At 56.2% G+C, this 45,293-nt stretch carries 37 protein-coding genes, 1 tRNA gene, 2 pseudogenes and 1 riboswitch; of the genes and pseudogenes, 28 read left to right on the forward strand and 12 right to left on the reverse strand.

Annotated elements, in window-relative coordinates:
* Positions 1-99 precede the first annotated feature (99 nt).
* From guaA to ACTQ3R_RS14640, 3 genes are all read right to left on the reverse strand, one after another.
* Positions 100-1,641, reverse strand: a complete 1,542-nt coding sequence (guaA, locus tag ACTQ3R_RS14630; protein ID WP_441780004.1) for a glutamine-hydrolyzing GMP synthase — start codon at positions 1,639-1,641, stop codon at positions 100-102.
* Positions 1,642-1,920: 279 nt separating this feature from the next.
* The gene (carB, locus tag ACTQ3R_RS14635) at positions 1,921-5,130 is read right to left on the reverse strand and encodes a carbamoyl-phosphate synthase large subunit (protein ID WP_441780003.1); all 3,210 of its coding nucleotides are present in this window, start codon (positions 5,128-5,130) and stop codon (positions 1,921-1,923) included.
* Positions 5,130-6,212, reverse strand: coding sequence for a carbamoyl phosphate synthase small subunit (locus ACTQ3R_RS14640; protein ID WP_441780002.1), 1,083 nt, complete (start codon positions 6,210-6,212; stop codon positions 5,130-5,132). The genes carB and ACTQ3R_RS14640 overlap by 1 nt, the downstream gene beginning before the upstream one ends.
* Positions 6,213-6,433: 221 nt before the next feature.
* On the opposite strand from ACTQ3R_RS14640, the gene ACTQ3R_RS14645 reads away from it, so the two are divergent.
* The 3 genes from ACTQ3R_RS14645 (at position 6,434) to ACTQ3R_RS14655 (ending at position 8,138) form a co-directional block, all read left to right on the forward strand.
* Positions 6,434-7,111, forward strand: a complete 678-nt coding sequence (locus tag ACTQ3R_RS14645) for a DUF421 domain-containing protein (protein WP_441780001.1) — start codon at positions 6,434-6,436, stop codon at positions 7,109-7,111.
* A gap of 12 nt (positions 7,112-7,123) precedes the next feature.
* Entirely contained in the window at positions 7,124-7,504 is a 381-nt protein-coding gene (locus ACTQ3R_RS14650) for a DUF4363 family protein (RefSeq protein WP_441780000.1), read from the forward strand.
* 178 nt (positions 7,505-7,682) lie between these two features.
* Positions 7,683-8,138: a hypothetical protein gene (locus ACTQ3R_RS14655; protein ID WP_441779999.1), complete on the forward strand. Its 456-nt coding sequence runs from the start codon at positions 7,683-7,685 to the stop codon at positions 8,136-8,138.
* A gap of 73 nt (positions 8,139-8,211) precedes the next feature.
* Here ACTQ3R_RS14655 and glmS read toward each other — a convergent pair whose 3' ends face one another.
* Entirely contained in the window at positions 8,212-10,047 is a 1,836-nt protein-coding gene (gene glmS, locus ACTQ3R_RS14660; RefSeq protein WP_441779998.1) for a glutamine--fructose-6-phosphate transaminase (isomerizing), read from the reverse strand.
* A 527-nt stretch (positions 10,048-10,574) separates the two neighbouring features.
* Here glmS and ACTQ3R_RS14665 point away from each other — a divergent pair.
* A tRNA-Gln gene (locus ACTQ3R_RS14665) sits at positions 10,575-10,648 on the forward strand.
* 307 nt (positions 10,649-10,955) lie between these two features.
* On the opposite strand, the gene ACTQ3R_RS14670 is transcribed toward ACTQ3R_RS14665, so the two are convergent.
* Positions 10,956-12,038 carry a hypothetical protein gene (locus tag ACTQ3R_RS14670; RefSeq protein WP_441779997.1) on the reverse strand — a complete coding sequence of 361 codons (1,083 nt, stop codon included), beginning with the start codon at positions 12,036-12,038 and terminating at the stop codon, positions 10,956-10,958.
* 261 nt (positions 12,039-12,299) lie between these two features.
* Here ACTQ3R_RS14670 and ACTQ3R_RS14675 point away from each other — a divergent pair, with 261 nt between their 5' ends.
* The 8 genes from ACTQ3R_RS14675 (at position 12,300) to ACTQ3R_RS14710 (ending at position 19,465) form a co-directional block, all read left to right on the forward strand.
* Positions 12,300-13,742 (forward strand): 4Fe-4S dicluster domain-containing protein, encoded by a 1,443-nt coding sequence (locus ACTQ3R_RS14675; RefSeq protein ID WP_441779996.1) that lies wholly within the window; start codon positions 12,300-12,302, stop codon positions 13,740-13,742.
* 144 nt (positions 13,743-13,886) lie between these two features.
* Positions 13,887-14,267, forward strand: coding sequence for a GntR family transcriptional regulator (locus tag ACTQ3R_RS14680; RefSeq protein WP_441779995.1), 381 nt, complete (start codon positions 13,887-13,889; stop codon positions 14,265-14,267).
* The gene (locus ACTQ3R_RS14685; protein ID WP_441779994.1) at positions 14,264-15,151 is read left to right on the forward strand and encodes an ABC transporter ATP-binding protein; all 888 of its coding nucleotides are present in this window, start codon (positions 14,264-14,266) and stop codon (positions 15,149-15,151) included. The genes ACTQ3R_RS14680 and ACTQ3R_RS14685 overlap by 4 nt, the downstream gene beginning before the upstream one ends.
* A 14-nt stretch (positions 15,152-15,165) precedes the next feature.
* Entirely contained in the window at positions 15,166-15,855 is a 690-nt protein-coding gene (locus ACTQ3R_RS14690; RefSeq protein WP_441779993.1) for a hypothetical protein, read from the forward strand.
* 5 nt (positions 15,856-15,860) lie between these two features.
* On the forward strand, positions 15,861-16,574 hold the full coding sequence (locus ACTQ3R_RS14695) for a hypothetical protein (RefSeq protein ID WP_441779992.1): 714 nt from the start codon (positions 15,861-15,863) through the stop codon (positions 16,572-16,574).
* A 147-nt stretch (positions 16,575-16,721) separates the two neighbouring features.
* Complete coding sequence (locus ACTQ3R_RS14700) at positions 16,722-17,282, forward strand: biotin transporter BioY (RefSeq protein WP_441779991.1); 561 nt, start codon at positions 16,722-16,724, stop codon at positions 17,280-17,282.
* A gap of 132 nt (positions 17,283-17,414) precedes the next feature.
* Positions 17,415-17,996 carry an RNA polymerase sigma factor gene (locus ACTQ3R_RS14705; RefSeq protein ID WP_441779990.1) on the forward strand — a complete coding sequence of 194 codons (582 nt, stop codon included), beginning with the start codon at positions 17,415-17,417 and terminating at the stop codon, positions 17,994-17,996.
* Positions 17,993-19,465 carry an anti-sigma-I factor RsgI family protein gene (locus ACTQ3R_RS14710; RefSeq protein WP_441779989.1) on the forward strand — a complete coding sequence of 491 codons (1,473 nt, stop codon included), beginning with the start codon at positions 17,993-17,995 and terminating at the stop codon, positions 19,463-19,465. Before ACTQ3R_RS14705 ends, ACTQ3R_RS14710 begins: the two co-directional genes overlap by 4 nt.
* A gap of 83 nt (positions 19,466-19,548) precedes the next feature.
* Here the strand turns inward: ACTQ3R_RS14710 and ACTQ3R_RS14715 are convergent, their stop codons facing one another.
* Entirely contained in the window at positions 19,549-20,802 is a 1,254-nt protein-coding gene (locus ACTQ3R_RS14715) for a competence/damage-inducible protein A (RefSeq protein ID WP_441779988.1), read from the reverse strand.
* Between the two features lie 388 nt (positions 20,803-21,190).
* Between ACTQ3R_RS14715 and ACTQ3R_RS14720 the strand changes: the two genes are divergently transcribed.
* From ACTQ3R_RS14720 to eno, 5 genes are all read left to right on the forward strand, one after another.
* Complete coding sequence (locus ACTQ3R_RS14720; RefSeq protein WP_441779987.1) at positions 21,191-21,679, forward strand: tRNA (cytidine(34)-2'-O)-methyltransferase; 489 nt, start codon at positions 21,191-21,193, stop codon at positions 21,677-21,679.
* A 48-nt stretch (positions 21,680-21,727) separates the two neighbouring features.
* Positions 21,728-22,924: a phosphoglycerate kinase gene (locus ACTQ3R_RS14725; protein ID WP_441779986.1), complete on the forward strand. Its 1,197-nt coding sequence runs from the start codon at positions 21,728-21,730 to the stop codon at positions 22,922-22,924.
* A gap of 75 nt (positions 22,925-22,999) precedes the next feature.
* Complete coding sequence (gene tpiA / locus ACTQ3R_RS14730; protein ID WP_441779985.1) at positions 23,000-23,773, forward strand: triose-phosphate isomerase; 774 nt, start codon at positions 23,000-23,002, stop codon at positions 23,771-23,773.
* 236 nt (positions 23,774-24,009) lie between these two features.
* Entirely contained in the window at positions 24,010-25,524 is a 1,515-nt protein-coding gene (gpmI, locus tag ACTQ3R_RS14735; protein ID WP_441779984.1) for a 2,3-bisphosphoglycerate-independent phosphoglycerate mutase, read from the forward strand.
* 65 nt (positions 25,525-25,589) lie between these two features.
* Positions 25,590-26,891, forward strand: a complete 1,302-nt coding sequence (gene eno / locus ACTQ3R_RS14740; protein WP_441779983.1) for a phosphopyruvate hydratase — start codon at positions 25,590-25,592, stop codon at positions 26,889-26,891.
* Between the two features lie 176 nt (positions 26,892-27,067).
* On the opposite strand, the gene ACTQ3R_RS14745 is transcribed toward eno, so the two are convergent.
* Positions 27,068-27,730 (reverse strand): Crp/Fnr family transcriptional regulator, encoded by a 663-nt coding sequence (locus tag ACTQ3R_RS14745; RefSeq protein ID WP_441779982.1) that lies wholly within the window; start codon positions 27,728-27,730, stop codon positions 27,068-27,070.
* Positions 27,731-27,818: 88 nt separating this feature from the next.
* On the opposite strand from ACTQ3R_RS14745, the gene ACTQ3R_RS14750 reads away from it, so the two are divergent.
* Entirely contained in the window at positions 27,819-28,523 is a 705-nt protein-coding gene (locus ACTQ3R_RS14750) for a 4Fe-4S dicluster domain-containing protein (RefSeq protein ID WP_441779981.1), read from the forward strand.
* 38 nt (positions 28,524-28,561) lie between these two features.
* Here ACTQ3R_RS14750 and ACTQ3R_RS14755 read toward each other — a convergent pair whose 3' ends face one another.
* Positions 28,562-29,467 (reverse strand): hemolysin family protein, encoded by a 906-nt coding sequence (locus ACTQ3R_RS14755; RefSeq protein ID WP_441779980.1) that lies wholly within the window; start codon positions 29,465-29,467, stop codon positions 28,562-28,564.
* Positions 29,468-29,659: 192 nt separating this feature from the next.
* Between ACTQ3R_RS14755 and ACTQ3R_RS14760 the strand changes: the two genes are divergently transcribed.
* The 5 genes from ACTQ3R_RS14760 to ACTQ3R_RS14780 all read left to right on the forward strand — a co-directional run bounded on the left by ACTQ3R_RS14760 (position 29,660) and on the right by ACTQ3R_RS14780 (position 34,284).
* The gene (locus ACTQ3R_RS14760) at positions 29,660-30,919 is read left to right on the forward strand and encodes a chloride channel protein (RefSeq protein WP_441779979.1); all 1,260 of its coding nucleotides are present in this window, start codon (positions 29,660-29,662) and stop codon (positions 30,917-30,919) included.
* Between the two features lie 188 nt (positions 30,920-31,107).
* Entirely contained in the window at positions 31,108-32,058 is a 951-nt protein-coding gene (locus ACTQ3R_RS14765) for an agmatinase (protein ID WP_441779978.1), read from the forward strand.
* Positions 32,059-32,171: 113 nt separating this feature from the next.
* The gene (locus tag ACTQ3R_RS14770; protein WP_441779977.1) at positions 32,172-32,543 is read left to right on the forward strand and encodes a VOC family protein; all 372 of its coding nucleotides are present in this window, start codon (positions 32,172-32,174) and stop codon (positions 32,541-32,543) included.
* The gene (locus ACTQ3R_RS14775; protein ID WP_441779976.1) at positions 32,543-33,589 is read left to right on the forward strand and encodes an acyltransferase; all 1,047 of its coding nucleotides are present in this window, start codon (positions 32,543-32,545) and stop codon (positions 33,587-33,589) included. Before ACTQ3R_RS14770 ends, ACTQ3R_RS14775 begins: the two co-directional genes overlap by 1 nt.
* A 101-nt stretch (positions 33,590-33,690) precedes the next feature.
* Positions 33,691-34,284: a helix-turn-helix domain-containing protein gene (locus ACTQ3R_RS14780; RefSeq protein ID WP_441779975.1), complete on the forward strand. Its 594-nt coding sequence runs from the start codon at positions 33,691-33,693 to the stop codon at positions 34,282-34,284.
* A gap of 64 nt (positions 34,285-34,348) precedes the next feature.
* Here the strand turns inward: ACTQ3R_RS14780 and secA are convergent, their stop codons facing one another.
* Entirely contained in the window at positions 34,349-37,105 is a 2,757-nt protein-coding gene (gene secA, locus ACTQ3R_RS14785; RefSeq protein ID WP_441779974.1) for a preprotein translocase subunit SecA, read from the reverse strand.
* A gap of 332 nt (positions 37,106-37,437) precedes the next feature.
* Positions 37,438-37,540, forward strand: a riboswitch (glycine riboswitch).
* A gap of 116 nt (positions 37,541-37,656) precedes the next feature.
* On the opposite strand from secA, the gene ACTQ3R_RS14790 reads away from it, so the two are divergent.
* From ACTQ3R_RS14790 to ACTQ3R_RS14800, 3 genes are all read left to right on the forward strand, one after another.
* Positions 37,657-39,075, forward strand: a complete 1,419-nt coding sequence (locus tag ACTQ3R_RS14790) for an alanine/glycine:cation symporter family protein (protein WP_441779973.1) — start codon at positions 37,657-37,659, stop codon at positions 39,073-39,075.
* Between the two features lie 109 nt (positions 39,076-39,184).
* On the forward strand, positions 39,185-40,555 hold the full coding sequence (gene rlmD, locus ACTQ3R_RS14795) for a 23S rRNA (uracil(1939)-C(5))-methyltransferase RlmD (protein ID WP_441779972.1): 1,371 nt from the start codon (positions 39,185-39,187) through the stop codon (positions 40,553-40,555).
* A 237-nt stretch (positions 40,556-40,792) separates the two neighbouring features.
* Positions 40,793-41,539, forward strand: coding sequence for a phospholipase D-like domain-containing protein (locus ACTQ3R_RS14800; protein WP_441779971.1), 747 nt, complete (start codon positions 40,793-40,795; stop codon positions 41,537-41,539).
* A gap of 44 nt (positions 41,540-41,583) precedes the next feature.
* On the opposite strand, the pseudogene ACTQ3R_RS14805 reads toward ACTQ3R_RS14800, so the two are convergent.
* Positions 41,584-43,044: pseudogene (locus ACTQ3R_RS14805) on the reverse strand (recombinase family protein); the annotation flags it as partial.
* Positions 43,045-43,139: 95 nt separating this feature from the next.
* Positions 43,140-43,346, reverse strand: coding sequence for an SHOCT domain-containing protein (locus tag ACTQ3R_RS14810; protein WP_041223378.1), 207 nt, complete (start codon positions 43,344-43,346; stop codon positions 43,140-43,142).
* A gap of 152 nt (positions 43,347-43,498) precedes the next feature.
* On the opposite strand from ACTQ3R_RS14810, the pseudogene ACTQ3R_RS14815 reads away from it, so the two are divergent.
* Both ACTQ3R_RS14815 and lnu(C) read left to right on the forward strand, forming a co-directional pair.
* A pseudogene (locus ACTQ3R_RS14815) lies at positions 43,499-44,537 on the forward strand (IS1595-like element ISSag10 family transposase).
* A gap of 23 nt (positions 44,538-44,560) precedes the next feature.
* Positions 44,561-45,055 (forward strand): lincosamide nucleotidyltransferase Lnu(C), encoded by a 495-nt coding sequence (gene lnu(C), locus ACTQ3R_RS14820; protein ID WP_019543803.1) that lies wholly within the window; start codon positions 44,561-44,563, stop codon positions 45,053-45,055.
* A 50-nt stretch (positions 45,056-45,105) separates the two neighbouring features.
* Here the strand turns inward: lnu(C) and ACTQ3R_RS14825 are convergent.
* Positions 45,106-45,293: hypothetical protein (locus ACTQ3R_RS14825; protein ID WP_441779970.1), on the reverse strand; the 188-nt coding region annotated here is incomplete at its 5' end.

Here is a 45,293-nt window from a genome sequence, read left to right on the forward strand (position 1 = left end):
AGAATACCGGGCGGACACAAATAGTATCAATCCAGTATCAAGAGCAGTATGGACGGGCAAAAAAGCCTGTATTCATGCGGGTTTTCGCCGTTTCGAGCGTCATTCCCACTCGATGGTGGCAGGGGGCTTACTGGTGATATCGTAGACGATACGGTTGATGTGAGGGACCTCGTTGACAATGCGTACGGAGATCTTATCCAGCACCTCATAGGGGATGCGGGCCCAGTCGGCGGTCATAAAGTCGCTGGTGGTTACCGCCCGGAGGGCCAGGGTGTAATCGTAAGTGCGCCCGTCGCCCATGACACCCACGGAGCGGGTGTTGGTGAGGACGGCAAAATACTGGTTGAGGTTCTTGTCCTCGCCCGCCTTGGCAATCTCCTCCCGGAAAATGTGGTCGGCCAGACGAAGGGTGTCTGCCTTCTCCTTGGTGATGTCGCCGATGATGCGAATGGCCAGGCCGGGGCCGGGGAAGGGCTGGCGGGAGACCAGGTACTCAGGCAGGCCCAGCTCACGGCCCAACTGCCGGACCTCGTCCTTGAACAGCAGGCGCAGAGGCTCGATGATCTCCTTAAAGTCCACATAGTCAGGAAGTCCGCCCACATTGTGGTGGCTCTTGATGACCGCGGCGTTGCCCGCGCCGGACTCGATAACGTCGGGATAGATGGTGCCCTGAGCCAGGAAATCCACAGTGCCCACCTTTTTGGCCTCTTCCTCAAAGACCCGGATAAACTCCTCACCGATGATCTTACGCTTATGCTCCGGCTCGCTTTCACCAGCCAGCTTCAGCAGGAACCGGCTCTCGGCATTGACCCGGACAAAGTTGATGTCCCACTTGGAGAAAGCGGCTTCCACCTCGTCGCCCTCGTTGAGACGCATAAGGCCGTGATCCACAAAGACACAAGTGAGCTGCTTGCCCACCGCCTCGGCCAGCAGGGCGGCCACCACAGAGGAGTCCACGCCGCCGCTGAGGGCCAGCAGCACCTTGCCGCTGCCCACCTTTTCCCGCACCTGGGCGATGGCGGTGTGCTTGTAGTCCTCCATGGTCCAGTCTCCCACAGCACCGCACACCGCATAGAGGAAGTTGCGGATCATATCAATGCCGTGCTCCGTATGGTTTACCTCGGGGTGGAACTGCACACCGTAGAAGCCCCGCTTCTCATCGGCGATGGCCACATTGGGGCAGGCATCGGAGTGGGCAGTGAGGGCAAAGCCATCGGGTACCTTGGCCATATAGTCCCCATGGCTCATCCAGGAGATCCCCTCGGCGGGAAGGCCCTGAAAGAGCTTGCAGCCAGTGTCGTAGTAGGTCTGGGTTTTGCCGTACTCACGGGCGGAATCATCCTGGGCTTCGGTGACCTGGCCGCCCAAGGTGTGGGCGATGAGCTGGCAGCCATAGCAGATGCCAAAAATGGGGACACCCCAGGTGAAAATTTCCGGGTCCACATGGGGCGAGGACTCCAAATAGACCGAGTTGGGGCCGCCGGTAAAAATGATTCCGATGGGGTTCATGGCCTTCAGCTGGGCCAGGGGAGTGGTATAGGGCTTGACTTCGCAGTACACATTGCACTCCCGGACCCGGCGGGCAATGAGCTGGTTGTACTGCCCGCCGAAGTCAAGGACAATGACGGTCTGGTGGGACATGAAGGTTCCTCCCTTATGGGTTTAGATTTAACATAGATTTAACCGCGATTCCCTTGTTTTCGACCTGGAAATCAGGTATGATTTCATCAGAAAACGAGAAAGGAGGCGGATGGAATGCTTCAGGATCTGGAAGATATGCTCTATGAGCAGGAAGGCGCTGCCGTAAGCGAACGATAACAGAATGACCGGACAAGGAACCACACCTTCGGGTGTGGATTTTTGCGTTTTAGGGGAAAAATTACGGCTGGGGCGGCCCTGTTGGCCGCCCCAGGCGGAAAATCAGATCTTGGTGATGTCGATGGGGGTAAGATCCTCACTGCGGCTCTGCTGACGGACCGTGAGCAGGGCACGGGCGGTATCCACGGCGGTGACGCAGCCCACTCCGTGCTCCACGGCGGAGCGGCGGATGTGGAAGCCGTCAGAGTCGTGCTTCCGGCCGCGGGTGGGGGTGTTGATGATTAGGTCCACGGTGCCGGAGGCGATCATGTCCAGAATGTTGGGGTGGGACTGGGACACGCGGTTGACCCGCTTGCACTCGATACCCGCGTCATTGAGCACCTGGCAGGTGCCGGAGGTAGCGTACAGCTCCACACCCATCTCCTCAAAGCCCCGTGCGATGGAGAGGATCTCCTGCTTGTCCTCGTCCTTGACGGTGATGATGATCCGGCCGCCCCGCTTAGGAGCACGCATGCCGGAGCCCTTAAAGGCCTTCAGCAGGGCCTGGGGATAGGTCTCGGCCAGACCCAACACCTCGCCGGTGGACTTCATCTCAGGGCCAAGGCCGGTATCTACATCGGTCAGCTTCTCGAAGGAGAAGACAGGGGCCTTGACTGCATAGTAGTTGGCTTCGGGGTAGAGACCGGTGCCGTAGTTCAGGTCCTTCAGCTTCTGACCCAGCATGACCTTAGTGGCCAGGTCGATGATGGGCACGCCGGTGACCTTGGAGATATAGGGGATGGTGCGGGAGGAACGGGGGTTGACCTCAATGACATAGATGTCATCATCATAGAGGATATACTGGGCGTTGATGAGGCCAATGACACCCAGGTGCTTGGCCATGTTCTTGGTGTGCTGGAGAATGAGCTGGCGGTGCTTCTCCTCCAGGTGGAGGGGAGGATACACGGCGATGGAGTCACCGGAGTGAACGCCGGCCCGCTCCACGTGCTCCATAATACCGGGGATGAGGATGTCCTCTCCGTCGAACACGCCGTCCACTTCCAGCTCCCGGCCCATGAGGTACTTGTCCACCAGGATGGGGTGCTCCTGAACGGTCATGTTGATGATCTTCATGAACTCCTCGATGTTCCGGTCGGAGTAGGCGATCTCCATGCCCTGGCCGCCCAGCACGTAGGAGGGGCGCACCAGCACGGGGTAGCCCAGCTCGTTGGCCGCCTTCAGTGCTTCTTCGGTGGTATATACAGTGCGGCCCTTGGCGCGGGGAATGCCGCACTTTTCCAGAATGTCGTCAAAGCGCTCCCGGTCCTCGGCGGCGTCCACGCCGTCAGCGGGGGTGCCCAGGATCTGTACGCCCATGTCGGTGAGAGCCTTGGCCAGCTTGATGGCGGTCTGTCCGCCGAACTGGACCACGGCGCCCCAGGGCTTCTCCTGCTCCACGATGTTCTGCACATCCTCGGCGGTGAGGGGCTCGAAGTAGAGCTTGTCGGCCACGTCAAAGTCGGTGGAGACAGTCTCGGGGTTGTTGTTGATGATAATGGTCTCATAGCCCAGGCGCTTAAAGGCCCAGACAGAGTGGACGGAGCAGTAGTCAAACTCGATGCCCTGGCCGATGCGGATGGGGCCGGAGCCCAGCACCAGCACCTTCTTTTTGTCGGAGCTGTTGTCGATGGCCTCGTTTTCTCCGTCGTAGGTGGAGTAGTAGTAGGGGGTCTCGGCGTCAAACTCGGCGGCGCAGGTGTCCACCATCTTGAAGGAGGGGACAATGCCGTAGTGCTCCCGGAGGGCCTTGACCTCAGCCTGTTTCATGCCGCACAGGGTGCCGATATAGCTGTCGGCAAAGCACATCTCCTTGGCGCGCTTCAGGGTGTCGATGTCGGGCTCACCCTTGCAGGCCTTGAGCTCCTCCTCCATGTCGATAATCCGCTTGAAGCCGTCCAGGAACCAGATGTCCATCTTGGTGATGTTGTTGATCTTCTGGGGGGAGAAGCCGCGGCGCAGGGCCTCGGCCACCACAAACAGCCGCTCGTCGGTGACCTGGAACAGCAGGTCTTCGATCTCGTCGGTGTAGAGGCCCTCCAGCTTGTCCAGCTTCAGAGCCCGGACGTTGAGCTCCAGGGAGCGGATGGCCTTCATCAAAGCGCCTTCGAAGGAGTTGGCGATGGCCATAACCTCGCCGGTGGCCTTCATCTGGGTGCCCAGGGTACGGCTGGCGGTGGTGAACTTGTCGAAGGGCAGACGGGGGATCTTCAGCACGCAGTAGTCAATGGTGGGCTCAAAGCAAGCCTTGGTCTTGCCGGTGACGGCGTTGGGGATCTCGTCCAGGGTGTAGCCCAGAGCCACCTTGGCGGCCACTTTGGCGATGGGGTAGCCAGTGGCCTTGGAGGCCAGGGCGGAGGAACGGGACACACGGGGGTTGACCTCGATGACCGCGTACTCAAAGCTGTCGGGATTCAGAGCGAACTGCACGTTACAGCCGCCTTCGATCTCCAGGGCGGAGATGATGTCCAGCGCGGCGGAGCGGAGCATCTGGAACTCCTTGTTGGCCAGGGTCTGGGTGGGAGCCACCACGATGGAGTCGCCGGTGTGGACGCCCACAGGGTCAATGTTCTCCATGGAGCAGATGGTGATCACGTTGCCCGCGGAGTCACGCATGACCTCAAACTCGATCTCCTTCCAGCCGGAGATGCACCGCTCGATCAGCACCTCGCTGACACGGCTCAGGGCGATGCCGCGGTCGGAAATCTCACGCAGGGAGGCCTCGTCGTAAGCGATGCCGCCGCCGGAACCGCCCAGAGTGTAGGCGGGACGGACAATGACGGGGTAGCCGATCTCATTGGTAAAGTCTACCGCGTCCTGAACAGTGTTGACCACCTTGGACACCACGCAGGGCTGGCCGATGGACTCCATACAGTCCTTGAAGCCCTGGCGGTCCTCCGCCTTGTGGATGGACTCGGGAGAGGTGCCCAGCAGCTTCACGCCGTACTTGGCCAGAGTGCCGTCCTCATAGAGGGCCATGGCCAGGTTCAGGCCAGTCTGACCGCCCATGTTGGGCAGCAGGGCATCGGGGCGCTCCTTTTCAATGATCTGGACGACGGAGGGAATGTTCAGGGGCTCGATATACACATGGTCGGCAATATCCTTGTCGGTCATGATGGTGGCGGGGTTGGAGTTGATCAGAACAACCTCCATACCCTCTTCCTTCAGAGCGCGGCAAGCCTGAGTACCGGCGTAGTCGAACTCGGCAGCCTGGCCGATGACGATGGGGCCGGAGCCCAGCACCAGGACCTTCTTCACATCAGTATACTTCGGCATTACTTGGCACCTCCCATGGACTCAATGAAACGGTTGAACAGATATTCCGTATCCTTGGGGCCGGCGTTGGCCTCGGGATGGAACTGGGTGGTAAAGCAGTTGGGGCGCTTGTAGCGCAGACCCTCGCAGGTGCCGTCGTTGACGTTGATGTGGCTCACTTCGGCTACCGCGGGGTCCACGGACTCGGACAGGACCATATAGCCGTGGTTCTGGCTGGTGATAAATACCCGGCCCTTTTCCAGGTCGCGGACGGGGTGGTTGCCGCCCCGGTGGCCGTAGGCCAGACGGCCGGTCTTGGCGCCGGTGGCCAGAGCCAGCAGCTGGTGGCCCAGACAGACACCGAACATGGGGATGTCGCTGTTATAGAGCTTCTTAAGCTCCTGGATGATCTGGGTGTTCTCAGCGGGGTCGCCAGGGCCGTTGGAGAGCATCACTCCGTCATACCCGCCGGCAAGGACAGCCTCGGCGGGGGTGGAAGCGGGCAGGGCAGTGACCTGGCAGCCCCGGCGGCGCAGGCACTCGATCATGTGCTGCTTGACGCCGAAGTCCATCATGGCCACGTGATACTTCTGCTCTCCATAAGCGGGGAATACCTCGGGCTCGGTGCGGGTGACCTTAGCCACGGTGTCCTTTACCTGATAGGAGCGCAGCTGTTCCAGCACCTCGGCAACATTAAAATGCTCCGCACAGGTGACCATGCCATTCATGCTCCCCTGACTGCGGAGTATTTTCGTCAGCGCACGGGTGTCCACACCCTGGATGCCGGTGATGTTATGCTCTTTCAGATAGGAGCCCAGATCGCCCTCACAGCGGAAATTGCTGCCGCGGGGGGACAGATGACGGACCACAAAGGCCTCCACCCAGGGGCGGCGGGACTCATTGTCCTCACTGTTGACGCCATAGTTGCCGATCAGAGGATAGGACATGACAACGCCCTGCCCAGCATAGGAGGGGTCGGTCAAAATCTCCTGATAGCCGGTCATGGAGGTGTTGAAGACCATCTCGCACACACGGGTCTCGGTGCTGCCGATGCTGATTCCGGAGAAGATGCTGCCGTTTGCCAGGATCAATGTCGCTTTCATCAATACTCACTCGCCTTCCGTTCCAGTTCTAATGCTTGTTAGATATAATCAAGTTATTTTATCGAAAAAATGCCTCCTTGGCAAGATGGTTTTTTTCCTTTTTCCGCCTAATTTTTTAGGAGAGTTTTGGGCAATTCGCAGGATAATTGAAAAGGAAGGGGGAAAACTGCATCCGAAGGGGCAAGGAAGAACTGTCCCAAGCTGCTTACGAGGTGAATGCGGTGTTTACAGGCCTTTTACGCACGATCATCTTATATGTGCTGATCATTGCCGGAGTCCGTTTGATGGGAAAGCGGCAGGTGGGAGAGCTGGAACCCTCCGAGCTGGTGCTTTCCCTTATTATTGCCGACCTGGCCTCTGTGCCCATGCAGGATTATGGGATTCCTTTGCTGACCGGAATTGTACCGATCCTTGCCCTTTTGTGTGTGACTATGATTTTGTCGGTGCTCACCATGAAGTATGTGGGATTTCGGGCTGTGCTATGCGGACGCCCCAGCATAGTGGTACGCAATGGAGCGCTGGACCAGCGGGAAATGGCACGCAACCGCCTGACTGTGGATGAGCTGCTGGAGGAGCTGCGCTGCCAGGGGTATACCGATTTGTCGGTAGTGAAGTATGCTATTTTGGAGACAAACGGAAAGCTTTCGGTCCTTCCCTATGTCAATCAGAAGCCCCCGACGGCGCGGGATATGAAGGTAGCGGTCCAGGAGAATGGCCTCCCCAGAGTGGTCATCAGTGACGGGCGGCTTTTGGAGCACAATCTAAAGGCGCTGGGCCATGACAGGCCGTGGCTGGAGCGGCAGCTGGTTCAGAGAGGGTGTAAGGGAACGGAGGAAATTTTCCTTATGATGGTGGATGAACAGGGAAGTGTCTATCTGGCCCGGCGGGAGCTGGAGTGAGGAGGGGCGGAAATGAGACGGCTTTGGATTTCGGTGGGACTTCTTCTTCTGCTGCTGGGGGGGAGCCTAGGCAATGCCTGGTATGCCAAAGAGCTGACCGGAGGAATGGAGGAGCGGCTTCGCCTTGCCCAGCAGCTGACGCAGCAGGACGAGTGGGAGCAGGCCCTCCTCCTGACCCAGGAGGTGTATGACCAATGGGAGAGCCGGCATTTTTATCTCCATGCCACCATGCGCCACTCGGATACGGACCAGATTCTAAGAGGGTTTCGTACAGTGATGGAGTATCTGCGCCTGCAGGAGCCCGATCAGTATAACGCCGCCAACGCAGATCTGATTACGCAGCTGGAGCTGCTGGCAGAGATGGAACAGCCCTCTGTGGTCAATGTATTGTGAAATTTTTGTCAATCTGCCGGAATATGAAGGATTTAAAAGCTTAAATTTCAAAAATCTTACAAATAAAGGTTGACGGTCTTCGTCCTCCCGGCTATAATGTCACCATACAGAGAGTTTTCCGGTGGGACTCTCCGCCCCACACCGACGGGGAAAATTATGAGAATTGGAGGCATTGACGATGGATCAAAGCAAAATCAGCCCGAAGATTAAGGAAGCAATGGACGATGCGTTCTACACCCTGCTGCGCAGCGTGCTGCCCATGCTCAACAGCGAAGAGGGGCGGGAGCGTTTTCTGCACGATTTAGGCCGCCTGACCAAATGGGCACAGGTCATGCCTCGGGATCTGAAGAATGACGAACCCTGGACCAAAGAGCAGCTCCATGCCATGATGCTGGGTCCCCAGGAGATGGACGACCCCCGGTTTGGCGCTTATATGGACGCCTTCTATGAGGAATACGTGGGCGGCGCGGAGGACCCCACCTTCGCGTTCTACAATGAACTTTTTACGGGAGAGGAAGATCTGAGCAAGATCGACTGGATGTCCGTGTGGGACTCCCTCAAGTCCAATTATGAGAATTGGCTGAAGCACGAGTATGAAGAGGATGAATGGCTCAAGGGTGAGAAAAATCCCTGAAAAAACTGCTCGGACTGAAACCACATAAAAATGTCCCCTCCGCCAGGTGGAGGGGACATTTTTATGTTAAAGATCATTCCACAGTGACACTCTTGGCCAGGTTTCGGGGCTTGTCGATGTCACAGCCCCGCATGAGGGCCACATAATAGGCAAATAGCTGGAGGGGGACCACGCTCAGACAGGGGAGCACAAGCTCCCGTGCCTCGGGAATGGTCATGACGGCGTTGGCAGTGCCTTCCATCTCGGCCCGGCAGCGTTCCGTGGTCAGGGCCAGCACGTCTGCCCCGCGGGATTTGACCTCGACCACATTGCTCATCGCTTTGGAGAATAGCCGTTTGCAGGTCCCCAGAGCCACCACCAGAGTGCCGGGTTCGATGAGGCTGATGGTGCCGTGCTTCAGTTCCCCGGAGGCGTAGGCCTCAGAGTAGATGTAGGAGATCTCTTTCAGCTTTAAAGAGCCCTCCAAACCCATAGCGTAGTCGATGTTCCGGCCAATGAAAAAGACGCTGTCGTGGTTGAAGTACTGGGAGGCAAAATACTGGATATCATCCTTCTGAGCCAGGACCTGCTCCACCTGGTCGGGCAGGCGCAGCAGATCTTCCAGACAGGCCTGGTACTCCTTGTCCTCAATGGTGCCCAGCACTCGAGCAAAGTATAGGGCCAGCAGGCAAATGACCGCCAGCTGGGTGGAGTAAGCCTTGGTGGTAGCCACGGCAATCTCCGGCCCTGCCCAGGTGTAGAGAACCTGATCGGATTCCCGTGCAATAGAGCTGCCCACCACATTGACAATGGACAAGATTTTTCCCCCCAGCCGCCGGGCCTCCCGCAGGGCGGCCATGGTGTCCAGAGTTTCGCCTGACTGGCTGATCACCACCACCAGGGTGTGCTCGTTGACGATGGGGTCCATATACCGGAATTCCGAGGCCAGTGCTACCTCCACGGGTTTACGGGTGAGCTTTTCCAACTGATATTTGCCCACCATGCCTACGTGGTAGCTGGAGCCGCAGGCCACAATGTAGATCTTCTGGAGGTCACGGATGTACTGGGGATCCAGATGAAAATCCTCAAAGACCACTTCGCCGCCCCGAATCCGGGGAGAGATGCAACGGCGCAGAGCCTGGGGCTGTTCCATAATTTCCTTGAACATGAAGTGTTCATAGCCGCCCTTTTCCGCCGCGTCCATCTCCCAGTCCACCTGGACGACCTCCTTGTCCACGGGCTGCATCAGGTGGTTGTAGCACTGGATGCCGGACTGGGTGAGAACGGCCAGCTCTCCATCCTCCATATAGCTTACCTTCCGGGTGTGGCGGAGAATGGCGGTCACATCGCTGGCCAGGAAGGAGCAGCCATCCCCGTAGCCCAGGATGAGGGGGCTGTCCTTGCGTACGGCAATCAGCTCGTCAGGGCAGTCGTCGCACAAAATACCCAGAGCGTAGGCCCCCTGGATACGGTGAAGCACCCGTCCTACAGCGGCCAAAAGGTCTCCCTCATAGAAGTACTCGATAAGCTGGGCAATGACCTCAGTGTCTGTCTCTGAGGTAAAGGGGATACCCTGAGCCATGAGAAAGGCTTTCAGCTCTGCATAGTTTTCGATGATGCCGTTGTGGACCACGGCAATCTTTCCGCTGCGGCTGACCTGGGGGTGGGAGTTTATGTCACTGGGCGCTCCATGGGTGGCCCAGCGGGTATGGCCGATGCCCACGGTACCCTGAAGATCGGCACCCCCGTGCAGCTGGTCGGAGAGAACGTTCAGCCGTCCCTTGGCCTTATGCACGGACAGTGCGCCACGGGAGCTGTCGTACACGGCCACACCGGCGGAGTCATAGCCCCGGTATTCCAACCGGGACAGCCCTTCCAGCAAAATGGGGGCGGCCTGTTCGCGTCCTACATAACCTACAATTCCACACATATATTCAATTTCCTCCTGAAACGGTACGGGAGGACAAACTCGCAGCCATTTGACCTCGTAACCCAGCCACAGCCCCTCTGTTTTGCAGTCGCCTGCATATTTGTAAGCTGTATGCGTGCCTGGGCCGGCACGGAGGGGCATCCGCCGAAACCTTCGATACTCCCCTCTCCTCGTCGTCCCGCCCACAGGGGCGGGCACTGGCGCTTTGTGATGGGTGGACCCATGGCCTCCTTTCCTTCTGCGATGGACGGGCGGGCGGACCTTCCGCCACAGACTTCCCGTTCGGGTGGTATTATAAAGCCTCATTTCTTTGGAGTAAAGAGAAAATGTGACAGTAAGAAAAAATTTACAAAAAAGCGGCCAATCGGGGAGAAAGCAGATCTGCTTCCAGAGACCGGTTTTAGAGGGGGAGAAGAACCACTTCCCCGGTACAGAGAAAGAGGAGCAGAAAAAATTAAAAAATACTCTTGACAATTCGAAATTGTTTGCTATAATAGCATTCGTCCCTGCGACAGGGAGCAACAAATAGCCGGATTGTGTAAGGGTAGCACGACAGACTCTGACTCTGTTTGTGAGGGTTCGAATCCTTCTCCGGCTGCCAAAAAAGAAAGACACGACGTATGTCGTGTCTTTCTTTTTTGGGTTTCGCCGCCTGCAAGGCGGCTCCACCCTTCGGCATTAAAATGCTCGGGGTCGGCAAAGCCGCCCCTGCGCAATTCTCCGCTCTGCTCCGAATTTACGCCGCAAACGCGGCGCGGCCCAGAAGGGCCGTTTTCCGATCCGTTCAATCCATGCAGCATCCAGACTTAGCCCACAAGACAGCAGCGGAGCAAGCGATATGACGCTTGCTCCGATTTTTTTAACCAGCGGACAAAATAAGTCCGCTGGTTTTTTTGTTTCCTACATTATTAAAAGGAAAGAAGCTCTGTCCCGATTTGGTCGGCCATTTTTTCCACTAGGGAAAAGTCTACGTGAGGATTGTAAATCGCTTCCAGATGGTCGTGCATGGCCTTGGCCTGGGCCAGGCAGTCCACCCCCTCATCCAACAGGGCGGAGGAGACTTTTTTCGCAAAGCGAAGCCTGGGGCGGTTTCGCCGGAGAACCTCCCGGTCCGCCGCGGCATCCAAGCGGATGCGGCGATAGGGCTTTCCGGGGACGGGGAGGGATGGGGTAGAGGTGAGGAAGGCCAGGCTCAGCTGAGGGATCAGCAGGTGAGCCAACCGCTCCGGGGCCATGGGGTCGGGACAGGCTACCACATCATATCCGTTGCTGACGGCTCCCGCCAACAGGTGAATGAGCATCTCGTGGGCAAGGCCGGAGCTGTCTGTCAGTTCATAGATGCGGCTGCACTGGGCGAGGGCTGTGTCGAACAGACACAGGGAGCCCTTGTGGGTGACAGCCCCCAGAAAGCGCTGCTTCACCTGGCCGGGAGCGGCGGACTTTCGTTTGGGAATTTCCCGCAGGAGAATGCCGCGGGCCCGTTTGGCCAGCTTGTCAGAGAGAGCCTGGGTGAGCAGGGCGCTGCGCTGGTCCTCGAAGAGCTCCGCGGATGCGCCCAGGCACCGGTAGGCCCGCTGGTAGCAGCCCTTATAGCCAGACATGGCCTCCATGATCTCGCCCCGCAGTTCCCAAAGAGCCCCCTTATCGTAGCAGTCCCCCACGTTCACATACCGCTCCACCGCGCCGGGGTATTTGGGTTCCACCACATGGGGAGAAGTGCCGTCTACCAGGGCGGCCTTCAATTGGGGAAAGACCACGGCGTCCAAGGAGGCCGGATCGCCCGAGCAGAGAATGTATTCGGTTTGCAGCCCTTCCTGCTCCATGCGGGCGGCTACCCTGCGCATGAGGGTAGATTTGCCGCACCCCGGCCCACCCTTCAGAATGTAGATAGCACGGGCCTCGTCCGGTGGAAGCAGGTGGGAGTACAGGGAGTAAAAACCGGTGGGGGAGTTGGCCCCCAGGAAATATTCAATATGTGGTAAAGCAGCCATAAACGACCCTCCGTATCAACGAATCTGTGCCCTAGCCTATGCCAAAGGGAATTGCTTTGTGAAACTGTGGACAAGGTGTAAAATTGGCTTTTCAAATAGGGAGGAATCGTGTAAAATGTAACTTGACACTACATAGGTAGTGGGGTAGAATGGGCTGAAAATGAATGAAAACCTGCAAAATGAAGGGATTCTGTCTGGAACTTGCAAAATAGGGAGTTTGCATGGGGGCGGACAGAGAACGGACGGAGGAGAGGAAACGCTATGCGTACATTCGAGACGAAAATTCAGGAGCTCAAGACCCAAGTGCTGACTGAAGTCGCCCGCCTGACCTGGGAAGACCGGCTGCAGACCGGTATTCTGGACGTGCCCGAGCGGATCATTCCTGGACCCACGGCCAGCCTGCGCTGCTGCATTTACAAGGAGCGGGCCATCATCAACAGCCGTGTGAAAATGGCTATGGGCGGCGACAAGACCAACCCCAGTGTGGTAGAGGTTCTGCCCATCGCCTGCGACGAGTGTCCGGTGACGGAGATTACGGTCAGTGCTTCCTGCCGGGGCTGTCTGGCCACCCGCTGCGTCCACGCCTGCCCGAAGGATGCCATTTCCATTGTCAATCACCGGGCCCATATTGACCACGACAAATGCATTACCTGCGGCAAGTGTCTCAATGCCTGCCAGTACAGCGCCATCGTCAAGACCCAGCGCCCCTGTGAGAAGGGCTGTCCGGTGAATGCCATCTCCATGGGGCCCGACAAGAAGGCCTCCATTGATATCAATAAGTGCATTTCCTGCGGAAGCTGTGTGAATCAGTGCCCCTTCGGTGCCATTCAGGACAAGTCCTGGATCACTGACGCCATCCAGATGCTCAAAGGCAGCGATCACTGGGGTTACAAGACCTATGCGGTCATTGCTCCCTCCATTGCCGGCCAGTTTGCCCCTGCCACTTACGGACAGGTGGTGGCCGGACTGAAAAAGCTGGGCTTCACCGGCGTGGCCGAGGTGGCCCTGGGCGCCGATATGGTGGCCGACCGGGAGTCTGAGGAACTGGTGGAGCGTGGGGTCCTTACCTCCTCCTGCTGTCCGGGCTTTGTGGGCTTTGTAAAGAAGAAGCACCCGGAGATGGAGAAATATGTCTCTCATACCCCTTCTCCCATGGTAATGATCGGCCTGTATCTGAAGGAAAAGGAGCCCGACGCCAAGGTCGTCTTCATTGGGCCATGCATTGCCAAGAAGAAGGAGTTCCAGCTGGGCCGCACCATGAACTCCATCGACTGCGCCCTGACCTATGAGGAGCTGCTGGCTCTGTTCGATTCCAAGGACATTGATCTCACCCAGCTGGAGGAGGAACCTCTGGACGAGGCCAGCCCCTACGGCCGCAACTTCGCCCGCAGCGGCGGTGTGGCCCAGGCTGTGGCGGAAACCTTGAAGGAGCGTGGGACGCAGTTTGATCTGAAAGCAGTTCCCTGCAGCGGTATTGCCGAGTGTGAGATGGCTCTGCTGAAGCTGAAGGCTGGACGGCTGGACGGTAACTTCATCGAGGGCATGGCCTGCGAAGGCGGCTGTGTCCAGGGAGCCGGCTGCCTGGTACGCAGCCCCCGGAACAAGATGGATGTGGAAAAGCATGCCAAGGAGGCCGAGGGCCGTGGCGTACTGGACGCGGTGAAGGCTGCGGAAGAGGCCAAAGCCTCTGCCCAGGTAAAATAAAATCTGCTTTTTGGGCCGCCTGACAAGGGCGGCCCAATTTTTTTGCCGCCAATGCTTGACAGGCGGTCTTCTATGTGATATGGTTAATTACACAAGTAATGAACCATATAACTAGAGAACATAGAACGCTGTGGAGGTGATCACGTGCATGGAACGCTGAATGACCAGTCGCTGATCTATCTGCAAATTGCGAAGATGCTGGAAGATGACATCCTCCGGGGTGTCTATCAGGAGGAGGAGCAGGTGCCCTCCACCAACGAACTGGCTCGGGGCTATAACATCAATCCGGCTACCGCGGCCAAGGGGATCAATCTGCTGGTGGCAGATGGAATTTTGTATAAAAAGCGGGGCATTGGAATGTTTGTGTCCCAGGGCGCGGGTGAAGCTGTGAAACAGAAACGAAAGGCCGCTTTTTATGACGGTTACGTAAAGCCCCTGGTGAAAGAGGGGGCCTCGCTGAATCTCAGCGGGGAGGAGCTGCTGGCCATGGTACACCGGGCCATTGAGGAAGGAGAACCATTATGAGTACGGGAATTTTGAAGGCCCAGGGCCTGTGCAAGTCCTATAAAAACAAGCAAGTACTTCACAACCTGGATCTGACCATCGAGCCAGGGAAGATTTACGGTCTCATTGGCCGAAACGGAGCGGGTAAGACGACCCTGTTGGGCATCCTTACCGCCCAAAATACCAAAGATGGCGGCCAGGTTACCTATAACGGACAGGATGTTTGGGAAAACCAGCAGGCGCTCAACGACATCTGTTTTTCCCGAGAGATGCAATCTACCATGTTTTATGGACGCAACAACCTGAAAATCAAGCACTACCTTAAATCCGCCGCTATCTATTACCCAAACTGGGACAAGGACTATGCCCAGCGGCTGTTAGAGGAGTTTAAACTGGAGCCGCAAAAGAAAATTTATCAGCTTTCCAAGGGGCAACTGTCCATGGTGACCATCACCATTGCCCTGGCCAGCCGTTCTCCCATCACCATTCTGGATGAGCCGGCAGCCGGGCTGGATGTGGTGATGCGGGAGCGGTTCTACCAGCTGCTGCTGGAGGACTTTGCCCAGACAAACCGCACCTTCCTCGTCTCCACCCATATCATTGAGGAGGCGGCATCGGTTTTTGAACAGGTCATCATCCTGGATGAGGGGCGGATTCTGGAAAATTGTCCCACGGAGGAGCTGGTGGATCAGTTCCGCTATATCTCCGGCCGGGAGGATGAGGTAGACCGGGTGTGTGCCGGACTGGAGATTCTCTCCGTTCACCAGATGGGCCGACACAAGACGGTAGCGGTTCGGGGCAGCGGAGTCAAGCTGGAGGATGCCCGCAAGGCCGATGTGGATATTGCTCCTATGAATCTCCAAAATGTGTTTGTGGCCCTGTGCAGCCACGGAGATGCCCAGTAAGGGAGGGGAGGAACATGGTAAAATCCACGCGCTTTCTCAGCCAGTTTGTCTGGCCAAACCTGGCGGCAGTTTTGGCGTTTGCCGTAATTGTTGTGGCAGGCTGTTATATTACCGGTGTGCCCCAGGGCACCCACAACCTGTTTCGCAGCTACTACAGTGCCTTTCCCATAATGGAGCTGTTTATCCTCTATTTCTACGGCTTTGCCTTGTGCACCAACAATCTGAATCTGGCCCTGTCCTTTGGGGCCAGACGCCGGGACTTCTTTTGGGGGATGCAGGGGACCATGCTGCTGTACGCTGGGGCGTGCTGGCTGCTCCAGGCGCTGATGTCCGTCCTGCCCCAACAGGGCGGCTGGACGGAGCTGAGCCGGTGGGGCTGGGTTCTGGGAGAAGATCTGCCCGTGGGGATGTATCCCTTCCTCTGTGTGCTGGTTTTGGTGCTGGGGGGACTCAGCGGCCTTGTAATGGCCCGGTCGGAGGTCTGGGGAACCGTTCTCAGCGTGGCCGCCGTACTGCTGATGATCGCCCTGTGTGCACTGCTGTTTATCGTGGCGGACATCGGCCTGTGGGAGTTCCTGGTAAACGGGGAGTACGGTGGACTGTGGGGCAATCTTCCCTATCTTCTTGGGGGTGCGGCACTTTTGATTTTCCTGGTGGGTGAGGCGGTCATCTGGCGGACAGTCAAGGGCTATGTGGTGAGGTGATACCTATGCTGAAAAAAGTGATTAGACTCAATCTGGACGACTTGCTGCTCTATCTGGGGATCGAGGGAGGCGTATTCCTTCTGACCCAAATCATCATTGGCGCCGTCATGGTTGTGGCAAAGCCTATGGATGGGATTCTCATTTCCGGCATCACGCTGCCCGTTATTGCGGGGATCTTGGCGCTTCTCTCCGGCGTGGTTCATGTGACGGTCACCTTTGAACAGGCACTGTGCTTTGGACAGACCCGGCGGCGGGCGCTGGCCCTGACGATGGGAGTGATGACCTTTGAAGGAGTATGTGCCCTGGGGGCAGCTGCTCTGCTGGCGCTGATGGAGCGGTATCTCGGTCCGCCTATATGGGCTTCCCTGGCGGGCAGGGGCCATTGGGTGGTGGATTACCCAGGAGATTGGGGAGTACTGGAGGACTGTCTGGTACTGAATTCCTTCCAACCGGACTGGCGTTTGTACCCGGTCATTTTGCTCATCGGTCTGGGCGGCGGCCTCGTCGGTGGGGCGCTTATCCAGCGTTTTGGAACCAAAGGAGCCTGGGCGCTCTGGGGCGTGTGGATGGCGGGCTGTTTTGTTCCGGAGATGCTGGGAAGAGAGGTCTTTGCCATCGGGGATTGGAATCAATATACCATCGGGGCAGGTGTGGTGCTGGGCATTGGGTGTCTGGCATGGTCCCTTTGGTCTTTGTTCCACGCGGTCGTCAAAGCATAACGGAAACATTAGGGAGCGGCTTGGCTGCTCCCTAATATGCTGTTAAGAATGTAAACCATAGAAGATGATAGTTGACAACAAAAGAAGGAGAATGTATACTGAGACTAAATTAAAGTTTACGATTGTGCAGCAGAAAGGACGATTCCTATGGAGACAAAAACCAAACGTTCCAGCTATCCCCTGGTGATGACGGCGGTGATGGCGGCAGTCATTTCCGCGGTTGCTCCCTTTGCTCTGCCCATCGGCCCAATCCCCATTACACTGGGGACCTTAGTGATGTACCTGGCGGGGTATGTGCTGGGCGGAAAGCGGGCCGGAGCTGCGGTACTGGTGTATGTGTTGCTGGGAGCGATAGGAGTACCTGTTTTTAACGGGTTTACCGGCGGCTTAGGTGTGGTGGCCGGTCCCACTGGGGGATATATCGTAGGATTTATTCCTATGGCGTTCCTCTCCGGTTTGGCGGTGGAGCGCTTTCCAAAGAATCGGGTGCTTCAGTTTGTGGGAATGGCCTTTGCTACCGCGATCCTCTATGCTTTGGGCACGGCCTGGTTCTGCGTCCAGGCTGGGAAAAGCCTGGCGGCAGCCCTGTCTGTGTGCGTGTTTCCCTTTATTCCCGGAGATCTGGTCAAAATGGCTGTGGCTATGATCCTGGGGCCGGTGATTCGGGAACGTCTCATCCGGGCAGGCATTTCCACTGTGGAATCATGAAAAAAACAAGAGCTGCTTTACGCAGCTCTTGTTTTTTTGAGAAAAAAGATTTATCCTAAGGAAAGAAAATTTTCTTTTTGCGCAATAAAAGTGCATTCCAGCGCATTCTTGTAATGACAGGAGAAATGGCCCATGCTGATGCTGATGTTGGCACAGACAATGGAACAGGAAGGGACCAGGGACCGGGAGGCTCTGGAGCGGTTGCTTATCGAGGTGGCCGCTGGGGAGCAGGAGGCCCTGGCACAGCTTTATCACCGTACCCGCACAGCGGTTTACGGTCTGGCTTTGTCCTATGTAAAAAATGCTCAGGACGCCCAGGACGTGACCCAAGACACCTTTGTGCGGATTTGGGATAGCGCGCCCCAGTACCGGCCCCAGGGGTCACCCATGGGGTGGATGCTGACCATTGCCCGAAACCTTGCCCTGATGAAGCTGCGGGAAGGGCAGCGGAAGGGAGAACTGGAGGAGGAGCAGTGGAACGCAATTCCCGCCCAGGCCCCCAACATCTCCACAGAGGACCGGCTGCTGGTGCAGAAGGCTCTGGCCGCTCTGGAGGAGCAGGAGCGGCGGGTGGTGGTACTCCATGCCGTCACGGGACTTAAGCACCGGGAGATTGCCGCTTTGCTGGAGCTGCCTTTGGCCACGGTCCTGTCCAAATATCACCGTGCGCTGAAGAAATTGAAATTACAGCTGGAAGGAGATGGCATCCAATGACAGACAAAGAGCTGGAACAGCGCCTGGAAAAGGTCCTCTCCGCCACGGCCCCGGATGATCTGGATGGGGTGCTCTCCCGCTGTGCGGCGCGGAAAGGAACTGTGATCCCCATGAAGAAAGGAACCTCCAGGAAGATCTGGAAGTCCCTGGCGGCTGCTTGCCTTGCCCTGGTACTGGTTGGGGGCGGCGGAGCCTATTATTACCAGGCCAACGCGGTGGCCTCAGTGGTGTCCCTGGACGTAAATCCCAGCATCGAATTGTCCGTAAATCGAAGTGAAAAGATTCTTTCCTGTATCCCTCTGAACGAAGAAGCCAGGACAGTCCTGGCGGACATGGGGGAAGGGGCTGACCTGAAGGGCACGAAGCTGGACGTGGCGGTCAACGCCATTGTGGGTGCTCTGGTGCGGGCAGGATATCTGGACAGCTTGTCCTCAGCCATTCTGATTTCCGTGGAGGACTCGGATCAGAATCGGGCGGTCCGGATTCAGCAGGAGCTGACCGGGACAGTGGATGCGCTTCTGCAGTCCCAGTCTGCCGGTGCGGCGATCCTCAGTCAGACAGTGGCGGCAAGTGCCGACCTGGACCAGCAGGCACGGGAAAACAATATTTCCACCGGGAAAGCCAACCTGGTCAATCAGGCCATTGCTCTCAACGGAAGCTTGAGCTTTACGTCTCTGGCCGCTCTCACGGTGGAGGAGCTGAAGGATCTGGTGGAGATCGGCGCGCCCGCCATGCCTGTGGGGGTGGAGGCCGCCCGCCAGGCGGTGGAGCAGTATGCCGGCGATCTGGCAGCCGGCGGCACCATTACGGAGGTGGACCCTGAGTTGGACGAGTACCCGCCCCGCTATGAGGTGGAGCTCTACCATCCCAGCTATGGCGAATTTGAGTATCAGGTGGATGCCTTTTCAGGACAGGTGCTCAGCGGGCCGTCCGGCCTGCCCACGGAGAACACGGGAAGCGGCAGCGCTGGGAACGTCGGTACGGGGAGTTCCAGTACTGGGAGCGGCGGAAATGCCACGACTTCTGATATTGGTCAGGCTGCGGCCAAGTCTGCTGCCTTTGCCCATGCAGGGGTGAGCGAGAGCCAGGTCTATGATCTGTCCGTGGAGCGGGACTATGACGACGGACGGCTGGAGTATGAAATGGAGTTCCGGACAGACCAGGGTGAATATGAGTATACCGTGGACGGTTCCACGGGCGCGGTCATAAAGTCGGAGCAAGAGCTTTTTGCCTCCGCCGGCGCTGGAACTTCCGGCACAGACATCGGTTCCCAAGGGGCAAAGGACGCCGCCTTCGCCCATGCCGGGGTAAGCGAAAGCCAGGCCTACGAGCTGGAAGTGGAGCAGGACTATGAAGGCGGCCGGCTGCACTATGAGGTGGAGTTCAAAGCCGGCGGAATGGAATATCAATATACCATAGACGGCGTGACCGGTGACGTTTTGCAGTATGAACGGGACAGAGATGATTGATCTCCCGTTTGCAGCAGCGTGAAAAGCCCCGAGGCGGGAAGTGTATGCTTCCCGCCTCGGGGCTTTGTTATGATGGAATAAAATCAATATTCAATGCCGGACAGATACCGCCGGGCCAGGTCAAAGGCGTGGCTGGCAGTCTGAATGCGCAGCCGTTCCCGAACAGGGCGGTTGCCAAGGTGGAGGGGGCGCACATGGGCGCCCTCCGGGGTAGCGATGGCCACAAACATGGTGCCCACCTCGTTGTCCCACTCGTCTTTGTCCGGCCCGGCCACCCCGGTGGAGGACAGGGCTATATCGCAGCCCAGAACCGTTCGGGCCCCCTGGGCCATGGCCAAAGCCACCTCTGGGGAAACGGCGCCGAACTGGTCCAGCAGATGCTGAGGAACCCCAAGAGCATGGGCCTTCACCTCGTTGGTGTAGGAGACGATGCCACCTTTGAAAACCTGAGAGGCACCGGGAATATCGGTCAGCCGTTTGGCCATCAGTCCGCCGGTACAGCTCTCGGCAGTACCCAAGGTGAGGCCTCTGGCTTTCAGCCCTTCCAGCACCACATACTCCAGGGAGGGCACGTCCACGCCGTAGACCTTGTCCGAGAAGAGGGCCTTGATCTGCTCCACCGTGGGCTGAAGAAGGGCCTGGGCCGCGGCATCGTCGGGGGCTTTTGCGGTGACTCTCAGCTCACATTCCCCTTCCTTGGCGTAGGGCGCCAGCGTGGGATTTTGCATATGGTTCATCTGTTCTCTCAGCTGAGCCTCCATGGTGGACTCGCCAATGCCGAAAAGCTTGATGGTGTGGGAGGCAATCACTCCCTCGGAAAGCCTTAACAGGTAGGGCTTTGCCCGGTAGAGGAACATGGGACGGCACTCGCTGGGGGGGCCGGGCAGCATAATCACATGGCAGCCCTCCGCCTCAAAGGCACAGCCGGGGGCGGTGCCCCAGTCGTTGACCAGGACCGTGCAGCCCTCCGGAAGCATGGCCTGCTGGAGGTTGTTTTCCGTCATGGGGCGGTTGGTACGGGTGAAATAGCTTTTGATGCGCTGGGCGGAATCCTCGTCAAAGACCAGTTTTTTTCCGAACGCTTCGGCCAGCACATTTTTGGTCAGGTCGTCACAGGTGGGGCCGAGTCCTCCTGTGGTGATGATAATGTCCGCCCGCTTTTTGGCAATGGCCACCGCTTCCCGTGCGCGCTGGGGATTGTCTCCCACCACGGTGTGCCAAAAGACATTGAGTCCCAGCTCACTAAGCCCCTGGGAGAGGATCTGGGCGTCCAGATTGGCGATATTGCCCAGCAGAAGCTCTGTACCGACGGACAAAATTTCAACGCTGTGTGACATGGAAAGGACCTCCTGTTATCGGTGAACGCCGTTTCAGTTGGATGAGGCGTTCGTTGCTGTGCCCATTATAGCACAGGGTGGGGGCAAAGCAAGAAGTAAGGCAGAAAAAAGACAATTATTTGTATAAAATGGACAGAGCAGGCGAAAAAATGATGGGGATATGGAACGGAATCTGTCGAGGAAGCCGAAAAAAAGGAAGGGAATTTCGGCACAATGCTGGAAAAAAGGCCGATCGGAGGCATATAGATATCAAGAACACCAAAAAATAATGCTTTCCATATATTTTAAAGTGAATTTTGAAGTTTTTGCGATTTTTCGACCAAATTACAGTTGAAATTCCCGCGGTTTTGGAATACAATGATACCCGCGAACGCAAGGAGGGTACTGTGTGCTGAATATTGTGTTGGTTGAGCCGGAGATTCCGCAAAATTGCGGCAACATCGCCCGGACCTGCGCTGCCACCCGCAGCCGTCTGCACCTGGTCAAGCCTCTGGGCTTTGACATCAGCGAAAAGGCGGTACGGCGGGCTGGGCTGGACTACTGGCCCATGGTGGACCTGCAGGTTTATGAAAACCTGGATCACTTCTTTGCCGTCAATCCCCAACCAGATCTGTGGCTGGCTACCACAAAAGCGCCCAGGGACTATTCCCAGGCGCGGTTTGCCCCAGACTGCTGGCTGATGTTTGGCAAGGAGACGGCCGGGCTGCCGGAGGACCTGCGCCGGAGGTACTATGAACGGTGCATCCGGATCCCCATGCGCCCGGATGCCAGAAGTTTGAACCTGGCAAACTCAGTGGCAATTTTGACCTATGAGGCGCTGCGGCAGCAGGGATTTCCCCAGTTGTCTGGCGTGGGAGAAATGGCACAGGACCAGTGAGTTCCCGATTTCTGAACGCTTTTTTTAATGAGGAAAGGAGCCAACGAAATGAACTATAACAAGAAGACAGTGAAGGACATTGACGTAAAGGGCAAGAAAGTCCTGCTGCGCTGTGACTTCAATGTACCCATGGCAAAGGATGGAAGCGGCGTCATTACCGATGATAAGCGTATCCGTGCCGCTCTGCCCACCATCCAGTACCTGCTGGAGCAGGGGGCTGCGGTCATCGCCTGCTCCCACATGGGCAAGCCCAAGGGTGAGGTAAAGCCCGAGCTGTCTTTGAAGCCTGTGGCCAAGCGCCTGAGTGAGCTGCTGGGCCAGGAGGTGATTATGGCGGAGGATGTTGTTGGTCCGGATGCCCAGGCGAAGGCCCAGGCGCTGCAGCCCGGCCAGATCATGCTGCTGGAAAATACCCGCTTTGAGCCTGGTGAGACCAAGAATGATCCCGCCCTGGCCAAGGCGATGGCCGATATGGCTGAGGTCTATGTCTCTGATGCCTTTGGCGCAGTTCACCGTGCCCATGCCTCTACTGCCGGTGTGGCCGACTATCTGCCTGCCGTCAGCGGTTTCCTCATTCAGAAGGAGCTGGACTTTATCGGCGGCGCTCTGGCCAATCCCAAGCGTCCTCTGGTTGCGATCCTGGGCGGCTCCAAGGTGTCCTCCAAGATCGGCGTGATCAACAACCTGCTGGAGATTGCCGATACCATCATCATCGGCGGCGGCATGGCCTACACCTTCTCTGCCGCGCAGGGCGGTAAGGTCGGCAACTCCCTGCTGGAGGAGGACTGGATGGACTACTCCAAGGAGATGGTCCAGAAGGCCAAGGACAAGGGTGTGAAGCTGCTGCTGCCCGTAGATACTGTCTGCGGTGACAAGTTTGCTCCCGACGCCAACATTCAGGTGGTCAAGGCCGGTGAGATCCCCGATGGTTGGGAGGGCCTGGACATCGGGCCCGAGACGGTGAAGATGTACTGCGAGGCCGTGGCCGACGCCGGCACCGTCATCTGGAACGGCCCCATGGGCGTGTTTGAGTTCCCTGCCTTTGCCAAGGGTACCGAGGCTGTGGCTGAGGCTCTCAGCAAGACCAACGCCATCACCATCATCGGCGGCGGTGACAGCGCGGCTGCGGTGCAGCAGCTGGGCTATGCCGATAAGATGACCCACATCTCCACTGGCGGCGGTGCCAGCCTGGAGTTTATGGAGGGTAAGGAGCTGCCCGGCGTGGCCTGCCTGCTGGACGCTTAAGAAGCGCATCTCAAATCGTTTTTTCCGCGCGGGTCATCTCGTGCGTTATAGATAAAGGAAAGGAAGATATTCATCATGAATCGTCGTTATCGCAAGACTATCATCGCCGGCAACTGGAAGATGAACAACACCCTGACCCAGACCAAGGCCTTTGCCGAGGAGATCAAGCCCATCATGCCCCGCGGCAAGTGGTGCAACGTGGTGCTGTGTGTTCCCGCCACCAACATTCAGGCTGCTGTGCGTCTGTTTAAGGACTGCCATATCGCCATTGGCGCTGAGACCTGCCACTATGAGGAGAAGGGCGCCTACACCGGCGAGATCACTGCCGCTATGATTAAGGATGCCGGGGCCAAGTATGTGATTATCGGCCATTCTGAGCGCCGTCAGTATTACAATGAGACCGACTTTACCGTGAACAAGAAGGTGCACGCCGCCATCGAGGCCGGTCTCATCCCCATCGTCTGCGTAGGCGAGAGCCTGGAGCAGCGGGAGCTGGGCGTGACTATGGAGCTCATTGCTTACCAGGTCAAGTGTGCTCTGGCTGGCGTGGCTCCCGAGAAGGTGCGCCACATCGTCATTGCCTATGAGCCCCTGTGGGCCATCGGCACCGGCAAGACCGCCACTGCCGAGCAGGCCGGCGAGGTCTGCCAGGCCATCCGCACCGTCATCCGCAAGCAGTACGGTGCCCACGTGGCCCGCTCTGTCACCATCCAGTACGGCGGTTCCATGAATGCCAAGAATGCCGCTGAGCTTCTGGCCCAGCCCGACGTGGACGGCGGCCTCATCGGCGGCGCCAGCCTGAAGCCCGAGGACTTCGTGCAGATCATCAACGCGGCCAACCAGGAGTAAGAAGCGCGGAGGGCAGGCGCATAGGGGAGACAGACTCCGGAGCGGATGGGCAGGGCCCAGGGGCAGCCAGGGGCTGAACCGGGTCTGCCCGGAGTCGCAGGAGCTGTCGACCCGGCCATGCGCCCAGCCCGCAGCGTGACCAAGAAGCGCGAAGGCGTGCGGAGCTGCATATATCCCTCCGCTCTCCGAGGGAAATCAGGTGTCCTTCGGACTTATTGCAAGGAGAATTTGTATCTATGAAAACACCTACGACTTTGATCATTATGGACGGGTTCGGCATTGAGGGCCCCTCAGCGGGCAACGCCGTAGTCAATACTCCCAAGCCCAACCTGGACAAGATTTTTGCCGATTGTCCCGGCTGCCGCCTGTCTGCCTCTGGGCTGGACGTGGGCCTGCCCGATGGCCAGATGGGCAACAGTGAGGTGGGTCACACCAACATCGGCGCGGGCCGGGTCGTGTTTCAGGACCTGCCCCACATCAGCCGGGATATTGACAGCGGCGTGTTCTTTGAAAACCCCGCCTATCTGGAGGCTATGGAGAACTGCCGGGAGTGGGGATCTTCCCTGCACCTGATGGGACTTCTGTCCGACGGCGGTGTTCACAGCCACATCACCCACCTGTACGCCCTGCTGAAGATGGCCAAGGACCAGGGGATCGAGAAGGTCTATGTTCACTGTTTCCTGGACGGCCGTGATGTGCCTCCTACCTCCGGCAAACACTTTGTGGAGAGCCTCCAGGCCAAGATCCAGCAGCTGGGTGTGGGCCAGATCGCCAGCGTGATGGGCCGCTACTACGCTATGGACCGGGACAAGCGCTGGGACCGGGTGCAGAAGGCTTATGACGCCATTGTGTGCGGCCAGGCTCCTTATGTGGCCGACGCGGCCCAGGCAGTTCAGGCTTCTTATGATGCCGGTGTCACCGACGAGTTTATGGTTCCCGTGGTTTGTGCCCAGGGGGTACAGGTGCGGGACAATGACTCGGTGATCTTCTTTAACTTCCGCCCGGACCGGGCCCGTGAGATCACCCGCTGCCTGGTGGACGAGGACTTTACCGATATCGACCGGAAGACCGGCTTTGTCCATGTGAATTTTGTCTGTACCACTGAGTACGATGCCACCATGCCCAATGTCTCTGTGGCCTATCCCCGTCAGAAGCTGGAGAACATCTTCGGAGAGTATATCTCCAAGCTGGGCCTCACCCAGCTGCGCATTGCCGAGACAGAGAAGTACGCCCATGTGACCTTCTTCTTCAACGGTGGTGTGGAGCAGGTTTTCCCCGGCGAGGACCGGTGCCTCATCAATTCCCCCAAGGTGGCCACCTATGACCTCCAGCCGGAGATGAGCGCCTTTGAAGTCACGGAGGAGGCGGTCAAGCGCATCCTCAGCGGCACCTATGATGTCATTATCCTGAACTTTGCCAACTGCGACATGGTGGGCCACACCGGTGTGTACGAGGCCGCCTGCAAGGCAGTAGCCACTGTGGATGAATGCGTGGGCAAAGTGGTGGAGGCCACCTCCAAGATGGGCGGTGTGACCCTCATTACCGCCGACCACGGCAATGCCGAGCGGATGGTGGATACCGATGGGTCTCCCTTCACCGCGCACACCACCAACCTGGTGCCCTTCTATATCGTTGGGGCCAATGTGAAGCTGCGGGATGGCCGCCTGTGCGATATCGCTCCCACCATGCTGGACCTGATGGGCCTGGAGAAGCCGGCCGAGATGGACGGCAAGACCCTGATTATCAACTGATTTGTTGTCCCCGGCGGGGGAAGCCCGCCTTGTTTTGAGGAAAAATTGAAAGGAGTTTGATTCCCATGAAGCAGATGATCGAGATTGTTGACGTCCTGGGCCGTGAGATCCTGGACAGCCGCGGAAATCCCACCGTTGAGGTTGAGGTGTACCTGGAGGACGGCACCATGGGCCGTGCCGCCGTTCCCTCCGGTGCTTCCACCGGCATCTACGAGGCCTGCGAGCTCCGTGACGGCGACAAGAGCCGTTATATGGGCAAGGGTGTTGAGAACGCCGTTAAGAATGTAAACACTGAGATCGCTGAGGCTCTGATCGGCACCAACGTGCTGGATCAGGTGGCCATCGACAAGATGCTCATCGACCTGGACGGCACCCCCAACAAGAGCCGCCTGGGCGCCAACGCCATTCTGGGTGCCTCCCTGGCCTGCGCCAAGGCCGCTGCCGAGAGCCTGGGCACCAGCCTCTACAACTATATCGGCGGCGTCAACGCTAAGCAGCTGCCTGTTCCCATGATGAACATCCTCAACGGCGGCGCTCACGCCACCAACAACGTGGAGATCCAGGAGTTCATGATCATGCCTGTCTCCGCCCCCTCCTTCCGTGAGGCTCTGCGCCGCTGCGCCGAGGTCTTCCACACCCTGAAGACCGTTCTGAAGGAGAACGGCACTCCCGCCGCCGGCGTGGGCGACGAGGGTGGCTACGCTCCCAACCTGAAGAAGGACGAGGACGCCCTGAAGGTCATCGTGGAGGCCATTGAGAAGGCCGGCTACAAGCCCGGCGAGGACTTCAAGATCGCCATCGATGCCGCTTCTTCCGAGTGGTGGGACGAGGAGCAGAAGATCTATATCCAGCCCAAGTCCGGCAAGAAGCTGACCCAGCAGCAGCTGGTCAACATGTGGAAGAAGTTCGCCGACAACTACCCCATCATCTCCCTGGAGGACGGCATGGCCGAGACCGACTGGGAAGGCTGGGCTATGCTGACCAAGGCCATCGGCGACCGCGTCCAGCTGGTGGGCGACGACCTGTTCGTCACCAACGTGGAGCGTCTGTCCACTGGCATTGAGAAGAAGGTTGCCAACTCCATCCTGATCAAGGTCAACCAGATCGGCACCCTGACCGAGACCCTGGACGCCATCCAGATGGCCAACCGGGCCGGCTACACCGCCATCGTCTCTCACCGCTCCGGCGAGACCGAGGACGCCACCATTGCCGACATCGCCGTGGCTCTGAACGCTGGCCAGATCAAGACCGGTGCTCCCAGCCGTACCGACCGTGTGGCCAAGTACAATCAGCTCCTGCGCATCGAGGAGGAGCTGGGCGACATCGCCGAGTATCCCGGCATGAAGGCCTTCTTCAACCTGAAGTAAGACGAAAGCCTATACAGCAAAGCCGCCCCAATGGGGCGGCTTTGTTTATTTGCCGCCCGGCTCCGGGGGCGTTTGAGCCCGGAGCAGCATGACAAAAGCAAACAGCAGGACCGCCTTTGGGTCCTGCTGTTTTATTCTCTGTCTCAAGGTGCTCCAAGCCGGCCATATCCTGCCGTTTACGGCAAATTTGCCTGGGTCAGAAGGGAAAAACAATTTTTTCGGGTGATAAGCAGCCCCTCCCGGCGCAGTTTGCTCAGTTCGTTGGACAGGGCGCTGCGGTCTACCCCGAGATAGTCCGCCAACTGCTGGCGGTCAAAGGGAATGGAAAAGGTGAAGCTTCCCTGCAGAACTGCCTGGTCAGAGAGATAGGACAGCAGGCGGCCGCGAATGGTTTTAGAGGAGGTATAAAAGATTCGCCGGGACAAGGCCAGGTTTTTCCCCGCAGTTATACGCAATAAATTTGTTAAAATCAGCTCGCTCTGGGGACAGCTTTGTTCCAAAAGGGCGGTGGTGTTCAAACTGAGCAGAGCCGTGTCTTGAGAGGCTGTGGCGCTGACCATCATGGGCTGCTCAGGGAGACAGGCGTAAGTTTCTGCAAATACTTCCCCAGGGGCCACGTGGCCCAAAATGGCACGGTTGCCCCAGGCGTCGTGGTTTTCCACTGTGACGCCTCCGGACAGCACCAGATAGAGGCGGTTGGTATGTGCTCCTGCCTGCAGGACGATTTCTCCCTTTGCGCAATTGCGCTCCACGGCCTCCATTGCAGCCAGGAGGGAGGGCAGATTTTTCGGTTCCACAGCGTGAAACAGGGGAACCCGCAGCAAAAATTGGTTGTCCATAGACCCTCCATTTGTTGTTAAAACAACATACATACTTCTTTTATCCTACTATACTTAGAACACAAAGTCAAGAAACGGAGGAAGCGATATGATTCGTCGTATTATTCACATTGACCAGGAACGCTGCAACGGCTGCGGGCTGTGTGCCCAGGCCTGCCACGAAGGGGCCATCGGCATGGTGGATGGAAAGGCCAAACTGCTGCGGGATGACTACTGTGATGGACTGGGAGACTGTCTGCCCGCCTGCCCCACCGGAGCCATCACCTTTGTGGAGCGGGAGGCCGCCGCCTATGATGAGGCCGCTGTTGAGGCCAGAAAGAAGCAACTGCAGGAGCCTCTGGCCTGCGGCTGTCCGGGCAGTCAGTCGCGGACAATTTGCCGGGAAGAAGAGCCGGAGAAGTCTGGCTCCGCAGGGGCTCCGGTGGCTTCTCAGCTTCGGCAGTGGCCGGTACAAATCAAGCTGGCCCCCATCAATGCCCCCTATTTTCAGGGAGCACGGCTTTTGGTGGCGGCGGACTGCGCTGCCTATGCCTATGGAAATTTCCACGGGGAATTTATGAGGGGTAAAGTAACCTTGATCGGCTGTCCTAAGCTGGACGGTGTGGATTATAGTGAGAAGCTTACGGAAATCATCCGGCAAAATGAGATCAAAAGTGTCACACTGGTGCGTATGGAAGTACCCTGCTGCGGCGGACTGGAGCACGCGGCAATCACAGCCCTGAAGAACAGTGGGAAAATGATTCCCTGGCAGGTAGTCACCCTCTCCACCGATGGACGCATTCTGAAGCAATAAAAAAACAGGCATACCGCTTTGGCGGTATGCCTGTTTGATTAAGAATCAGATTTTGCTTCGGGGGCGCAGGGGACCAGCTTTTCCACCAAGGCCCACTCCACCCGCCGGTCACACAGTTCCTCCACCTGAATATGGAGCCCCAGGGCGTCCACAGCAGGGCGGCTGCCGTCCTCGGGAATGACCGGTAACTGAGCAAAGACCAAGCCGCCCAGAGTGTCATAGTCCCGGTCCTCTTCCTCGGGAAGCTCCAGGCCGATGGCCTCGGCCAGTTCCTCCAGGTCGGCGGAGCCGGATACGCGCCAACGGTTTTCGTCCAGTTGGATAATTTCCTGCTCCTCCTGGGGGTCAAACTCATCATAGATGTTGCCTACCAGCTCCTCCAGCAGGTCCTCCAGAGTGACCAGGCCACTGGTGCCCCCGTATTCATCGACGACCAGGGCCATGTGGATCTTTTTGCCCTGCATATCCCGGAACAGTACATCTGCCTGAACGGTCTCCGGTACAAAATAGGCCGGACGCAGAAGCTCTTTGAGCGGTTTGGGGTCGGGGAGATGGAAATTGAGCAGGTATTCGCGCGTAGAGAGGATACCCAGAATATCATCCACATCGTCGCCGTATACCGGGAAACGGGACAAGCCGGATTGACGGATGGTATCCAGAATGGTGTCAGGGTCCTCATCCGAAGAGAGGGTGACCATATCGGTGCGGTGAATCATGACGTCTTTGGCGGTCATATTGTCAAATTCAAAGACGTTTTCAATAAATTCCTTTTCGTTGGCCTGGATAGTGCCGGACTCCTCGCCCTCCTCTACCATAGCCATGATGTTATCCTCGGATACCTGGCCATCTCGGCGCAGCAGCTTCATCACAGGCCGCCAAAGCAGCGCAACATTGGCACAGGCACTGACGGCAAACAGTATGGGCCATATTTGGTCCCCAGACACGGAAATTCCCCCTTATTTTAACGCAAAACAATACTGGTACGACTGCAATCATACCACAGAAGGGCAGAAGACGCAAGTGGCCGTGAGATTTTCGGCCAAGAAATGCAATCATTACTGTCAAAAACCGGGAAATATGTTATAATTTAAAAAGAACAAGGCTGGCGGGCCTATTATGAGAGGGAGAAGATCGGCATGGTGGAGATGGCTGAGCGTGTGCGGGGGCATGTGGCGGAGGGCTTAACGTTTTTGAAATGGGTGCTCTACGCCTGCACAATCGGAATGTTGGTGGGGCTGGTGGCGGTGGCGTTTTTCTATGGCATCGACTGGTCTACCCAGCTGCGGGAGCATAATCCCAGAATTTGCGTGCTGCTGCCTGTGGTGGGCTTTGCCATTGTGCTGATCTACCGCATCTGCGGCATGGAAAAGGACCGGGGCACCAATCTGGTGCTGATGGCGGTACGGGAGGCGGAACCCCTGAAGCTTCGGACCGCGCCGCTGATTTTTCTTTCCACCATCCTGACACACTTGGCGGGCGGATCCGCTGGGCGGGAAGGGGCTGCCCTGCAGCTGGGCGGCTCTTTGGGCGCTTATGTAGGACGGAAAATCGGCCTGGATGCCAAAGACGGCCGCATGATGGTCATGTGCGGTATGGCGGGTGCCTTTTCCGCTCTGTTTGGCACGCCGCTGACTGCGGCCGTCTTTGCCATGGAAGTGGTGAGCGTGGGTGTCATGTACTACGCGGCCATTGTTCCCTGCCTGGTGTCCGCCTGTGTGGGATTATTGGTCGCACGGCAGTTTGGCATCCATGAGGAGATCGGGTACGATGTGGCACAGGTGCCTGAGCTGGCGCCGGGGTCTATGCTCCAGGTGGCGGTCCTGGGCATTTTGTGTGCGTTGGTGTCCATCTTGTTCTGCAAGGTGATGCACGCTGCACCGAAGCTCTATGAAAAATTCTTTCCCGGTACGCTGCTCCGGGCAGCAGCAGGAGGTGTTTTCGTCCTGGTGCTTACGGTGCTGGTGGGGGCACAGACCTATAACGGGGCGGGAGAGGCGGTCATTCGCCGGATGATCGGCGGCGAAACAATTCCTGAGGCCTTTTTGATGAAAATCCTGTTTACTGCCCTTACGTTGGGAGCCGGATTTCGGGGAGGAGAAATTGTGCCGGTCCTCTTTACCGGTTGTGCCTTTGGCACTCTGGCCGGGCCTATGCTGGGGCTGCCCCATGCCTTTTCCGGCGCGTTGGGGATGGCGGCGGTGTTCTGCGGGGCTACAAACTGCCCGTTGAGCTCCATTTTGCTCTCCTATGAGCTTTTCGGTGGAAAGGGACTGCCCCTGTATGCCCTGTGTGTGGGGGTATCCTATATGCTTTCCGGGTATTATGGCCTCTATGGCGAGCAGAAGATCGTCTATTCCAAATTTAAAACTGAGTGGATCGACACCAAGGTAAAATAAAGGGAAAAGGACTCCCTTTTGAAAGTATGGCTATTTTCTTCAAAGGGCTTTCTTTCTTCGGCGCATAGGCGGGGAGACTTTTCTTTTCCTGTTGCGAAATACTAACGTTTCGCCTATAATTTGGGGCGTAAACATTAGAAAGCGGCCACTTTTGGCCATGTTAACACATAGAAAGGGGTACTTTTATTATGCGTCCTGAACTGATCAGCCAGCCTATTACCGGTATTTGTTCCTTCGGCCGTTATCCCATCTGCCTGGACCTGGACGAGCTGCACGCCGACTTCGGTGTGCTGGGTGTCCCCTTTGATATGGGGGTGGGTTTCCTCAGCGGAGCCCGTATGGGCCCCCGCCGCATTCGCGAGGCTTCCACCCAGTATGGCCGGGGTGAGGTGGGCTATTACGACTACGAGGCCGACGAGCAGATGCTGTGTGCTCCCATTACCATCGCCGACTGCGGCGACGCCGATGTGCTCCAGGGTGACCGGGACTATTCCTTCGCCTGCATTGAGCGGGCGGTGCGCCGGATCATCCGGGCTGGGTCTATTCCCATTGTGATGGGAGGCGACCACTCCATCAGTATCCCCGTGGGCCGGGCTCTGGAGGAGTACGGAAAGAAGATCTGCGTCATTCAGTTTGATGCACACCTGGACTGGACCAGCCATGTGGGCCCCCTGGTCCAGGGCAACGGCAGCCCCATGCGCCGGATGTCTGAGATGGACCACATCGGTGAGATGGTGCAGATCGGCCTGCGGGGTATGGGCAGCGGCAAAAAGTCCGACTACGATGATGCTCGGGCCTATGGAAGCCGCCTGATTTCTGCCAGGGAGCTCCATGAGAAGGGGGTCCAGTATGTACTGGATCAGATTCCTGAGGCCGAAGCCTACTACATCACCTTTGACATTGACGGCTATGACATGCCTCTGGCCCCCGGCGCGGCCTCTCCACTCCCCGGCGGCATCACCTACGAAGAGAGCATGGACCTGCTGAAGGCCATCTGCCAGACGGGCAAGGTGGTGGCTATGGACCTGGTGGAGGTGGCTCCCGCCTTTGATCCCACCGGCTGTACCGAGCGTCTGGCGGCTTTGACCATGCTTCAGGTCATCGCTCACGCGGGCAAAAAGCTCCACGAAACCAAATAAAGCAATTACGCAGAGGACGGCGCGGATTTGTGCCGTCCTCTTTGTATCTGACTTGCAATCGGGATGGGCTTTGACTATAATAAGGTCAGCTTAACCGATAAGGAGTAACCGATATGACCAAATTTTATCACTTTAACTTTAATGTTCTGGATCTGGAGCGGAGCCTGGCCTTTTACAAGCAGGCCCTGAATCTCACGCCGGTACAGGAAAAGGCGGCGGAGGACGGCTCCTTCAAGCTGGTGTATCTGGGGGATGAGGCGGGCAGCCCGTTCCAGCTGGAGCTGACCTGGCTCCGGGACCGCACGGAGCCCTACAACCTGGGGGAGTGCGAGTTCCATCTGGCCTTCCACACGGACGAGTATGAGAAGCTCTACCAGCGTCACAAGGAGATGGGCTGCATCTGCTTTGAGAATCCGGCTATGGGAATCTACTTCATCGCCGATCCGGATGGATACTGGATCGAGATCGTGCCGGAGCGGGGCTGATGGCAATCAAAAGCCGAAATCTGGGTTGGCCGGGTTTCTTCCGGCTGTTTACCGTGCTGTGCGCCATTCTTCTGCTGCTGGCCCAGAGCGGGCAGGAGCTGGTAGCTGCGGGTTCAGGACAGTGGCAGGTGCTGAGCGTCTATGAAGGCCTTACCCGCTGGGCAATTCCGGCGCTGTTTATGCTCTGGGGGATGTTCGCCCTGGAGGGAGGCAAGCCCCATCTGTCCGGGGCGCTCACCGGACTGGCACTGCCTGCCTTTTGCCAGCTGGTATTCTGGGGAGCGGTTTATGCCATAGCTGCCCACCTTTTGGGGGGCGGAACCGTTTCTCTGGAGGGAATTTGGAGTGCGCTGCTGTCTGCGGCCAAGGGAAACACCTACTTCCATCTTTGGATCCTCTATCCGCTCATCGGTCTCTATCTGGTTCATCCCGTACTCCACCGTTTTGTTTCCTCAGCCAGCCGGGGAGAGGTGCGGTATTTTCTGATCCTGTGCTTTTTGCTGGCCAATCTGCTGCCCCTTTGGTCGGCTTTTTATCCCAACAGCCTATGGGTGAGGCAGCTGGAGCGGCTGGACATCCACCTGGTGTTGGGGTGGGTGGGGTGCTATGTGGGCGGCTGGTATCTGCGCCACTATGTCATTGGACGCCTTTCAGAATTTGCGCTCTATGCTTTGGGCATTCTGGGGCTGGTATTGACGCTGATGGGGCCCAGGCTTCTGGGAGGAGACCGGGCGCTTTGGTATGGCTATACCACCCCCAATGTGGTGCTCACCGCCGCGGCCTTCTGTACCCTGTTTCGGTATGTGCTGGGGGTCAGTGAGGAGCGGTCCCGGAAACGGGCGGTCTATGAGGTGGGGGCCTATGCCTTTGGCATATACCTGTTCCATCAGCTGTGGGTGATGGTGTTCCAGTGGTTTGGAATCTCTATGCTGTCCCTGCCGGTGGTCCTGGCGGTGCCTCTGTTTGCCCTTATTTATTTCCTGCTGTCCCTGCCCTTTGCATGGCTCATCAGCCTGATCCCTGTGGTAGGGGAGAAATTGAGCTGAGTGAGTGGGGGGCAACCGCCGGTTGCGAAGGTTCCAAGGGCGATTGGTGGACATTTTACCCGTCAGCTGCTACCATGGAGTCATCCAAGCGGAGAGGAGAGATGGATGTGACCTTGGGGGAGCGAATCTACCAGGAACGAACGGCCCGGCGCCTGTCCCAGACGGACCTGGCGGAAGCGCTGGAGGTATCCCGGCAGTCGGTGTCCAAGTGGGAGACCAATGCATCGGTGCCGGATTTGGATAAGCTGGTCAAAATGTGCGAGCTGTTTGAGGTATCCATGGACAGCCTGGTACGGGGGATTGAGCCCCAGGAGACGACAGACGATCCACCAATGGCTGCGGCACCGCAGAAGGAATACAGTCCGAATATTCGAATCGTCCTGGGGTTGATGCTGGTGTTTTTCGGCCTTTTCGTCTTTACCTTACTGGCCTTTTTTCGGCACGCAAGGCTGGACGAGGCCCTGGTTTGGAGCGCCCCGCTGCTGGTGACCGGGGGAATGAGCCTGAAATTTCCAAAGCACCCGGTTCTGGCGGCGTTCTGGGGACTGTGGGGGCTTTATACACTGGTGCTGACCCCGTTCCTTTTCTTGAGTGCCCGGAAGGTCTTGGTATTTTTTGTAGGAGACTTGATTCTGACCGGAGTGCTGATTATCAGCACCCTGAGGATAAAAGAGCGGGAAAAGGACAACGAATAAACGATAAAACAAAGCAAGGCCCGAGACCATTGGTCTCGGGCCTTCTTGTTCAGGTTTTGGGGTGTTACATCTGCTCAGGGTGATACTCCTTGCAGGTGCACTTCTTCCACTTCAAGCCGCTGCCGCAGGGGCAGGGGTCGTTGCGGCCGATCTTGATCACCTTGCGGGCGGGCTGCTTCTTTACAGTGCCGTCGTCGGCGCCGGACTCGCCGGTGACCTTGGCCACCCGCTCCCGCTTGACCTCCTCGTTCTTTCTCAGACGGACCAGGAACAGCCGGCGCAAAGTCTCTTCCTGAATGGCGGCTACCATCTGCTCGAACATCTCGTAGCCTTCCTTCTTGTAGGCCACCACGGGGTCGGTCTGGGCGTAAGCCCGCAGACCGATGCCCTGACGCAGCTCGGTCATGGCATCGATGTGATCCATCCAGTACTCGTCTACCACCCGGAGCATGATGACCCGCTCCAGCTCCCGCATGATGGGGGAACCAAATTCCTGCTCCTTGGCCTGATAGACGGCCTGGGCCTTGTCCAGAACCAGCTGGGTGAGCCCCTCGGCATCATACTGGCTGAGCTCCTCGTCCGAGAGCATGAGCTCTCCCACAGGCAGGAACATGGTGCGGAAGTGGGAGATGGCTTCCTGGAAGCCATCGGCGGTCATGTGGTTCTGCTCGCCGATGTGGCCCTGGATGGCGGACTCAATCATGGTGCGGAGCATATTCTGGATCGAGGCCTGGAGGTCCTCGCCGTCCAGAACCTGGCGGCGCTGCTTGTAGATGATCTCACGCTGGGTGTTCATCACGTCGTCATACTGCAGCACGTTCTTACGGGTCTGGAAGTTCCGGGACTCTACCTGCTTCTGGGCGTTCTCAATGGCGCCGGAGAGCATCTTGGCATCAATGGGGGTATCCTCGTCCACGCCCAGCTTCTCCATCATGTTCATCACCCGCTCAGAGCCGAACAGGCGCATGATGTCATCTTCCAGGGACAGGAAGAACCGGGTCTCGCCGGGGTCGCCCTGACGGCCGGCACGGCCGCGCAGCTGGTTGTCGATACGCCGGGACTCGTGACGCTCGGTGCCCAGAATGAACAATCCGCCCACTTCCCGGACCTTGTCGGCCTCGGCGCGGATCTCGTCTTTATATTTGGCCTCCGCCTCAGAGAACTGTTTCCGGGCATCCAGGATCTCCTGGTTGTCCGTCTCAGCAAAGCCAGTGGCTTCGGCGATGAGCTCATCGCTCATGCCGGCCTTGCGCAGATCGGCCTTAGCCAAAAACTCCGCGTTGCCGCCGAGCATGATGTCAGTACCACGGCCGGCCATGTTAGTGGCCACGGTGACGGCGCCGAACTTACCAGCCTGGGCCACGATCTCAGCTTCCTTTTCGTGGTTCTTGGCGTTCAGAACGTTATGCTTGATGCCGCGGCGCTTAAGGATCTCAGAGAGCTCCTCAGACTTTTCAATGGACACAGTACCCACCAGTACGGGCTGCCCCTTGGCGTGACACTCCTCGATCTGGTTGACAATAGCCCGGAGCTTGCCGGCAGTGTTCTTATAGACCACGTCGGGGTCGTCGATACGGGCCAGAGGCTTGTTGGTGGGGATCTCCACGATGTCCAGCTCATAGATGGTGCCGAACTCCTCCGACTCGGTCATGGCGGTACCGGTCATGCCGGAGAGCTTGTCATAGAGACGGAAGTAATTCTGGAAGGTGATGGTAGCCAGGGTCTTGGACTCGTTGGCCACCTCCACGTGCTCCTTGGCCTCGATGGCCTGGTGGAGGCCCTCGTTATACCGGCGGCCGAACATCAGACGGCCGGTGAACTCGTCCACAATGATGACCTGGCCGTCTTTGACCACGTAGTCGATGTCCCGCTTCATTACACCACGGGCCTTGATGGCCTGGTTGATGTGGTGAGAGAGGGTGGTGTTCTCCATATCGGCCAGGTTTTCCACCTGGAAGAACTGCTCGGCCTTTTGGATGCCCCGTGCGGTGAGGGTAGCGGTGCGGGCCTTTTCATCCACGATGTAGTCCGCATCGATGCTGGTATCCTCTTCCTCTTTGTCGTCTACCTTGGCGATGCGCTGGCACTTGAGCTTGGAGACGAACTGGTCGACAATGGTGTAGAGCTGGGTGGACTTTTCGCCCTGGCCGGAGATGATCAGGGGGGTGCGGGCCTCGTCGATGAGGATGGAGTCCACCTCGTCCACAATAGCGAAGGCGTGGCCCCGCTGGACCAGCTCCTGAGAGTAGATGGCCATGTTGTCCCGCAGATAGTCAAAGCCGAACTCGTTGTTCGTGCCGTAGGTGATGTCTGCCTGATAGGCGGCTTTCTTGGCCTCACCCACCACGCCGTGAATCACCAGGCCCACGGTCAGGCCCATGAAACGGAACACCTTGCCCATCCACTCGCTGTCGCGCTTGGCCAGGTAATCGTTGACGGTAATAACATGCACGCCCTTGCCTGCCAAAGCGTTCAGGTAGGCAGGAAGGGTAGCCACCAGGGTCTTACCTTCGCCGGTCTTCATCTCGGCGATCCGGCCCTGGTGCAGCACGATGCCGCCCACCACCTGGACCCGATAGGGGCGCATACCCAGCACACGCCAGGCAGCCTCACGGCAGGCGGCAAAGGCCTCGGGCAGAATGTCGTCCAGAGTCTCGCCGTTGGCAAGGCGGGCTTTCAGCTCGGGGGTTTTAGCCTGAAGCTGCTGGTCAGTAAGGGCCTTATATTCCTCCTCCAGAGCGTCCACCTTGTCGGCGATGGGGTAGATGGACTTCAGCTCCCGCTGAGAGGAGGTGCCAAAAAGTTTGGTAAACAGGCTCATAACGAAAACACCTCTCGGTTGCAGATTTGCGACAAAATTTGCGCATAGTAATACATTTTAGCTAATCGTGATAGAGTATATCACACTCAGAGGTTAGAAAAAAGACCAAATTGTAAACTTTTACTGTGAAACTAAACAAAGAAACTGGGGGAGACTGCTAGGAATCCGTGACTGACGTATAATTGTTCGCCAGGGGTTGACAAATGTTCCCTGCTGTGGTATGGTTACCACGCAACTGAATAGGACAGACGAAGCGCCCAGGAAAATGGCCAAAGCGGCCTGCCGAAGGAGTAACACTCTCAGGTTTCCCTATGGGGATGAGGACTGTGCGCGGATGTAACTCTGGAGAAGCTCGTTAAGCCGAGTGCCGAAGGTGCAAAGCGGGGACGGTTCACGCCCTGCCAATCTCTCAGGCAAAAGGACAGAGGAAACAGGTGCCCTGGGGGCATCTGCTTTATGCGCACGGTTTGGTTGCCGGGCGTATATTCTCCGGAGCGGTCGATTCTATCGGTCGTTCCGTTTTTTTATTTTTTAGGAGGGAGAAAATCAATATGTCCGAATTCATCGCTTCGGTAGAGGAAGTGCTCTACCCAATTGTGGCTAACATCAACGTCTATTTGTCCAACTACATTCTGGTGTTCCTGCTCATCGGCGTAGGCCTGTGGTATTCCATCAAAACCCGGTTTGTCCAGGTGCGCTGCTTTGGAGAAGGGATGAAAAAGGTCTTTGGCAACCTGTCCCTCAGCGGCGGGAAGCAGGAGCACGGCATGAGCTCCTTCCAGGCTCTGGCCACCGCCATTGCTGCCCAGGTGGGTACCGGCAACATCGTGGGTGCCTCCGGCGCCATCCTGGCCGGCGGACCAGGCGCTATTTTCTGGATGTGGATCATTGCCTTCTTCGGTATGGCTACCATCTATGCCGAGGCTACTCTGGCCATCAAGACCCGCCGGAAGGACCCGGACGGCTCCTATCACGGCGGCCCGGTGTACTACATTACCACCGCGTTTCAGGGTGCGTTCGGTAAATTCCTGGCCGGCTTCTTTGCGGTAGCCATTATCCTGGCTCTGGGCTTTATGGGCTGCATGGTGCAGTCCAACTCCATCGGCTCCACCTTCCAGACCGCCTTTGGTGTGCCCTCCTGGATCGTGGGTATCGTGCTGGTGGTGGTGTGCGGCCTGATTTTTGTGGGCGGCGTGCAGCGGCTGGCCGCGGTGACGGAGAAGATTGTCCCCGTCATGGCTGTCATCTTCCTGGCCGGCGGCCTGGTGGTACTGGTCATGCGGGCTGCCTACATTCCCGCTACCTTTGCCATGATTTTCAAGTATGCCTTTGAGCCCCAGGCCATTATCGGCGGCGGCTTTGGCTATGCCCTGAAGGAGGCCATCAGCCAGGGTGCCAAGCGTGGCCTGTTCTCCAATGAGGCCGGTATGGGCTCCACTCCCCACGCCCACGCCCAGGCCAATGTGAGCGACCCCCACGACCAGGGCGTAGTGGCCATGATCGGCGTCTTCATGGATACCTTCGTGGTGCTGACCCTGAACGCTCTGGTGGTCATCTCCACCCTATATACTCCGGACGGACCTCTGGCGGAGTGCGGCGCTGCCGCGGCCAGCACGACTCTGAATAAGGCCAACCTGGCTCAGACTGCCTTTGGCAGCGTGATGGGAACGGAGGCCGGCGCCATGTTTGTGGCGGTGTGTCTGTTCTTCTTCGCCTTCTCCACCATTCTAAGCTGGAACCTGTTCGGCAAGATCAATGTGGTCTATCTGTTTGGCAAGAAGTCTGCCAAGATTTATTCCGCCATCGGCCTGGTATTTATTTTCCTGGGTACTTTGATGTCCAACGATCTGGTGTGGGAGATGACGGATATGTTCAATAACCTGATGGTCATTCCCAACGCCATCGGCCTGTTTGCCCTCACCGGTATGGTGGTCAGCTCTACCCACGGGGTTGGGACCTGCAAGAAGTAAAAAGTTCTCGTTCGCCCGGCCTCTGGGAGGAGGCCGGGCTTTTTTCCTTTACGAAGGGGAACGGACATGGTATGATGGAGAAAATAAGGAAAACAGTGAGGAATTGCCCATGGAAGCCTGGAAGAAAAACAGCGTATACACCCTAGAGGTGGATGGATATACGGCCGAGGGTATGGGAGTCGCCCGGCTGGAGGGCCGGGTGGTGTTTGTCCCCGGCACCATCCGGGGGGAGCAGTGGCAGGTGCAGCTGCTGAAGGTCAACAAACATGTGGCCTGGGGCAGGGGAGTGCAGCTGCTTCGTTCCTCGCCGGAACGCTTGGAGCCCGATTGCCCGCTCTACGGCCGGTGCGGGGGCTGCCAATTCCGGCACATGACCTATGAGGAGGAGCTGCAGGGGAAGCGGCAGCGCATTCAGGATGCGCTGAGCCGTCTGGGCGGGGTAGAACTACAACTATCCGATGTATTGGGCGCGGAAAATACAATGCGTTATCGGAATAAGGTGCAGTTTCCTGTATCTGTGGAGAAAAATGGACTGGCAGTGGGATACTACCGCAGCCGCAGCCACGATGTACTGGACGCCCCGGACTGCGCGCTCCAGCCGGTGAGTGTGACTGCCCTTCGGCAGGCGTTTAAGGAATGGATGGAGGAATATGCCGTTCCTGCTTACGAGGAAAAGCAGGGCACAGGACTGGTGCGCCACCTCTATGTGCGCACCAACAGCCGGGGAGAGAGCCTGGTGTGTGTGGTGGTCAACGGGAAGAAGCTTCCCTATGAAGCGGAGCTGGGGCAGCGCCTGGTCCAGGCGGAGCCGGGGCTTGTGGGGATTGTGCTCAATGCCAACACACGGGATACCAATGTGATCCTGGGACCGGAATCCCGCACCCTCTGGGGGCGGGATTGGCTGGAGGAGGAGCTGTGCGGCCTGACCTTCCGGCTGTCGGTGCCATCCTTCTTTCAGATCAATCGTGCCCAGACTCAGCGGCTGTATGCCCTGGCCCTTGACTTTGCCGGTCTGACCGGGAACGAGACGGTGCTGGACCTCTATTGCGGGATTGGCACCATCTCCCTGGCCATGGCCAAGGAAGCGGGGAAGGTCATTGGGGCGGAGATCGTCCCTCAGGCCATTGAGGACGCGAAGGAAAATGCCCGGCGAAACGGCCTGGAAAACACGGAGTTTTTCTGCGGTGATGCGGGAGCGGTGGCGGAGAAGCTGGCACAGGAGGGCGTGCATCCTCAGGTGATTTGTGTTGACCCACCCCGGAAGGGGCTGGGAGAAGAAGTCCCCGCGATCTTGGCCGGGATGGGACCGGAGCGGATCGTCTATGTGTCTTGTGACCCGGCCACACTTTCCAGGGATGTAAAGCGCTTCGGAACGCTGGGCTACCGGGCAGTCCGGGCCCAGGGCGTGGATCTGTTTCCCCGGTGTGCCCACGTGGAGACGGTAGTATTGATGTCAAAGGTCGGAGTGGAATACGCTTGAAAGCCCAGTAATACTGCGGTTTTCGGGCAATCGGGCAAATGTGGCATCGGGCAAAGCGAACGCTTCTCGGTAACTTATCCAAAGGCAGATCGGGTCAAAAAGTGTGAGAGTTGAGTTGCCACGATAGATGTTACTATGTTGAGTTGCCGAGTTAGATGTTGGGGTAGTTGTGGCTGTGAGATAGATGTTACTTGTTGAGTGATGAGCGAAATATTATTAAGGGAGGAGAGGCTATAATTGACAGAAATTGAATATAGAAAACTACTCATTGATTCAGTGCGTGCCGGAGATTACCCTGAAAAAGATGGACTGCTTGAATTGTTGAATATTTGCTCATTAAGGTTTGAAAAAACTAATGTTTTTACCAGAAACTTATGGAATCATTTCCAAGAGTATATTCATATTTGTATCGTTCCGGAGAAGATGATTGAGTTAAAGAAACACGCCGATTATCTTAAAAAAATGATATATGAGATCTATCCTCCAAACGATGATTATGAGCTGTGGGGAGTGGAGATTAAACCGGGAGCTATGCCTGACACTGAAGATATTAGTCAAGAAATACTATTTGAAAATATCAGGAATCAGATTATTGAGGAGATCCGTGCTGCAAAATATATGATCTGGATTTCTGTGGCTTGGTTTACAGATCCGGTTTTATATCAAGAATTACTCAAGAAAAAACAGCAAGGACTGGTTATAGAAATTGCTCTCGATGATTGTGATAGAAATCATAATGCGGAATTTTCATTAGAAGATGACTTCCCGGTTTACTGGATAACGGTTCAATCTTACTATCAGAATATTATGCATGAGAAATTCTGCGTGATAGACCTATATACATCAATACATGGGACTTTTAACTGGACGAAAGCTGCAAATTATAACAAAGAGCATATTAGTATTGATAAGAATCATTCAACAGCAACTGCTTTTGCAGATGAATTTATGAAATTAAAGAATAAAAAAGTTTGGAATTCATAAGAAATAGCTCCCCATCACTGGAAATCCAGTGGCGAGGAGCCTTTTTATGCTTCGATTTCGATTGCAAGTCCGGATTTGAACTCCACGGTGAAGTGGTCGGCAAAGACGGTGATCTTTTCGATGAGCTTTTTTACCAGAGCTTCGTCGAACTCTGTGATGTCTGTTTTCTGCTTGGCGATAAAGTCCTGTAGCTCTTTGATCCGGTTCATGGTCTCTTCCCGGTGGTGGCTGTCAACTTCGGACTGTTCCTTCTGCTCCCGGAGGCGGAAAATCTCATCGGCGATGGCGTCGTAGTCCTGCTTGTTGTTTGCCTTCTTGATAAGCTCTTTTTGCAGTTCTTCCAGCCGAGCTTGGATGCCGTCCGGCGAGAGGGTGTCAGCGCTGACTACAGCCTTGGCGATATTGGCTTGCAACTGTTTTAGTAAGGTATCGCTCTCAGTCAGAATCTGATTGATGGCTTTGACCGTGACTTCCTGAAGCAGGAGCTCATTTACCGTCCGGTTGGTGCAGTTCATTTCTGCCGAGCTCGGCTCCAAGCGGCTGATGCAGCGCCAGACGATAGACTTGCAGCCGTGATTGTTCCAGTGGACACGTCGGTAAAGCTCACCGCAGTCACCGCAGAAAATCATCTGGGCAAAACAGTGATTGCAGGAGAAGCCTCGTTTCTTTCCGGTCGGGCTGATGTGAACTGCCCGGCGACGGACAAGCTCGGCCTGCACCTGCATGAAGAGGTCTTTTGGAATGATCGCTTCGTGGTCGCCTTCAACGTAGTACTGAGGTACGGTGCCGTTGTTCTTGATGCGCTTCTTCGTCAGGAAGTCCGTGGTGTAGGTCTTTTGAAGCAGCGCGTCACCCATATACTTCTCGTTTCGGAGAATCTTGTTGATGGTGCTTGTGTGCCATTTTTCTTTTCCTGCGCCGGTTAAAATGCCGTCAGCCATAAGACCGGAAGCAATCTTGTCCATGCTGGAGCCTTCGAGGTATTCTCGGTAGATGCGTTTTACGATCTCGGCCTGTTCCGGATCAATGACAAGGTTGCCGTTCTCATCCTTGGTATAGCCGAGAAAGCGGTTGTGGTTAACCTGAACCTTGCCCTGCTGATAGCGGTACTGAAGGCCGAGCTTTATGTTCTCGCTCATTGATTGGCTTTCCTGCTGAGCAAGGCTCGCCATGATCGTAAGGAGCACCTCGCCTTTGGCATCCAGCGTGTTTATGGATTCCTTCTCGAAATAGACCGGAATGTTCTTGTCCTTGAGCTGCCGGATGTATTGGAGGCAGTCGAGAGTGTTTCGGGCAAATCGGCTGATGGACTTGGTGATGATCATGTCAATGTTCCCGGACATGCACTCGTCAATCATGCGGTTGAACTCGTCACGCTTTTTGGTGTTGGTACCGGATATGCCATCGTCCGCAAATATGCCTGCCAGTTCCCAGTCGGGATTCTTCTGGATGTACTCCGTGTAATGCGTGACCTGCGCCTCATACCCTGATCTTCTTGAGCTTGACTTTTGTGTTCGCTGCTTCCGCGATTTTTGTTACTTTTTTCAAGGGAAGTCCCTCCTTTCCGTACGTCTATACATCACTCTAAAGCCGCTACATATCAAGGTATTTCTGGCATTATTTCCGCGAACAAGGGAGAGAAAGTTTCCCGATTGATGGCGGTTAATTTGTTGAATTCAGCCACAGAAATCAGGCCGTCATCGAGCATCTTTTTGGAGATATCCTGCGCCCGGCTATAGTCCAGATCGCCTTGAATCCGCTCCTGTGTAAAATATCCAGATTGAACATTTGTATTTTCGTTTGGCATAACATATCCACCTCCAGTTTCCACTGGAGATTGCAGGCTGTTTTGAGCGGAGGAAAATAAAAAAGGCTCTGTCACAACAAATGGTTGATTTTTGACGAGAAATAGCGTATAATAATAGTAAGAAACAGTACCACCGAAGGAGGTAATTGGATATGCCTACTATCAAAGACGCATTAGATATTATCGGTAAGTTGACTGTCGCAGAGCAGGAAAGCCTTAAAACAATGCTTTTAAGTCCTGCCTTTGTAAAGTCTTTGAATATTGAAGATTTCGTAGCAAAGGAACGCTTTGCAAATGGTCGTGTATGCCCTCTTTGTGGCTGTATCCATGTGGTTCGCAATGGTCATCGTAAAGATGGCACACAGCGATATGTATGTAAGGATTGTGGCAAGTCCTTCGTGATTGCTACGAACTCCATTGTGTCTGGTACAAGAAAAGACTTGTCCGTGTGGGAGCAGTACATTGATTGTATGATGAATGGCTTATCCATTCGTAAGACTGCTGTTGCTTGTGGGATTCACAGAAACACCGCATTCCTTTGGAGACACAAGATTTTGGATGCACTTCAGAATATGGCAGACGATGTTACCCTTGACGGCATTATTGAGGCTGACGAAACTTTTTTTCGCCATCTCGTACAAGGGCAATCATAGCAAGAGTAAGACATTTGCTATGCCACGCAAGGCTCATAAGCGTGGTCATTCTACACATATCAGAGGCTTGTCCCAAGAAAAGGTATGTGTTCCTTGTGCGGTTAATAGGAATGGCTTGTCTATCTCCAAGATTACGAATACTGGTAGAGTTTCTACAAGAGATTTACATCATATTTATGATGGTAGGATTAAGACCAATTCCACTCTTGTTACGGACAAGATGAACTCCTATGTGAGATTTACAAATGCCAATGGCATTGACCTTGTGCAGTTAAAGACTGGCAAAGCCAAGAAAGGCATTTATAATATCCAACATATCAATAGCTACCATAGCCAGCTAAAGAGGTTTATGCGTGGCTTTAACGGTGTTTCTACCAAGTATCTGAACAACTATCTTGTGTGGAATAACCTTGTAAATTACGCCAAAGAAAGCGACATGGAGAAAAGGAACATCTTCTTAACTTTCGTTTTGGCAACATTGAAAACTGCTAAATGCAGAGATTTATCAAACAGACCAGCAGTTCCTCTGGTCGCCTAATTAGAATTTGTGGAGATGATAAGATGGTCAATATAACAGATGTAAAACAGATTCTTCAATTTGCAATAGATGCGGAGATTAAAGTCTTTCTTGATGGTGGCTGGGGTGTAGATGCTCTTCTTGGATATCAGTCAAGAGCCCATAATGATATTGACATTTTTGTAGAAAAGAACGATTATCAGAACTTTATAGAAATAATGAAAGCTAATGGCTTTTATGAGATTAAGATGGAATATACAACATTGAACCATACTGTATGGGAAGATTTGAAAAACAGAATTATTGATTTGCATTGTTTTGAATATACGGACGAAGGTGAAATTCTTTATGATGGGGATTGTTTTCCGGTAGAAACTTTTTCGGGTAAAGGAAGAATTGAGGAAATAGAGGTTTCCTGTATTGAACCATATAGTCAAGTAATGTTCCATCTGGGATACGAGTTTGATGAAAATGATGCACATGATGTGAAGTTATTGTGTGAGACACTTCATATCGAAATTCCAAATGAGTATAGATAACTGCAAATAACAGTTTGTAGGGGAGTTCTGATACTCCCCTATAAAAATGGCTATTTATCAACTGTTTGTTGTGACATAGCCATAAAAAAAAACCTGCGGGCATTCCGAAGAACACTCGCAGGCATAGCGGTGCCGTCAAGATTTATGCGCAAAATTATTTGCAGGCTCCGGCTGAATGAAGTCAGCCGGCAATAGAGGCGTCGTACAGAGCCGCCTCCAAGTGCTTCATGTTCATGTA

It is taken from the genome of Lawsonibacter sp. LCP25S3_E2, assembly GCF_052117285.1.
Lineage (GTDB): Bacteria > Bacillota > Clostridia > Oscillospirales > Oscillospiraceae > Lawsonibacter.

Coding starts and splice junctions, on each gene's coding strand:
- ACTQ3R_RS14705 (WP_441779990.1), top strand. CDS start 17,415: ATGCTGATGCTGATGTTGGCACAGACAATGGAACAGGAAGGGACCAGG.
- ACTQ3R_RS14810 (WP_041223378.1), bottom strand. CDS start 43,346: ATGCCAAACGAAAATACAAATGTTCAATCTGGATATTTTACACAGGAG.
- ACTQ3R_RS14655 (WP_441779999.1), top strand. CDS start 7,683: ATGGATCAAAGCAAAATCAGCCCGAAGATTAAGGAAGCAATGGACGAT.
- eno (WP_441779983.1), top strand. CDS start 25,590: ATGAAGCAGATGATCGAGATTGTTGACGTCCTGGGCCGTGAGATCCTG.
- glmS (WP_441779998.1), bottom strand. CDS start 10,047: ATGTGTGGAATTGTAGGTTATGTAGGACGCGAACAGGCCGCCCCCATT.
- ACTQ3R_RS14650 (WP_441780000.1), top strand. CDS start 7,124: ATGAGACGGCTTTGGATTTCGGTGGGACTTCTTCTTCTGCTGCTGGGG.
- ACTQ3R_RS14690 (WP_441779993.1), top strand. CDS start 15,166: ATGGTAAAATCCACGCGCTTTCTCAGCCAGTTTGTCTGGCCAAACCTG.
- ACTQ3R_RS14750 (WP_441779981.1), top strand. CDS start 27,819: ATGATTCGTCGTATTATTCACATTGACCAGGAACGCTGCAACGGCTGC.
- ACTQ3R_RS14780 (WP_441779975.1), top strand. CDS start 33,691: ATGGATGTGACCTTGGGGGAGCGAATCTACCAGGAACGAACGGCCCGG.
- ACTQ3R_RS14725 (WP_441779986.1), top strand. CDS start 21,728: ATGAACTATAACAAGAAGACAGTGAAGGACATTGACGTAAAGGGCAAG.
- ACTQ3R_RS14760 (WP_441779979.1), top strand. CDS start 29,660: ATGGTGGAGATGGCTGAGCGTGTGCGGGGGCATGTGGCGGAGGGCTTA.
- ACTQ3R_RS14710 (WP_441779989.1), top strand. CDS start 17,993: ATGACAGACAAAGAGCTGGAACAGCGCCTGGAAAAGGTCCTCTCCGCC.
- ACTQ3R_RS14670 (WP_441779997.1), bottom strand. CDS start 12,038: ATGGCTGCTTTACCACATATTGAATATTTCCTGGGGGCCAACTCCCCC.
- ACTQ3R_RS14775 (WP_441779976.1), top strand. CDS start 32,543: ATGGCAATCAAAAGCCGAAATCTGGGTTGGCCGGGTTTCTTCCGGCTG.
- ACTQ3R_RS14700 (WP_441779991.1), top strand. CDS start 16,722: ATGGAGACAAAAACCAAACGTTCCAGCTATCCCCTGGTGATGACGGCG.
- gpmI (WP_441779984.1), top strand. CDS start 24,010: ATGAAAACACCTACGACTTTGATCATTATGGACGGGTTCGGCATTGAG.
- rlmD (WP_441779972.1), top strand. CDS start 39,185: ATGGAAGCCTGGAAGAAAAACAGCGTATACACCCTAGAGGTGGATGGA.
- guaA (WP_441780004.1), bottom strand. CDS start 1,641: ATGTCCCACCAGACCGTCATTGTCCTTGACTTCGGCGGGCAGTACAAC.
- ACTQ3R_RS14770 (WP_441779977.1), top strand. CDS start 32,172: ATGACCAAATTTTATCACTTTAACTTTAATGTTCTGGATCTGGAGCGG.
- carB (WP_441780003.1), bottom strand. CDS start 5,130: ATGCCGAAGTATACTGATGTGAAGAAGGTCCTGGTGCTGGGCTCCGGC.
- ACTQ3R_RS14685 (WP_441779994.1), top strand. CDS start 14,264: ATGAGTACGGGAATTTTGAAGGCCCAGGGCCTGTGCAAGTCCTATAAA.
- secA (WP_441779974.1), bottom strand. CDS start 37,105: ATGAGCCTGTTTACCAAACTTTTTGGCACCTCCTCTCAGCGGGAGCTG.
- ACTQ3R_RS14640 (WP_441780002.1), bottom strand. CDS start 6,212: ATGAAAGCGACATTGATCCTGGCAAACGGCAGCATCTTCTCCGGAATC.
- ACTQ3R_RS14695 (WP_441779992.1), top strand. CDS start 15,861: ATGCTGAAAAAAGTGATTAGACTCAATCTGGACGACTTGCTGCTCTAT.
- ACTQ3R_RS14715 (WP_441779988.1), bottom strand. CDS start 20,802: ATGTCACACAGCGTTGAAATTTTGTCCGTCGGTACAGAGCTTCTGCTG.
- ACTQ3R_RS14675 (WP_441779996.1), top strand. CDS start 12,300: ATGCGTACATTCGAGACGAAAATTCAGGAGCTCAAGACCCAAGTGCTG.
- tpiA (WP_441779985.1), top strand. CDS start 23,000: ATGAATCGTCGTTATCGCAAGACTATCATCGCCGGCAACTGGAAGATG.
- ACTQ3R_RS14790 (WP_441779973.1), top strand. CDS start 37,657: ATGTCCGAATTCATCGCTTCGGTAGAGGAAGTGCTCTACCCAATTGTG.
- ACTQ3R_RS14745 (WP_441779982.1), bottom strand. CDS start 27,730: ATGGACAACCAATTTTTGCTGCGGGTTCCCCTGTTTCACGCTGTGGAA.
- ACTQ3R_RS14765 (WP_441779978.1), top strand. CDS start 31,108: ATGCGTCCTGAACTGATCAGCCAGCCTATTACCGGTATTTGTTCCTTC.